The organism is Nonomuraea sp. NPDC026600, assembly GCF_040638335.1.
GTDB lineage: Bacteria > Actinomycetota > Actinomycetes > Streptosporangiales > Streptosporangiaceae > Nonomuraea.
Genome location: NZ_JBEZYD010000020.1, coordinates 1 through 56,366, shown reverse-complemented (window position 1 = coordinate 56,366; position 56,366 = coordinate 1). Strand labels below are relative to the sequence as shown.

The 56,366-nt window shown below is 70.5% G+C and carries 52 protein-coding genes and 3 pseudogenes (1 of these 55 running past the window's edge); 40 read left to right on the top strand and 15 right to left on the bottom strand.

Going from position 1 to position 56,366, the window contains the following annotated elements; genetic code table 11:
• On the top strand, nt 1-160 hold the 3' portion of the coding sequence (locus AB0F17_RS36880; RefSeq protein ID WP_358032452.1) for an adenine phosphoribosyltransferase. Its footprint begins 359 nt before the window's first position; only the last 160 of its 519 coding nucleotides appear in the window; its start codon lies off the left edge, out of view; the stop codon is at nt 158-160.
• Nucleotides 161-335: 175 nt separating this feature from the next.
• Nucleotides 336-2,528: a bifunctional (p)ppGpp synthetase/guanosine-3',5'-bis(diphosphate) 3'-pyrophosphohydrolase gene (locus AB0F17_RS36875; RefSeq protein WP_358032449.1), complete on the top strand. Its 2,193-nt coding sequence runs from the start codon at nt 336-338 to the stop codon at nt 2,526-2,528.
• Here the strand turns inward: AB0F17_RS36875 and AB0F17_RS36870 are convergent.
• The 3 genes from AB0F17_RS36870 to AB0F17_RS36860 all read right to left on the bottom strand — a co-directional run bounded on the left by AB0F17_RS36870 (nt 2,509) and on the right by AB0F17_RS36860 (nt 5,882).
• Nucleotides 2,509-3,612, bottom strand: coding sequence for a cupin domain-containing protein (locus AB0F17_RS36870; RefSeq protein ID WP_358032447.1), 1,104 nt, complete (start codon nt 3,610-3,612; stop codon nt 2,509-2,511). The genes AB0F17_RS36875 and AB0F17_RS36870 overlap by 20 nt on opposite strands.
• 95 nt (nt 3,613-3,707) lie before the next feature.
• A complete protein-coding gene (locus AB0F17_RS36865) occupies nt 3,708-4,937 on the bottom strand; it encodes a DUF349 domain-containing protein (RefSeq protein WP_358032444.1) in 1,230 nt (409 codons plus the stop codon).
• A 60-nt stretch (nt 4,938-4,997) separates the two neighbouring features.
• Nucleotides 4,998-5,882 (bottom strand): peptidylprolyl isomerase, encoded by an 885-nt coding sequence (locus AB0F17_RS36860; protein WP_358032441.1) that lies wholly within the window; start codon nt 5,880-5,882, stop codon nt 4,998-5,000.
• Nucleotides 5,883-6,021: 139 nt separating this feature from the next.
• On the opposite strand from AB0F17_RS36860, the gene AB0F17_RS36855 reads away from it, so the two are divergent.
• The 3 genes from AB0F17_RS36855 to aspS are packed head-to-tail and all read left to right on the top strand — an operon-like array spanning nt 6,022 to nt 9,705.
• Nucleotides 6,022-6,702 carry an MBL fold metallo-hydrolase gene (locus AB0F17_RS36855; protein WP_358032438.1) on the top strand — a complete coding sequence of 227 codons (681 nt, stop codon included), beginning with the start codon at nt 6,022-6,024 and terminating at the stop codon, nt 6,700-6,702.
• Between the two features lie 10 nt (nt 6,703-6,712).
• Nucleotides 6,713-7,972, top strand: a complete 1,260-nt coding sequence (gene hisS / locus AB0F17_RS36850; RefSeq protein ID WP_358032436.1) for a histidine--tRNA ligase — start codon at nt 6,713-6,715, stop codon at nt 7,970-7,972.
• On the top strand, nt 7,969-9,705 hold the full coding sequence (aspS, locus tag AB0F17_RS36845) for an aspartate--tRNA ligase (protein WP_358032433.1): 1,737 nt from the start codon (nt 7,969-7,971) through the stop codon (nt 9,703-9,705). Before hisS ends, aspS begins: the two co-directional genes overlap by 4 nt.
• 56 nt (nt 9,706-9,761) lie before the next feature.
• On the opposite strand, the gene AB0F17_RS36840 is transcribed toward aspS, so the two are convergent.
• The gene (locus tag AB0F17_RS36840) at nt 9,762-10,661 is read right to left on the bottom strand and encodes a peptidylprolyl isomerase (protein ID WP_358032430.1); all 900 of its coding nucleotides are present in this window, start codon (nt 10,659-10,661) and stop codon (nt 9,762-9,764) included.
• Nucleotides 10,662-10,828: 167 nt separating this feature from the next.
• On the opposite strand from AB0F17_RS36840, the gene AB0F17_RS36835 reads away from it, so the two are divergent.
• Together AB0F17_RS36835 and AB0F17_RS36830 are read left to right on the top strand one after the other, a co-directional pair.
• Nucleotides 10,829-11,308 (top strand): DUF2231 domain-containing protein, encoded by a 480-nt coding sequence (locus tag AB0F17_RS36835; RefSeq protein WP_358032428.1) that lies wholly within the window; start codon nt 10,829-10,831, stop codon nt 11,306-11,308.
• A gap of 41 nt (nt 11,309-11,349) precedes the next feature.
• A complete protein-coding gene (locus AB0F17_RS36830) occupies nt 11,350-12,651 on the top strand; it encodes a replication-associated recombination protein A (protein WP_358032425.1) in 1,302 nt (433 codons plus the stop codon).
• A 48-nt stretch (nt 12,652-12,699) separates the two neighbouring features.
• Here the strand turns inward: AB0F17_RS36830 and AB0F17_RS36825 are convergent, their stop codons facing one another.
• The gene (locus AB0F17_RS36825) at nt 12,700-12,843 is read right to left on the bottom strand and encodes a hypothetical protein (RefSeq protein WP_358032421.1); all 144 of its coding nucleotides are present in this window, start codon (nt 12,841-12,843) and stop codon (nt 12,700-12,702) included.
• Between the two features lie 128 nt (nt 12,844-12,971).
• On the opposite strand from AB0F17_RS36825, the gene AB0F17_RS36820 reads away from it, so the two are divergent.
• From AB0F17_RS36820 to AB0F17_RS36790, 7 genes are all read left to right on the top strand, one after another.
• Entirely contained in the window at nt 12,972-13,346 is a 375-nt protein-coding gene (locus AB0F17_RS36820) for a DUF948 domain-containing protein (protein WP_214638618.1), read from the top strand.
• On the top strand, nt 13,343-13,573 hold the full coding sequence (locus AB0F17_RS36815) for a hypothetical protein (RefSeq protein ID WP_358032418.1): 231 nt from the start codon (nt 13,343-13,345) through the stop codon (nt 13,571-13,573). The genes AB0F17_RS36820 and AB0F17_RS36815 overlap by 4 nt, the downstream gene beginning before the upstream one ends.
• 17 nt (nt 13,574-13,590) lie before the next feature.
• Nucleotides 13,591-16,263, top strand: a complete 2,673-nt coding sequence (alaS, locus tag AB0F17_RS36810; RefSeq protein WP_358032416.1) for an alanine--tRNA ligase — start codon at nt 13,591-13,593, stop codon at nt 16,261-16,263.
• Between the two features lies 1 nt (nt 16,264).
• Nucleotides 16,265-16,747, top strand: coding sequence for a Holliday junction resolvase RuvX (ruvX, locus tag AB0F17_RS36805; RefSeq protein ID WP_358032413.1), 483 nt, complete (start codon nt 16,265-16,267; stop codon nt 16,745-16,747).
• A gap of 46 nt (nt 16,748-16,793) precedes the next feature.
• Nucleotides 16,794-18,314: an endolytic transglycosylase MltG gene (gene mltG / locus AB0F17_RS36800; protein ID WP_358032410.1), complete on the top strand. Its 1,521-nt coding sequence runs from the start codon at nt 16,794-16,796 to the stop codon at nt 18,312-18,314.
• Nucleotides 18,315-18,540: 226 nt separating this feature from the next.
• Nucleotides 18,541-19,695, top strand: coding sequence for an endolytic transglycosylase MltG (gene mltG, locus AB0F17_RS36795; protein WP_358032408.1), 1,155 nt, complete (start codon nt 18,541-18,543; stop codon nt 19,693-19,695).
• Nucleotides 19,696-19,878: 183 nt separating this feature from the next.
• Complete coding sequence (locus AB0F17_RS36790) at nt 19,879-20,736, top strand: shikimate dehydrogenase (protein WP_358032405.1); 858 nt, start codon at nt 19,879-19,881, stop codon at nt 20,734-20,736.
• Here the strand turns inward: AB0F17_RS36790 and AB0F17_RS36785 are convergent.
• Both AB0F17_RS36785 and AB0F17_RS36780 read right to left on the bottom strand, forming a co-directional pair.
• Complete coding sequence (locus AB0F17_RS36785; protein ID WP_358032402.1) at nt 20,708-20,878, bottom strand: hypothetical protein; 171 nt, start codon at nt 20,876-20,878, stop codon at nt 20,708-20,710. The genes AB0F17_RS36790 and AB0F17_RS36785 overlap by 29 nt on opposite strands.
• 234 nt (nt 20,879-21,112) lie before the next feature.
• Nucleotides 21,113-21,394, bottom strand: a complete 282-nt coding sequence (locus tag AB0F17_RS36780; RefSeq protein ID WP_358032400.1) for a type II toxin-antitoxin system Phd/YefM family antitoxin — start codon at nt 21,392-21,394, stop codon at nt 21,113-21,115.
• Nucleotides 21,395-21,700: 306 nt separating this feature from the next.
• Between AB0F17_RS36780 and infC the strand changes: the two are divergent.
• From infC to AB0F17_RS36740, 8 genes and pseudogenes are all read left to right on the top strand, one after another.
• Nucleotides 21,701-22,213, top strand: a pseudogene (gene infC / locus AB0F17_RS36775) (translation initiation factor IF-3); the annotation flags it as partial.
• Nucleotides 22,214-22,443: 230 nt separating this feature from the next.
• Nucleotides 22,444-22,638 (top strand): 50S ribosomal protein L35, encoded by a 195-nt coding sequence (gene rpmI, locus AB0F17_RS36770; protein ID WP_214638609.1) that lies wholly within the window; start codon nt 22,444-22,446, stop codon nt 22,636-22,638.
• 22 nt (nt 22,639-22,660) lie between these two features.
• The gene (gene rplT, locus AB0F17_RS36765) at nt 22,661-23,044 is read left to right on the top strand and encodes a 50S ribosomal protein L20 (RefSeq protein ID WP_358032397.1); all 384 of its coding nucleotides are present in this window, start codon (nt 22,661-22,663) and stop codon (nt 23,042-23,044) included.
• Nucleotides 23,045-23,156: 112 nt separating this feature from the next.
• Nucleotides 23,157-23,960, top strand: coding sequence for an RNA methyltransferase (locus tag AB0F17_RS36760; protein ID WP_219538507.1), 804 nt, complete (start codon nt 23,157-23,159; stop codon nt 23,958-23,960).
• 50 nt (nt 23,961-24,010) lie between these two features.
• Complete coding sequence (locus tag AB0F17_RS36755) at nt 24,011-25,099, top strand: ATP-binding protein (RefSeq protein ID WP_358032394.1); 1,089 nt, start codon at nt 24,011-24,013, stop codon at nt 25,097-25,099.
• Nucleotides 25,100-25,245: 146 nt separating this feature from the next.
• On the top strand, nt 25,246-26,286 hold the full coding sequence (gene pheS / locus AB0F17_RS36750) for a phenylalanine--tRNA ligase subunit alpha (protein WP_358032784.1): 1,041 nt from the start codon (nt 25,246-25,248) through the stop codon (nt 26,284-26,286).
• Entirely contained in the window at nt 26,286-28,841 is a 2,556-nt protein-coding gene (locus tag AB0F17_RS36745) for a phenylalanine--tRNA ligase subunit beta (protein ID WP_358032391.1), read from the top strand. The genes pheS and AB0F17_RS36745 overlap by 1 nt, the downstream gene beginning before the upstream one ends.
• 90 nt (nt 28,842-28,931) lie before the next feature.
• Entirely contained in the window at nt 28,932-29,165 is a 234-nt protein-coding gene (locus AB0F17_RS36740) for a hypothetical protein (protein WP_358032389.1), read from the top strand.
• Between the two features lie 87 nt (nt 29,166-29,252).
• On the opposite strand, the gene AB0F17_RS36735 is transcribed toward AB0F17_RS36740, so the two are convergent.
• The 3 genes from AB0F17_RS36735 to AB0F17_RS36725 form a co-directional block, all read right to left on the bottom strand.
• The gene (locus tag AB0F17_RS36735) at nt 29,253-30,545 is read right to left on the bottom strand and encodes an MFS transporter (RefSeq protein WP_358032387.1); all 1,293 of its coding nucleotides are present in this window, start codon (nt 30,543-30,545) and stop codon (nt 29,253-29,255) included.
• Between the two features lie 130 nt (nt 30,546-30,675).
• The gene (locus tag AB0F17_RS36730; RefSeq protein WP_358032385.1) at nt 30,676-31,035 is read right to left on the bottom strand and encodes a nuclear transport factor 2 family protein; all 360 of its coding nucleotides are present in this window, start codon (nt 31,033-31,035) and stop codon (nt 30,676-30,678) included.
• Between the two features lie 44 nt (nt 31,036-31,079).
• Nucleotides 31,080-31,478, bottom strand: coding sequence for a hypothetical protein (locus tag AB0F17_RS36725; protein ID WP_358032383.1), 399 nt, complete (start codon nt 31,476-31,478; stop codon nt 31,080-31,082).
• A 320-nt stretch (nt 31,479-31,798) separates the two neighbouring features.
• On the opposite strand from AB0F17_RS36725, the gene nuoB reads away from it, so the two are divergent.
• The 6 genes from nuoB to AB0F17_RS36695 are packed head-to-tail and all read left to right on the top strand — an operon-like array spanning nt 31,799 to nt 38,774.
• Nucleotides 31,799-32,197: an NADH-quinone oxidoreductase subunit NuoB gene (gene nuoB, locus AB0F17_RS36720; protein WP_358032381.1), complete on the top strand. Its 399-nt coding sequence runs from the start codon at nt 31,799-31,801 to the stop codon at nt 32,195-32,197.
• On the top strand, nt 32,194-34,227 hold the full coding sequence (locus AB0F17_RS36715) for a proton-conducting transporter membrane subunit (RefSeq protein ID WP_358032378.1): 2,034 nt from the start codon (nt 32,194-32,196) through the stop codon (nt 34,225-34,227). Before nuoB ends, AB0F17_RS36715 begins: the two co-directional genes overlap by 4 nt.
• Before the next feature lie 5 nt (nt 34,228-34,232).
• The gene (locus AB0F17_RS36710) at nt 34,233-35,159 is read left to right on the top strand and encodes an NADH-quinone oxidoreductase subunit H (protein ID WP_358032781.1); all 927 of its coding nucleotides are present in this window, start codon (nt 34,233-34,235) and stop codon (nt 35,157-35,159) included.
• A gap of 5 nt (nt 35,160-35,164) precedes the next feature.
• Nucleotides 35,165-35,824: a hypothetical protein gene (locus AB0F17_RS36705; RefSeq protein ID WP_358032375.1), complete on the top strand. Its 660-nt coding sequence runs from the start codon at nt 35,165-35,167 to the stop codon at nt 35,822-35,824.
• Complete coding sequence (locus tag AB0F17_RS36700; protein WP_358032373.1) at nt 35,824-37,308, top strand: proton-conducting transporter membrane subunit; 1,485 nt, start codon at nt 35,824-35,826, stop codon at nt 37,306-37,308. The genes AB0F17_RS36705 and AB0F17_RS36700 overlap by 1 nt, the downstream gene beginning before the upstream one ends.
• Nucleotides 37,305-38,774, top strand: coding sequence for an NADH-quinone oxidoreductase subunit C (locus AB0F17_RS36695; RefSeq protein WP_358032370.1), 1,470 nt, complete (start codon nt 37,305-37,307; stop codon nt 38,772-38,774). Before AB0F17_RS36700 ends, AB0F17_RS36695 begins: the two co-directional genes overlap by 4 nt.
• On the opposite strand, the gene AB0F17_RS36690 is transcribed toward AB0F17_RS36695, so the two are convergent.
• Nucleotides 38,771-40,432, bottom strand: a complete 1,662-nt coding sequence (locus AB0F17_RS36690; protein WP_358032367.1) for a class I adenylate-forming enzyme family protein — start codon at nt 40,430-40,432, stop codon at nt 38,771-38,773. The two genes, AB0F17_RS36695 and AB0F17_RS36690, sit on opposite strands and share 4 nt — an antisense overlap.
• Nucleotides 40,433-40,649: 217 nt before the next feature.
• Between AB0F17_RS36690 and argC the strand changes: the two genes are divergently transcribed.
• The 9 genes and pseudogenes from argC to AB0F17_RS36645 form a co-directional block, all read left to right on the top strand.
• The gene (argC, locus tag AB0F17_RS36685) at nt 40,650-41,672 is read left to right on the top strand and encodes an N-acetyl-gamma-glutamyl-phosphate reductase (protein WP_358032364.1); all 1,023 of its coding nucleotides are present in this window, start codon (nt 40,650-40,652) and stop codon (nt 41,670-41,672) included.
• Between the two features lie 58 nt (nt 41,673-41,730).
• Complete coding sequence (gene argJ, locus AB0F17_RS36680; RefSeq protein ID WP_358032362.1) at nt 41,731-42,882, top strand: bifunctional glutamate N-acetyltransferase/amino-acid acetyltransferase ArgJ; 1,152 nt, start codon at nt 41,731-41,733, stop codon at nt 42,880-42,882.
• Nucleotides 42,879-43,751, top strand: a complete 873-nt coding sequence (gene argB, locus AB0F17_RS36675) for an acetylglutamate kinase (RefSeq protein WP_358032359.1) — start codon at nt 42,879-42,881, stop codon at nt 43,749-43,751. Before argJ ends, argB begins: the two co-directional genes overlap by 4 nt.
• Nucleotides 43,751-44,917 carry an acetylornithine transaminase gene (locus AB0F17_RS36670; protein ID WP_358032356.1) on the top strand — a complete coding sequence of 389 codons (1,167 nt, stop codon included), beginning with the start codon at nt 43,751-43,753 and terminating at the stop codon, nt 44,915-44,917. The genes argB and AB0F17_RS36670 overlap by 1 nt, the downstream gene beginning before the upstream one ends.
• A complete protein-coding gene (gene argF / locus AB0F17_RS36665) occupies nt 44,914-45,876 on the top strand; it encodes an ornithine carbamoyltransferase (RefSeq protein ID WP_358032354.1) in 963 nt (320 codons plus the stop codon). The genes AB0F17_RS36670 and argF overlap by 4 nt, the downstream gene beginning before the upstream one ends.
• 8 nt (nt 45,877-45,884) lie before the next feature.
• The gene (locus AB0F17_RS36660; protein WP_358032778.1) at nt 45,885-46,379 is read left to right on the top strand and encodes an arginine repressor; all 495 of its coding nucleotides are present in this window, start codon (nt 45,885-45,887) and stop codon (nt 46,377-46,379) included.
• A 29-nt stretch (nt 46,380-46,408) separates the two neighbouring features.
• Nucleotides 46,409-47,608: an argininosuccinate synthase gene (locus tag AB0F17_RS36655; RefSeq protein WP_358032352.1), complete on the top strand. Its 1,200-nt coding sequence runs from the start codon at nt 46,409-46,411 to the stop codon at nt 47,606-47,608.
• 32 nt (nt 47,609-47,640) lie between these two features.
• Entirely contained in the window at nt 47,641-49,062 is a 1,422-nt protein-coding gene (argH, locus tag AB0F17_RS36650; RefSeq protein ID WP_358032350.1) for an argininosuccinate lyase, read from the top strand.
• Between the two features lie 8 nt (nt 49,063-49,070).
• Nucleotides 49,071-49,622: pseudogene (locus AB0F17_RS36645) on the top strand (DNA-3-methyladenine glycosylase); the annotation flags it as partial.
• A gap of 335 nt (nt 49,623-49,957) precedes the next feature.
• Here the strand turns inward: AB0F17_RS36645 and AB0F17_RS36640 are convergent.
• Entirely contained in the window at nt 49,958-50,311 is a 354-nt protein-coding gene (locus AB0F17_RS36640; RefSeq protein WP_358032347.1) for a PH domain-containing protein, read from the bottom strand.
• Nucleotides 50,312-50,444: 133 nt separating this feature from the next.
• On the opposite strand from AB0F17_RS36640, the gene tyrS reads away from it, so the two are divergent.
• The gene (tyrS, locus tag AB0F17_RS36635) at nt 50,445-51,710 is read left to right on the top strand and encodes a tyrosine--tRNA ligase (RefSeq protein WP_358032775.1); all 1,266 of its coding nucleotides are present in this window, start codon (nt 50,445-50,447) and stop codon (nt 51,708-51,710) included.
• A gap of 120 nt (nt 51,711-51,830) precedes the next feature.
• On the opposite strand, the gene AB0F17_RS36630 is transcribed toward tyrS, so the two are convergent.
• Nucleotides 51,831-53,273, bottom strand: coding sequence for a glycosyltransferase family 39 protein (locus AB0F17_RS36630; RefSeq protein WP_358032345.1), 1,443 nt, complete (start codon nt 53,271-53,273; stop codon nt 51,831-51,833).
• Nucleotides 53,274-53,304: 31 nt separating this feature from the next.
• Here AB0F17_RS36630 and AB0F17_RS36625 point away from each other — a divergent pair, with 31 nt between their 5' ends.
• Nucleotides 53,305-53,901, top strand: coding sequence for an HAD family phosphatase (locus AB0F17_RS36625; RefSeq protein ID WP_358032342.1), 597 nt, complete (start codon nt 53,305-53,307; stop codon nt 53,899-53,901).
• 332 nt (nt 53,902-54,233) lie between these two features.
• Here the strand turns inward: AB0F17_RS36625 and AB0F17_RS36620 are convergent.
• Both AB0F17_RS36620 and AB0F17_RS36615 read right to left on the bottom strand, forming a co-directional pair.
• A pseudogene (locus AB0F17_RS36620) lies at nt 54,234-54,311 on the bottom strand (ABC transporter permease); the annotation flags it as partial.
• 402 nt (nt 54,312-54,713) lie between these two features.
• Nucleotides 54,714-55,097 (bottom strand): PPOX class F420-dependent oxidoreductase, encoded by a 384-nt coding sequence (locus AB0F17_RS36615; protein ID WP_358032339.1) that lies wholly within the window; start codon nt 55,095-55,097, stop codon nt 54,714-54,716.
• 91 nt (nt 55,098-55,188) lie between these two features.
• Between AB0F17_RS36615 and AB0F17_RS36610 the strand changes: the two genes are divergently transcribed.
• On the top strand, nt 55,189-55,632 hold the full coding sequence (locus AB0F17_RS36610) for a MarR family transcriptional regulator (RefSeq protein WP_358032336.1): 444 nt from the start codon (nt 55,189-55,191) through the stop codon (nt 55,630-55,632).
• Nucleotides 55,633-56,366: the final 734 nt, after the last annotated feature.

The following is a 56,366-nucleotide window of genomic DNA, read 5'->3' as shown; positions in this document are numbered from 1 at the left end:
CGACGTGCTCGCCACCGGCGGCACGGCGGAGGCGACCGTGGAGCTGGTGCGCAGGGCCGGAGCCGAGGTCGTCGGCGTCGCCGTGCTGATGGAGCTGGCCTTTCTCAAGGGACGCGAGCGTCTTGTGGGAGTGGATTTGCGCTCCCTTGTGATCGTCTGAGCCCGCCCCGAGACAGGCCAGGTTTCTCACCTGGATACACTGGGGGGCCTGGACTCGAAGGTAAGGAGTCTGTGTGCCCCGCGATGTGGTCGTGCCCGACGTAACTGACGCAGGGAATGCCGAGACGGCGCCCGGCGCTCCGGCGGCGCGTCGACGGCGATTTGGGGGTGGGGCCATGAATCCGGTGCTGGAGCCGCTGTTCAGGACGGTCCGTGCCACTCATCCCAAGGCGGACCTGCGCCTGATCGAGCACGCCTATGACGTGGCCGCCTACCATCACCGCGACCAGAAGCGGAAGAGCGGCGACCCGTACATCACCCATCCGCTGGCCGTCGCGACGATCCTGGCCGAGCTCGGCACCGACGACGAGACGCTGTGCGCGGCGCTGCTGCACGACACCGTCGAGGACACCGCCTACGGCCTCGAGGAGCTGCGCGGCGACTTCGGCGACACGATCGCCTCCCTGGTCGACGGCGTCACCAAGCTCGACAAGGTCAAGTTCGGCGACGCCGCGCAGGCCGAGACCGTGCGCAAGATGGTCGTGGCGATGTCGCGCGACATCCGGGTGCTGATCATCAAGCTGGCCGACCGGCTGCACAACATGCGCACGATGCGCTACCTGCCCGAGCACAAGCGCCACCAGAAGTCCCGCGAGACCCTGGAGATCTTCGCCCCGCTGGCCCACCGCCTGGGCATGAACACCATCAAGTGGGAGCTCGAAGACCTGGCCTTCGCCATGCTCTACCCCAAGCGCTACGACGAGATCGCGCGCATGGTGTCGGAGCGGGCCCCGCGCAGGGACCTGTTCCTGCAGGAGGTCATCGAGAAGGTCTCCGGCGACCTGCGCGAGGCGAAGATCCGCGCGGTGGTCAAGGGCCGGCCCAAGCACTACTACTCGGTCTACCAGAAGATGATCGCCAGGGATGTGGCCTTCGACGACATCTACGACCTGGTGGGCATCAGAGTCCTCGTCGACAGCGTGCGCGACTGCTACGCGGCGCTCGGAACGATCCACGCGCGCTGGAACCCGGTCCCCGGCCGGTTCAAGGACTACATCGCGATGCCCAAGTTCAACATGTACCAGTCGCTGCACACCACGGTGATCGGTCCCGAGGGCAAGCCCGTCGAGCTGCAGATCCGCACGCAGGGCATGCACCACCGGGCCGAATACGGCGTGGCCGCCCACTGGAAGTACAAAGAGGAGGTCGGCGCCCCGGGCCCGGCCGGCAAGGTCAAGCCGGGCAGCGACATGGCCTGGCTGCGCCAGCTCCTCGACTGGCAGAAGGAGACCTCCGACCCGGGCGAGTTCCTGGAGTCGCTCCGCTTCGACCTGTCGGTCTCCGAGGTCTACGTCTTCACCCCGCGCGGCCAGGTGGTGGCGCTGCCGGAGGGGGCCACCCCGGTCGACTTCGCCTACGCGGTCCACACCGAGGTCGGTCACCGCTGCATCGGCGCCCGCGTGAACGGCCGCCTGGTGCCGCTGGAGTCGCGGCTGGGCAACGGCGACACGGTCGAGATCTTCACCTCGAAGTCACCCGACGCCGGCCCGTCGCGCGACTGGCTCAAGTTCGTCAAGTCCGGCCGCGCCCGCAACAAGATCCGGCAGTGGTTCTCCAAGGAGCGCCGCGAGACCGCGATCGAGGCGGGCAAGGAGGCCATCGGCCGGGCCATGCGCAAGCAGGGGCTGCCGCTGCAACGCCTGATGTCCGGCGAGTCGCTGCTGGCCCTGGCCCGTGACCTGCGCTATCCCGACGTGTCGGCCCTCTACGCGGCCGTGGGGGAGGGGCACGTCGCCGCCCAGACGGTCGTGCAGAAGCTCGTGGCCTCCATCGGCGGCGTCGACAGCGCCGAGGAGGACATCGCCGAGACCTCGCTCCCGACGCGCCTGCGCGGCCGTCCCCGGGGCGGTGGCGGCGCGGGGGTGGTCGTCGCGGGCGACAGCGACGTCTGGGTACGCCTGTCGAAGTGCTGCACCCCGGTGCCCGGCGACGAGATCGTCGGCTTCGTCACCCGGGGGCACGGGGTGTCCGTGCACCGCGCCGACTGCACCAACATCACGCAGCTCAAGTCGCAGCCCGACCGCCTGGTGGAGGTGAGCTGGTCGCCGGGCGACGACTCGGTCTTCCTGGTGGCCATCCAGGTCGAGGCCCTCGATCGGCCCCGCCTCCTGTCCGACGTCACCAGGACCCTGTCCGACCAGCACGTCAACATCCTCAGCGCCTCGGTGACCACCTCACGAGACCGGGTGGCGATCAGCAAGTTCACCTTCGAGATGGGCGATCCCAAGCATCTCGGTCATGTGCTCAAAGCCGTCCGCACCATTCAGGGCGTCTTCGACGTCTACCGGGTCAGCGGCGCCAGTACGTAGAAAGATCCGGCAGGTTGACCACGATCGCGTCCTGGGTGCTGCGGGCGATGACCACCACGGCCTCCTGATCGGGGTCGGGGTTCTCCTCGCGGTGCGGCACGTAGGGCGGGACGAAGATGTAGTCACCCGGCTTGGTCTCCAGCCGGGTCTCGCGTGCGCTGCCGGGGTCCAGGAACACGAACGACGGCGTGCCGCTGACCACGTAGATGGCCGTCTCCGACTCCCCGTGATGGTGATCCGCCGAGCGCGTGGAGGGGGCGACGTGGGTCTGGCCCATCCACAGCTTGCCGGACCCGGCGGTGCGCCCGCTGACGGCCGCCAGGCGGTGCATGCCGGAGCTCTGGGCGGTCTCGGACGTCAGATCGTCTGTGGTGAGGTGACGCAGCCGTTGGTGGAACGGGTCCCCGTCTGACCGGTAGCCCTCCCACAGGCGCCCTCCGGCCCGCTGCAGCACGTTCGCGGCCGTGGCGGCCAGGCGTACCGGATCGTCGTGGGCGGAGAGCAGCGCGTCGGCGAGCGCCGCGTCGTAGGAGCGCAGCTCGCGCAGCAGCCACTTGCCCGAGCCGTGCCAGCGGCCGGCGGCCGTCAGCGCCAGCCGGGCCGACTCCTGGACGATCTGCCAGCGGATGAACGCCTGCTCGCCCGGGTCGGTAGCGCCCGCCAGGTCGTCGAGCAGGTCCGACAGGGCGTAGCGGGCCCGGTCCAGCATCCCCGGCGCGGCGGGGCCGGGACCTGCGGAGAGGCGTTCGCGCATGGCCGCCTGGACCTCGGCGGCCCGCCCCGCCCGGTCGGTGAGCACCACGCCCTCCGCGCACATGCGCGGCAGGGTGGGCCGGCGGCCGGCCAGATCGCGGTCGGCGTAGGCGATCAGGCTCAGCTCGTTGTGCACCATCAGGTCGACCGGCCACTCACGCCACCGCAACGACTCGCGGTAGGGCACGGCCAGGCCGTCCAGCACCACGACCACGTCGAGATCGGACCGGCTCGTCCGATGGCCGACCGGCGAACCGCCGCCCAGAAAGGCATAGAGCGCGTCCGGGAACAGCTCGGCGACCAGGGCGCGCGCGGCGGGCACGGGATCCATGCCTGCCACCCTAAAGCTCCCGCGCCCTCATCGGCCCGGCACCCTGAGAGCCGGGCACGCAGGCGACCCCCTTCGCCCGCGGACTGGCGGAAACCTCAGCTGAACTCGGCCAGCGTCCGCTCGGCCTCCTCCAGCCACGAACGGCGCGCCGTGATGGCCTCCTCGGCCTCCTTGACGTCCTTGGCGCGTCCGGCGGTCTGGGCCTTGACCAGGCGCTTCTCCAACTGCTCGATCGTGGTGCGCAGCTGGTCGACCGTGCTCTGGGCGCGGGCCCTGGCCTCGGGGTTGGACCGCTTCCACTCGGCGTCCTCGGCCTTGCGCACGGCGTCGTCCACCTTGCGCAGGCCGCCTTCGAGCCGGTCGCGCTGCTCGCGCGGCACCGGACCGGCCGCCTCCCAGCGCTCCAGGATGTGGCGCAGCGCCGCTCTGGCCGTGCGTACGTCGGTGACCGGAAGGATCTTCTCGGCCTCCGTCAGCAGCACCTCCTTGATCTCGGCGTTGGCCGCCAGGGACGCGTCACGCTCGGCGAACACCGCCGAGCGGGCCTGGAAGAACAGGTCCTGGGCGCCCTTGAAACGCGCCCACAGGTCGTCCTCGGCCTCCCGCGACGCCCGGCCCGCGCTCTTCCAGCGCTGCATCAGGTCGCGGTAGACGGCCGCCGTCGTGGCCCAGTCGGTCGAGTCGGCGATCGCCTCCGCCTCGGCGACGATGCGCTCCTTGTCGGCGCGTACGCCCTCGCGCTGCTCGTCGAGCCCCGCGAAGTACTGCTTGCGCCGTTTGGCGAAGGCCGTGCGGGCAGCCGACAGCCGCTTCCACAGGGCCGCCTCGGTGACCCGGTCGATGCGGTCGGCCGCCTTCCACTCCTCGACCAGCTGGCGCAGCCGCTCGCCACCCGACTTCCAGTGGGTGGTCTCGTCGGCGATGCGCTCGGCCTCGGCGACGATGCGCTCCTTGACCGTCTTGGCCTCGGCCCGCGCGTGCTCGCGCGCGGCCTTGACCTCCTCGCGCCGCTGCGCGACCACCTCCGTCAGCCCGTCGAGACGGGCCGTCAGCGCGGCGAGGTCGCCGATGGCGTGTGCCTCGGCGACCGCCTCGCGGAGCTTGACGATGCTGGCCTTGGCCTGTGCCGGAGCCAGGTCGGTGCCCTTGACCCGCTGCTCCAGCAGCGTGATCTGGCCGGCCAGCTCGTCGTACTTGCGATGGAAGTAGGCCAGTGCCTCGTCCGGTTCACCGGCCTGCCAGGAACCGACGGCTCGCTCTCCCTCAGCCGTACGCACGTAGACGGTGCCGTCGTCGTCTACCCGGCCCCACGGGTCGGTGCTCACCGTGTCCTCCCGCACTATCCATCAGACCCTTCGGGACTACTGTCCCTAGTTTGTATTACGTCAGCTCTTGCCAGAGAATGTCACGTCTTTGATTACGACGGTTTCCTTAGGTGCCCCGGTGCCATCCTGTCCGCCCGCGATGACGCCCGCTTTGTTCACCTTGTCGAGGATGTCGAGACCCTTGGTGATCGTACCCACTGGCGTGTAATCCGGGGTGAGTTGCAGGTCGCCGAAGACCAGGAAGAACTGGCTTCCGGTGGTGCCCGGCGCCTGTGTCTTGGCCATCGCCATCACGCCGCGCTTGTAGGTGGCGCCCGTGAGATTTTCCTCGCCCATGACGTAGCCGGGGCCGCCGGCGCCGTCCGACTCGCCCTTGCCGTCGGCCTTGGCCTGCGGGTCTCCGCACTGCAGCATCGGGAACTGCGCGCTGCCCAGCCGGTGGCACTTGCTGCCGTCGTAGAACTTCTTCTCCGCCAGGTAGGCCAGAGAGTTGACCGTGCAGGGCGCCTTGGCGTTGTCGAGCTGCACGACGATGTCGCCCAGGTTGGTGTCGAGCGTCATCGTCTTGGTCGCCGGCTTGAGCTTCACCTTCTTCGGCGGGAGCCCGACGTCCTTGACCACGCCGCCGCTCTTGTCGGCGACGTAGTCGCACGTGCCGGTCGCGGCGTCGTACGGCTTGGGGCCCGCGGCGGGCGTCGCCGAGGCCGAGGCCGAGGGCACCGCCGTGTCCGAGGGCTGCGCCGTCGCGGCGGCGTCGGTCTTGGAGTCGCCGCCGCCCAGCAACGCGACCGCGGCCACGATGCCCCCCACCACGACGATCACGCCCACCGTGGAGCCGATGATCGCCATGCGCTTGGCGCGCTGCTCGCGCTCGAGTCGGCGTGCCAGCTGCCGCTCGTGGTGCTCGCGTGCCAGCTGTTTCTGCCGGTCCTTCCCCGTGGCCACCGCTTTGCCTCCCATAGTCAATCAACTGAGGTGGGCGAATCGTATCGGCCAACGGGTAATGATTCGCAGCCCGGCGACCCGCACCGGTACCCTTCGGTTACATTCCCATTGGCTTTTTTGACGAGATCAGCTGAGGCAGATGCTCATCGCAGGCTTCCCCGCAGGGGCCTTCCAGACCAATTGTTACGTCGTCGCGCCCGCAGCGGGCGAGGAGTGCGTGATCGTCGATCCAGGTCAGGACGCGGTCGACGGGGTCGACGAGCTGCTGAAAGAGCATCGGCTCAAGCCGGTGGCGGTCCTGCTCACGCATGGTCACCTCGACCACGTCTGGTCGGTGGCCCCGGTCTGCGGCGCGCGCGACGTGCCCGCCTGGATCCATCCCGACGACCGGCACCTGCTGAGCGACCCGGCCGCGGGCTGGTCGCCGACGAGCTCCTCGATGTTCGGCGGCATCACGCTGAGCGAGCCCGACGACGTACGCGAGCTGTCCGACGGGGCCGTGCTGCCGCTGGCCGGGCTGGAGATCGTGGTCGACCACACACCCGGCCATACCAGGGGGTCGGTGAGCTTCCGGTTGCCTGACGACGACGTGATGCTGTCGGGCGACCTGCTGTTCGCCGGCTCCATCGGCCGCTCCGACCTGCCGGGCGGCGACTACCCGACGATCCTGCGCAGCCTGGCCGACAAGTGCCTGCCGCTGCCTGACGATACGGTCGTCCTGCCGGGCCACGGACCACAGACCACGATCGGCCGCGAGCGCGCCACCAATCCATATCTGAAGGAAGCCGCGCCGCACGCCGGTCCCACACGAGGCATCTAACAGGGATCTCATGAGCTTCCAAGCGCCAAAGGGCACCTTCGACTGGCTGCCGCCCCGCTCCGAGCGGGTCCTCGCCGTCCGCGAGGCTCTCGTCGGCCCGGCCCGCCTGGCCGGCTACGGCTACGTCGAGACGCCGGTGTTCGAGGACACGCAGCTGTTCGCCAGGGGCGTCGGCGAGTCGACCGACATCGTGTCCAAAGAGATGTACACCTTTCCCGACAAAGCGGGCCGCTCCCTGACGCTGCGGCCCGAGGGCACCGCGTCGGTCGTGCGCGCGGTCCTGCAGCACGGCCTGCACAACGGTCAGCTCCCGGTCAAGTTGTGGTATTCCGGCAGCCAATTCCGCTACGAACGCTCCCAGAAGGGCCGTTACCGTCACTTCTGGCAGGTCGGCGCCGAGGCGCTCGGCTCCGAGGACCCCGCGCTCGACGCCGAGCTCGTCGTGCTGGGCGCCCAGGGCTTCGCCGCGCTCGGTCTGACGGGCGTCCGGCTGCTGATCAACTCGCTGGGCGACAAGACCTGCCGGCCCACCTACCGGGCGGCGCTGCAGGACTTCCTGCGCGGGCTCGACCTCGACGCGGACACCAAGGCCCGGATCGAGATCAACCCGCTGCGGGTGCTCGACGACAAGCGGCCCGAGGTGCAGGCGCAGCTGACCGGTGCGCCCCTGGTGGTCGACCACCTGTGCGCCGCGTGCGAGTCCTACCACGAGGAGGTCCGCGCGCTGCTGAGCGCCGCGGGCGTCGCCTACAAGGACGATCCGCGGCTGGTGCGCGGGCTCGACTACTACACGCGCACCACGTTCGAGTTCGTCCACGACGGGCTCGGCTCGCAGTCCGCGGTCGGTGGCGGCGGGCGCTACGACGGGCTCAGCGAGATGCTCGGCGGGCCGCCCCTGCCCAGCGTCGGCTGGGCGCTCGGCGTCGACCGCACGGTCCTCGCCATGGAGGCCGAGGGACTGCTCGACGACACCGCACCGGGACGCGTCCAGGTGTACGGTGTCCCGCTGGGTGACGAAGCCCGCCGCCGGATGTTCCTGCTCGTGACCGAGCTGCGCCAGGCGGGCGTCAGCGCCGACCTGGCCTACGGCGGCAAGGGGCTCAAGGGCGCGATGAAGGGCGCCGACCGCTCGGGTGCCCGGTTCGCGCTGATCCTGGGCGAGCGTGACCTGGCCGCGCAGGCCGTACAACTGAAAGACCTGACCACCGCTGAGCAGACCGAGGTGCCGTTGGCCCAGGTCGTCGATGTCTTGAAGGGGAAAGTGCAGTGATGCGCACGCATACCGCCGGGTCGCTCCGCGAGGAGCACGCCGGGCAGCAGGTGACGCTCGCAGGATGGGTGGCCCGGCGCCGTGATCACGGCGGTGTGGTCTTCATCGACCTGCGCGATGCCTCCGGCTCGGCGCAGGTGGTCTTCCGCGAGGAGGACCACGCGCACGACCTGCGCGCCGAATACTGCGTGCTGGTCGTGGGCCAGGTCCGGGTCAGGCCGGAGGGCAACGAGAACCCCGAGCTGCCCACCGGCGCGATCGAGGTCGTCGCCGAGCGGGTCGAGGTGCTCAGCGAGTCCGCGCCGCTGCCGTTCCCGATCGAGGGTGGCACGGCCGTCTCCGAGGAGGCCCGCCTCAAGTACCGCTATCTCGACATCCGCCGCCCGCAGGTGGCCAACGCCCTGCGGATCCGCTCGAAGGCCACCTACCTGGCCAACGAGGTCATGCACGAGCTGGGCTTCGTCTACGTCGAGACGCCGACGCTGACCAGGTCCACGCCCGAGGGCGCGCGTGACTTCCTGGTGCCGGTCCGGCTGCAGCCGGGCAACTGGTACGCCCTGCCGCAGTCGCCGCAGCTTTTCAAGCAGCTGCTCCAGGTGGGCGGGCTGGAGCGCTACTACCAGCTCGCCAAGTGCTACCGCGACGAGGACCTGCGGGCCGACCGGCAGCCGGAGTTCACCCAGATCGACGTCGAGATGTCGTTCGTCGACCAGGAAGACGTCATCGAGGTCGGCGAGAAGCTCATCAGCCGCGTGTGGCGCGAGACGCTCGGCTACGAGATCCCGACGCCGCTGCCGCGCATGACCTACGCCGACGCGATGTCCCGCTACGGCTCCGACAAGCCCGACCTGCGCTTCGGCCAGGAGCTCGTCGAGATGACCGGCTACTTCGCTGGCACCTCCTTCCGCGTGTTCCAGGCCGACTACGTGGGCGCGGTCGTCATGCCGGGCGGCGCCTCGCAGACCCGCAAGGAGCTCGACGGCTGGCAGGAGTGGGCGCGCTCGCGTGGCGCCAAGGGTCTGGCGTACGTACTCGTCCAGGAGGACGGCACGCTCGGCGGCCCGGTGGCGAAGAACCTCTCAGAAGAGGAAATTTCCGGACTTGCGGCGAAGGTCGGCGCTCAGCCGGGCGACGCGGTCTTCTTCGCGGCCGGCGCCCGCAACGCGGCGCGCGACCTGCTCGGCGCGGCCCGGCTGGAGATCGGCCGCCGCTGCGGCCTCATCGACGAGTCGCTGTGGTCGTTCCTGTGGGTCGTCGACGCGCCCATGTTCGAGGAGGACGGCGAAGGCGGCTGGACGGCCGTGCACCACCCGTTCACCGGCCCCAAGCCCGAATGGGCCGACAACTTCCAGGACCACCCGGGCGAGGCCCTGGCCTACGCCTACGACATGGTCTGCAACGGCATGGAGATCGGCGGCGGCTCCATCCGTATCCACCGGGCGGAGATGCAGCAGCGCGTCTTCGACGTGCTCGGCATCTCCAAGGAGGAGGCCGAGAACAAGTTCGGCTTCCTGCTGGAGGCGTTCAAGTACGGCCCGCCCCCGCACGGAGGCATCGCCTACGGCTGGGACCGCATCTGCATGCTGCTGGCCGACGGCGAGTCGATCCGCGACGTGATCGCCTTCCCGAAGACCGCCTCCGGGTTCGACCCGCTCACCGGCGCGCCGACGCCGATCACGGTCGAGCAGCGCAAGGAGGCGGGCGTCGACGCCAAGCCCAAGACCGAGGGCTGACGGACAGCAGAGCGCCCCGCCTCTTCAGGAGAGGCGGGGCGCTCTGACGTGTGCGGCTACCTGACCGTGACCTTCTCGATGATGATCGGGTTCTTCGGGGCGGTCGAGCCGCCGTCGCCGGTGATGTCGTCCTTGCTGACGATGACGCCGTCCTTGGCGACCTTCTCGATGATCTCCAGACCCGAGCGGACCATGCCGAGCACCGAGTACTGGGCCTCGATCTGCGTGTTCTCATCCGACAGCGAGATGGCGAACTGGCTGCTGTTCTGGCCGGCCGCGTCCTGCGGCTGGGTGAGGAACACCACGCCGCGGGTGTACGGAATCGAGCCCACGGCTTCGTCCCCGTAGACGTAGCCCGCCGTGCCCTGGCCGTCGGTCGGGTTCTTGCCGTCGGCCTTGGCCTTGGGGTCGCCGCACTGCAGCAGGAACAGCCCCGCGGTCTCCGGCGTCACCAGGCGGTGGCACTTGGTGTTGTTGTAAAAGTTCTTCTTGGCCAGGAAGTCCATCGAGTTGACCGAACACGGCGTCGCGGCCGGGTCGACGTCGATGACGATCTTGCCGTGGTTGGTGAAGACGGTCATCGTCTTCAGCTTCATGTTCGGCTTGCTGCCGGGCATGCCCACGTACTTCATCGGCACGTCGGCGGTCTCCCGCTTGTACGTGCAGCTCACCTTGCCGGCCTTCTTCGGCAGCGAGGACAGCGACGGGGTCGGCGAGGGAGCGGCGCTGGTCGAGGCCGAGGCCGACGGACTGCTCTCGGCCGAGACCTTCTTGGCCGGGTCGTCCTTGCCGACCAGCGTGGTCGCGGCGTAGATGCCGCCCGCGACCACGACGACCGCCAAGCCCGCCCCGATGAAGATGTTCCGCCTCGCCTTGGCGGTGTCCGCGGCCGCGCGCTGTTCCTGCCGCTCCTTGTGCTCCCGAGCCAGCTGGCTCTGGCGGTCTTCGCCGCTCACCGGTATGCCCTCCACTTTTGCCTGTACATGACCAAACAACTCCGCGAATGCTACCGGCCCTTCGATGTGCCGGACGTAAGAGGCGGAAACCACTCAGAGTGACGAGATTGGTGGCGAACCATATCGTGTCGTTATTCGTAGTTGAAATGAGAACTAGGAGCGCTGACATGTTCGACGAGATCTTCGGCCTGCCCGCCCACCCACTGATCATCCACTTCGCGGTGGTGCTGACCCCTCTCCTGGCCGGCGCCTCCGTGGCGTACGCGGTGCTGAGCCGCTGGCGGCCGATGCTGGCGTGGGCGGTGGTGCTGCTCTCCGTGGGGGCGCCCGCGGCCGTCTTCGCGGCCAAGGAGAGCGGCGAGAGCCTCAAGCAGGCCCGCTTCGCCAGTGCCGACGGCACCCTGAGCCAGCGGATCTCCACCCATGAGAGCTTCGCCAACCCGTTGCTGCTGTCGGCCGCCGGACTCGGGGTCGCCGCGCTGCTGCTCGTCTACGCCACCAGCCCGAGCCGTGGCTCGCTCGGCGACCGGTTCGGCCGTCCGGTCACGCTCGTGCTGTCCGGCGTGACGGTGCTGCTGGCCGTGGTGGTCGGCTACTTCGTCTTCCGCGCCGGCGACTCGGGAGCCAGAGCCGTCTGGGGGGCGTAGGCGTGGACCGCTGTACCCGGTCCACCCTGTAATCTCACGTTGTGGAGAGTCTGTTCGATTCGGCGGCTGCGGACGCCACGCCGCAACCCCTCGCGGTCCGGATGCGGCCGCGCACGCTCGACGAGGTGATCGGCCAGCGCCACCTGCTCGGCCCGGGCACCCCGCTGCGCAGGCTCGTCGAGAGCGAGGCGCCGATGTCGCTCTTCCTGTGGGGACCGCCGGGCACCGGCAAGACCACGCTGGCCTACGTCGTCTCCAACGTCACCAAGCGGCGCTTCGTCGAGGTCTCCGCCGTCTCGGCCGGGGTCAAGGACGTACGCGCCGCCATCGACACCGCCAAGCGCGAACTGGGCATGACCGGCCGGCAGACCGTGCTCTTCGTCGACGAGGTCCACCGCTTCAACAAGGCCCAGCAGGACGCCCTGCTGCCCGCCGTCGAGAACCGCTGGGTCACCTTCATCGGCGCGACCACCGAAAACCCGTTCTTCTCCGTCATCTCCCCCCTGCTGTCGCGCTCGCTGCTGCTCACGCTCGAGTCCCTGAGCGACGACGACGTCCGCGTGGTCCTGAACCGCGCGGTGTCCGACGAGCGCGGTCTCGGCGGCCGCGCCACCCTCGCCCCCGAGGCCCTGGAGCATCTCGTACGGCTGGCGGGCGGCGACGCCCGCCGCTCCCTGACCTACCTCGAAGCCGCCGCGCTGCTGGCCGACGACATCTCGGTCGAGGTCGTGGAGAAGGCCGTCGACAAGGCGGCCGTCCGCTACGACCGGCAGGGCGACCAGCACTACGACGTCATCAGCGCGTTCATCAAGTCGATGCGCGGCTCCGACGCCGACGCCGCGCTCCACTACCTGGCCCGGATGATCGAGGCGGGCGAGGACCCGCGGTTCATCGCCCGCCGCATCGTCATCTTCGCCTCGGAAGACGTCGGCATGGCCGACCCGACCTGCCTGCAGACCGCGGTCGCCGCGGCCCAGGCGGTGCAGCTGATCGGCCTGCCGGAGGGCCAGATCAACCTGGCCCACGCGGTCATCCACTGCGCGCTGGCGCCCAAGTCCAACGCCGTCGTGAAGGCCATCGGGGCGGCGATCGGCGACGTACGCCGCGGCCTGATCGGGCAGGTGCCCGGCCACCTGCGCGACGCCCACTACCCGGGCGCCGCCAAGCTGGGCCACGGCGACGGCTACAAGTACCCGCACGACTTCGACCACGGGCTGGTCCGCCAGGACTACGCGCCCGAGCAGGTCCGCGACAAGCGCTACTACGAGCCCACCAAGCACGGCGGCGAAGGGGTTCTGGCTGAGCGGTGGGCGCGTATACGTGATTTTTTGCGTGGGTCTTGAAGAGCGCCGGTGGCGTGGTCTGGCGTGATCCCTGTGTGACGGTGATCGTTACCGTGCGCACTTCGGCATCCGCGAACACGCGGAGCAGACCGCCCAGCCGATGCGGCGGGCGGCGAAGCCCGTGCGCGCGGCGGCCATGGCCGTGCCGGAACGGCTGGTCGCGCCCGAGATCGGCGTCGTTCGCGGGGTCATGCGGTCGAGCGGGAAACGTTCGCCACCGACGTGGCGGCCTGATCGAGCCTGGTGTCCTCAGTAGCCTGGGCCCTCGAACGCGATAGGGTTCTTGCCGTTCCGGCCCAGCGTATGAGGGAGATGAGCGGATGCTTACCGCTGGAGAGGTCGCCGGGCTGATCGCCGCCACCGGCTGGATCGTCCTGGTCTGCGTGCTCGTCATGGTGCTGGTCAAGCTCACCAGGCTGATCACCGAGACCGGCAGGGCGGTGGCCGACCTGAGCGCCCGCATGGCGCCGCTGCTCGACGACATGAGCCTGACGGTCAACGAGACCAACAGGCAGCTGGTGGCCGTCGAGGCCATCACCAAGGACGTCAAGCAGGTGAGCTCCCACGCCGCCAAGCTCAGCGCCGTCACCCAGACCGTGTTCACCGGACCGCTGATCAAGGTCTCGGCCATCGGCTACGGTGTGCGCAGGGCCATCGAGGTCCGCAGGCCGCGCAAGGCGGGGCGGCGGCGATGATCAGACGGTTGTTCTACCTGTCGCTCGGCGCACTGCTGACCCTCTGGGTGATGCGCAGGCTGCAGGCGCTCCACCCCAATCACGTGGCCCGCCGGACGGTCGGCGGCGCCGCGAGCATGCTCGGACGGGTGAGAGACTTTACTTCTGACGCGTTCGGCGAGGCCGCGGAGCGTGAAATGGAGTTGCGGGCCCGCTTCGGGCTCGACAACCCTGACAGCAACCACTAACGCAAAGGATGGCCCCCATGGAGTCGGCAGAGATCGCCCGCCGCTTCCTGCGCTTCTTCGAGGAGCGTGGGCACAAGGTAGTGCCCTCGGCCAGCCTGATCGCTGAGGACCCGACGCTTCTCCTGGTCAACGCGGGTATGGCGCCGTTCAAGCCGTACTTCCTGGGGCAGCGCAAGCCTCCGGCGGTCCGGCTGGCCACCGCGCAGAAATGCGTCCGCACCCCTGACATCGACGAGGTCGGCAAGACCACCCGGCACGCGACGTTCTTCCAGATGCTCGGCAACTTCTCCATCGGCGACTACTTCAAGGCCGACGTGATCCCGTTCGCCTGGGAGCTGCTGACCAAGCCGGAGTCCGAGGGCGGCTTCGGCTTCCCGGCCGACCGGCTCTGGGCGACCGTCTACCTCGACGACGACGAGGCGCTCGACATCTGGCACAACAAGGTCGGCCTGCCCCTCGACCGCATCCAGCGCCGCGGCCTCGAAGACAACTACTGGCACATGGGCGTGCCCGGCCCCGGTGGCCCGTGCTCGGAGATCTACTACGACCGCGGCCCCGAATACGGTCGCGAGGGCGGCCCCATCGCCGACGAGAACCGCTACCTCGAAGTCTGGAACCTGGTCTTCATGCAGGACCAGCTGGGCGAGGTCCGCACCAAGGTCGACTTCGACATCATCGGCGGCCTGCCCGCCAAGAACATCGACACCGGCATGGGCCTGGAGCGCATGGCGGCGATCCTGCAGGGCGTCGACAACATCTACGAGATCGACACCACCTACAAGATCCTCGACAAGGCGGCCGAGCTCACCAAGACCCGCTACGGCCGCGACCACCGCTCCGACGTCAGCCTGCGGGTGATCGCCGACCACGTGCGCACCGGCACCATGCTCGTCGCCGACGGCGTCATGCCCGGCAACGAGGGCCGCGGCTACGTGCTGCGCCGCATCCTGCGCCGCTCGGTCCGCAACCTGCGCCTGCTCGGCTCCGGCGACGAGCGCTACATGCACGCGCTGACCGCCGTCGCGATCGAGGTCATGAGCGAGCAATACCCGCAGCTCAAGGTTGACGCGCCGCAGATCCACGGGGTCATCGACGCCGAGGAGGCGTCCTTCCTCGGCACGCTCCGCACCGGCACCGCCATCTTCGACGTCGCCGTGGAGGAGACCAAGCGCAAGTCCGGCACCACGCTCTCCGGCGACCAGGCGTTCCAGCTGCACGACACCTACGGCTTCCCGATCGACCTCACTCTCGAAATGGCGTCCGAGCACGGACTCCAGGTCGACGAGGAGGGCTTCCGCCGCCTGATGAAGGAGCAGCGCGACCGCGCCAAGGCCGACGCGGCGGCGAAGAAGACCGGCAACGCCGACATCTCCGTCTTCGGGCAGCTGCTGGAGAAGGCGGGCCGGGTCGAGTTCCTCGGCTACGACCAGACCGAGGCCGACACCGGCATCGTCGGCATCCTGGTCGACGGCGTCCCGGTCCCCGCGGCGGGCGCGGGCACCGACGTGGAGGTCGTGCTCGGCCGCACTCCCTTCTACGCCGAGGGCGGCGGCCAGCTCGCCGACCAGGGCGTGATCCGCACCGGCGGTGCCGAGGTCGAGATCCACGACGTGCAGACGCCGCTCGCGGGCCTCGTCATCCACCGCGGCAAGATCCGCAAGGGCGAGCTCAAGGTCGGTGACGACGCCCAGGCGGAGATCGACCTCGAGCGGCGCCGCGCGATCTCACGCAGCCACAGCGCCACCCACCTCGTCCACCGCGGCTTCAAGAACGCGCTGGGCGAGACGGCGGCGCAGGCCGGCTCCGAAAACTCGCCCGGCCGCTTCCGCTTCGACTTCACCGCGGCCGGCGCGGTGCCGCCGAGCGTGCTGCGCGACGTCGAGGACGAGGTCAACGCGGTGCTCATCAACGACCTCAAGGTCAACGCCTTCTACACCTCCCAGGCGGAGGCCCGGGCGATGGGCGCGCTGGCGATGTTCGGCGAGAAGTACGGCGACGAGGTCCGCGTCGTGGAGATCGGCGACTACTCGCGCGAGCTCTGCGGCGGCACCCACGTCCACAGCTCCGGCCAGCTCGGCCTGGTCAAGGTGCTCGGCGAGCAGTCGGTCGGCGCCGGTGTGCGCCGCGTCGAGGCGCTCGTCGGCATCGACGCGTTCCGCTTCCTGGCCCGCGAGAGCGTCCTGGTCGCGCAGCTCACCGAGCAGCTCAAGGCACGCCGCGAGGAGCTGCCCGAGCGCGTCGAAGGCATCGTCACCCGCCTGCGCACCGCCGAGAAGGAGCTGGAGCGGCTCCGGTCCGCGCAGGTGCTCCAGGTGGCGGGCGAGCTGGCGGCCCAAGCCGGTGACCTGCACGGAGTCTCCGTGGTGACGCACCGCGCGCCTGACGGCACTGGCCCGGACGATCTGCGTAAGCTCGCACTTGATGTGCGTGGCAGGTTCCCAGCTGACCGACCGGCGGTCATCGTGATCGCGGGTGTCCCCTCCGACCGGCCCGTGGTGGTTGCCGCGGTCAACGAGGCGGGACGCGAGCACGGGCTCAAGGCCGGACGACTGGTCGGCGTCGCCGCCAAGGCGCTTGGGGGTGGCGGTGGCGGCAAGGACGATGTCGCGCAAGGCGGCGGCACACGACCGGAGGCGATCGACGACGCGCTGCGACTGGTCGAGCAGGCCATCGCGGAGCAGCTCGGCTGATATGCGGTTCGGTTCACGGATCGGCGTGGACGTCGGGTCCGTACGCATCGGGGTGGCCCGCAGCGACCCTTCGGGCCTGCTGGCCACCCCAGTGGAGACCGTCCGGCGAGGTCAGGGCGACCTCGACCGCATCGCCTCGATCGCCGACGAACACTCGGCGATCGAGGTCGTGGTCGGGCTGCCCACCTCCCTGTCGGGCCGCGAAGGGCCGGCCGCCGCGCTGGCCCGGGAGTTCGCCACATCGCTGGCCGTACGCCTGGCGCCCACCCCCGTCCGCCTCTTCGACGAGCGGCTGACCACGGTCGCCGCCCAGCAGGGGCTCCGGGCCAGCGGCGTGCGGGCCAAGAAGCAACGCGCGGTCGTCGACCAAGTGGCGGCGGTCGTGCTGCTGCAGGACGCGCTCGACGTCGAGAGAGCCACGGACAGACCACCCGGCAGGCCCGTCGATCCGCCCTCCACGGCGGCCGACGGACCCGCCTCATGACCGGGCTGCCTTTCGGGGACGGCGGGGATCGGCCGGGGGTGGCCGCATGAGCAACCCACCGGACGACGACGACCTGATCCCGTTCGACCCGGACCCGAACCCGGACCCTGACGTCGCTGAGCCACCGGCCGTGGCGCCGGATGTCGCCCCACCGGATGCGGTGCCGGACGGCAGGGGATCTCCGGGGGAGGACGCGCGCCGGACGGCTGACCCGGCAGCGGACGACCGGGAGCGCCACGCGGACGATCTCGGCTCGACCGGTCCGTCCGAGGGTGGCAGGTCTTCTGATGGCGGCATGTCTGGCGGTGGCGCACTTGCTGACGGCGGTACGTCCGATGGCGGCATGCGTCCTGATGGTGGGACATCGGACGGTGGCACGTCCAGGGACGCGAACGAAACCAGGGACGGGGTCAAGGGCGGGAGTGCGTTCGGCCTCAGCGGTGAGGCCGAGGACGGCGCCGAGGCCAAGTGCGGCGGCGCGTCCAGGAGTGTGGCCGCGGGCGGGAGCACGGGTGGGGCCGGGCGGCGGGGGAAGCGGGCGGCGCTGCGCAAGGCGGCGCTGCTGGGCCTCGTGGTGGCGGCGTCGATCGTCGCGATCGGCGCCGGAGCCTACGGGGTGCTCAAGCCGTACCTGGCCCCCGACGACTTCGAGGGCACGGGCAGCGGGACTGTGACCGTGCGGATCCCGCCGGGCGCCAACGCGGGGGACATCGGGGCCGTGCTGGCCGACGCGGGGGTGGTGGCCAGCGGGCGGTCGTTCGTGAACGTGACCAAGGAGCGCGCCGTGGCGGGACGCCTGCGGCCGGGGCACTACCGGCTGCGCAAGGGCATGGCCGCGGGCGCCGCGCTCGATCTGCTGCTCGCGCCCGCCTCCCGGGTGATCAGGCGCGTCACCGTGCCCGAGGGCATGCGGGCGGGCGAGACCTTCGAACGGGTGGCCGCACAGTCCGGACTCGCGGTCAAGGAGTTGCGGGCGGTCGACACGGCTCTGGTCGGGCTGCCCAAGTATGCCCGGGGCCTCGAAGGGTTCCTGTTTCCGGCCACGTACGAGGTCGAGCCCGGCGACAAGGCCGTCGACCTGCTGGCCGCGATGGTGGAGCGGTTCCGCGCGGCGGCGCGGAAGCTGAAGCTGGTGGAGAAGGCGCCGCGGGTGCATCTGACCCCGCTGGAGGCCGTCACGGTGGCCAGCATGGTGCAGGCCGAGGGCGGCAGGGACGAGGACTATCCCAAGATCTCCAGAGTGATCTACAACCGGCTCCAGCGCGGCACGCCGCTCCAGATCGACAGCACCGTCCTGTACGCCCAGGGCAAGCGGACCCTGAAAGTCACCGAGAGCGACACCAAGGTCCGGTCACCGTACAACACCTACGCCCATACCGGGCTGCCTCCGGGCCCCATCGCCAATCCCGGAGAGAAGGCGCTGATAGCGGCCTTGCACCCGGCGAAGGGAGATTGGCACTGGTTTGTGACCACGGATCCGGCGCATAGAATCACCAAATTCACCAACAAAGAGAGCGAGTTCGTGAGATACCGGGAAGAGCTGAACCGTAACCTCAGGACGAAATGATGCTTGCCGGGACCCCCTTCGTCCCGCCGGGGATCTTCGAAATCCCCGTGCGGAACCCCCCAGCAGGGGGCCGCGCGCTCTTCCCGTCCTCTAGCATGGCTACCCAGAGTGATATCCGCCGGTCGTGGGTGCACGCCCGGCGGTCCCCCCGCTCGGTGACCCCCAACGGTTCGGCAGCTCCGCTTGACGCCGGGCCGGACGTACCGGGAGATTGGCCTGCGCACCTATGAACGATCTCGACATGGATTCCCTGCTCGGCGCCGAGGACGACGAAGGCTCCTCCCGGCGCCGCGCCCGAGGTAACGGCAGGAGCGGCAGCCGCAGGCGCCGCAGGCGCCGAAACCGGGGCGGTTTCATCGCGCCGCTGCTGGCCTTCATCGTCCTGGCGGGCATCCTCGGCGGCGGCGGCTATTTCGGTTATCAGTGGATCAGCGGCGCTCTGGTGCCCGACGACTTCACCGGTGCGGGCAAGGGCGAAGTGACCATCGAAATCAAGGACGGCCAGATCGCCTCCGACGTGGCGCAGGAGCTGGAGCGGCAGGGGGTCGTCGCCAGCGCCAGGGCGTTCACCAACGCGATCGCCAACGCCAACAAGAGCGGCGCGCTCCAGCCGGGCCAGTACACCCTGCGCAAGGGCATGTCAGCCGCCAACGCGGTGACGATGCTCGACTCGGCCAACAAGCTAATCGTCAAGATCACGTTGGAGGAGGGGCTGCGCCTCACCGACGTCCTCGGCCGGCTCGCCCAGAAGACCGGCAAGCCGCTGAAGGAGTTCGTCGCCGCCGCCAAGGACACCGGCGACATGGAGCTGCCCCAGTACGCCAAGGGCAAGCTCGAGGGCTACGCCTTCCCCGCCACGTACGAGTTCCAGCCCAAGACCACGCCGGCCGAGATGCTGTCGCAGATGGTCGACCGGTTCAACCAGACGGCGGAGAAGGCCGACCTCGTGGGCGGCGCGAAGGCCCTGCGGCGCACACCCGCCGAGATCATCACGATCGCCAGCATCGTCCAGGCCGAGGCCGGCCGCTACGAGGACATGCCGAAGATCGCCCGCGTCATCTACAACCGGCTCGCCCACGAGCCGGAGATGCAGCTGAAGATGGACAGCACGGTGTTCTACGGGCTGGGCAAGCGCGGCACGTCCGCGACGCACGCGCAGCTGGAGAGCACCTCCAAGTACAACACCTACAAATACCTGGGCCTCCCGCCCGGCCCCATCTCCAACCCGGGTGACCACGCGATCGAGGCGGCTCTCAACCCGGCCAAGGGCGACTGGCTCTACTTCGTCGCCACCGACCCGAAGAGCAAGATCACCAAGTTCGCCGTCACGGATGCGGAATTCCAGGTATTGCTCAACGAATACCGTCAGAACGGCGGCTGACGCCTCGGGCTGAGCGGCGGAAGCCGGCCACGCCACCGGTCTCACCGTCTCGTAACGGTGCCCAGCCCTGTGCGGGCTCAGCGGCCGTCTCCCTGGAGGCCCTGAGCTCCGTACGGTGACTGGGGCCTGCCGGGGCATGCCGTACAACAGAGAAGTCAGTCAGGGCTTTGAGAGGAGAAGCACGTGCGGGCAGGGGTGCTGGGAGCGCCGATCGGGCATTCGCTGTCGCCCTACCTGCATCGGGCGGCCTATCGGGCGATGGGGCTCGACGCGTGGAGTTACGAGGCCCTGGAGTGCGACGAGGCCCGGCTGCCCGGCCTGCTGCGGACGCTCAGGCCGCTACGCGGTGAGGTGCCGGGGGACGAGGGGGCCTGGGCGGGACTGTCGCTGACCATGCCGCTCAAGCGGGCTGTGCTGCCGCTGCTCGACAGCGTCTCCGACCTGGCCGTGGAGGTGGGCGGCGCCAATACCGTGGTGTTCCGCGACGGCGCGAGCCATGGGGACAACACCGACGTCTACGGCATCGAGCGGGCGCTGGCCGAGGCGGGGGTCCCGGCGCCGAGGTCGGCGACCGTGCTGGGCGGCGGCGCCACCGCCGCTTCGACGCTGGCGGCGCTGCGCGGTCTGGGGCTGTACTCCGCGACCCTGCTGGTCCGCGATCCCGCCAGGGCGGGGGAGACGGCAGGGGTGGCCGAGCGGCTCGGGATGGCGCTGGCGGTGGAGACGTTCGACAAGCTCGATGTCTCGACGCGGGTGGATCTGGTGGTGTCCACGCTGCCGGGCGGTGTGGCCGACGCCTTCGCGGCGCGGCTGGCGGGAGTTCCCGCGCTCTTCGACGTGGTCTACTCGCCCTGGCCGACCAGCGCGGCGGCGGCCGTCCAAACTGCGGGCGGCACCGTGGTCGGAGGGTTCGCGATGCTGCTGCACCAGGCGGTGCGGCAGGTGGAGCTGATGACGGGCCGGACGGATGTGCCGGTGGAGGCCATGCGCGCGGCCGGTGAGGCGGAGATCCTCAGACGGGCGGCCAGTCGAACGGGTTGATCAGCTGGACGTCGAGGCCCACGAAGTCCTTCACATTGCGGGTGACGAGGGTCCAGTCATGCGCGCGGGCGGTGGCGGCGATGAGGCCGTCGACGATCGGGAGCGGCCGTACGGCGTGCATCCGCCCCCATTCCTCGGCCACGGCGACTCGGTGACGGGCAGCACCCGAGCCCTGAACCGTTTAGCCAGGATTCGTAACCACCTGCCTGGAGTGGGTCGCGGCGACACAGCAGCTCGACACCTTTGCGGAGCTCGCCGAACATCATGACACTCACATAGAGGCTGGGCCCGGTGATGGTGTCGAGCCACCCCTGCACGCTGTCGCCTCTGGCACGCTTGGTCATTTCCGACACGGCGTTGGTGTCGAGAACGTAGCTCACTCGATGCCCTCGAAGTCGGTACCCCGCATCGCGCTGCTCTTGTCGCGGGTGAGATCGAGCGCGCTCAGGTCGGGACCTGAGAGCAGGAATTCCTTGAAGTCGGGCTGCTCACCCTTGAGCCGGCGGTATTCCTCGATGCCAAGGATCACCGCCACATCCTGCCCGTGCCTGGTGACGATCTGCGGTCCCTCGTCATAGGCCCGACGGACGACCTCGCTGAAGCGCTGTTTGGCCTCCCGCAGCTGCCATCTGGTCTCTTCGAGCTGTTCTACGTTCATGCCCTAGAACTTTGGCGCAGAGACTCTGGCCAGCGGGGATGATTCGAAGAAGCCTGGTGGTTGTGGTAATGTAACTCCCTGATCGGTCCGGCATGCCTTGCTGGACGCGCAAGCGGAGGTCTCCCTCCCACCTGTGTCACCGAGAGGTGGCCGGGTCCAGGATCACGCCGGACTTACTCCGGGGAGCTTACGGCCACGATGCCAATGAGCTCAGTGGCCCCGCATGCGCGACGTGCGGGGCTTTTCGCGTTTGCGCGGAGTTCCTCGGCACCGAGCACGTACGGGATCGCAAACCTAGGAGGCCCCATCAGCACTGAGCCCCGCATCAACGAGCGTATCCGAGTTCCCGAGGTGCGCCTCGTGGGCCCGAACGGCGAGCAGGTCGGCATCGTCTCCATTCACGATGCCCTCAAGCTCGCTCAGGAGGCCGACCTCGACCTGGTCGAGGTCGCGGCCACGGCTCGACCGCCCGTGTGCAAGCTCATGGACTACGGCAAATTCAAGTACGAGTCCGCGATGAAGGCGCGCGAGGCGCGCAAGAATCAGGCGCACACGATCATCAAGGAGATCAAGCTCCGGCCGAAGATCGACCCGCACGACTACGAGACCAAGAAGGGTCACGTGGTGCGGTTCCTCAAGGCGGGGGACAAGGTCAAAGTCACGATCATGTTCCGTGGTCGCGAGCAGTCCCGGCCGGAACTCGGTTTCCGCCTGCTGCAGCGGCTCGCGGACGACGTCCAGGAGCTGGGATTCGTCGAGTCCCACGCCAAGCAGGACGGTCGTAACATGATCATGGTGATCGGTCCGCACAAGAAGAAGGCCGAGGCGAAGGCGGAAAAGGCCGCAGCCAAGGCCCAGCGTGGCGGCGAGGAGCCTTCCGCGGAGGAGTCTTCCGAGCAGGAAGCCTCCGTACAGGAAGCGTGACCCGCGGTTCGGGTTAGCCTTAACAGCACACCCCGAACAGCCACCCCACCAGACGAAGACGCCGCGACCGGGTCGGCCAGCACCGGCCCGGCCACCGGCACGGACGAATTGAGGAGAGACGGCGAATGCCGAAGATGAAGACGCACAGCGGTGCGAAGAAGCGGTTCCGGCTGACGGGCACTGGCAAGCTCGTGCGTCGCCGTGCCAATCGCGCGCACTACAACGAGTGGAAGTCGTCTACGTTGACGCGCCGTCTCAAGAACGAAGTCGTCCTGTCCGACGCTGATTCCAAGAAGATCAAGAAGCTGCTCGCCAAGTAGCGCGACCCCCGGGGAGAAGAACATGGCACGCGTGAAGCGGGCGCTCAACGCCAAGAAGAAGCGCAAGGTCGTCCTCGACAGGGCTTCCGGTTACCGTGGCCAGCGGTCACGTCTGTACCGCAAGGCCAAGGAGCAGATGCTCCACTCGATGACGTACGCCTATCGGGACCGGAAGGACCGTAAGGGTGCCTTCCGCCGTCTGTGGATCCAGCGGATCAACGCCGCGGCCCGTCAGAACGGCATGACGTACAACCGCCTGATCCAGGGTCTGCGACTGGCCAACATCGAGGTCGACCGCAAGATCCTCGCCGATCTCGCGGTGAACGACAGTCAGACCTTCGCCACGCTCGTCGAGGCCGCCAAGAAGGCGCTGCCGGCGAACGTGAACGCCCCGGCCGTGAGCTGAGGCGATTGAGGACCGAGCCCGGCGAGGCTCTAGCCGAGGGCCCACCTGACGGTGGGCCCTTTGCTGTGTGCCCAGCCGGTACGCCCGGCCGTACACACCATCAGGGGAGAGCATGGCGGGATCCGAGCTGACCAATGTGAAGTCGCCGCGCGTGAAGGCCGCCAGGAGGCTCGCCAAGCGCGCCTACCGGGAGCAGGACCGCAAGTTCCTGGCCGAGGGGCCGCAGGCCGTGCGCGAGGCGCTCAAGCTCGACGGGGTGACGCTGGAGCTGTTCGCCACCGCCGAAGCCGAGCTCCGCCACCCCGAGCTGATCACCGACGCGACGCTCAAGGGCATACCGATCCACCGGGCCAGCGGCGAGGTCATGTCGGAGCTCTCCCAGACCGTGACGCCGCAGGGGCTGCTGGCCGTCTGCCGGCTGGTGCACGTGCCGCTCGACGACGCCCTGTCCGGCGAGCCGCGCCTGGTCGCGGTCCTCGCGCACGTGCGCGACCCCGGCAACGCGGGCACCGTCATGCGCGCCGCCGACGCCGCGGGCGCCGACTCCGTGATCTTCACCGACGCCTCGGTCGACCCGTACAACGGCAAGTGCGTACGCGCCAGCGCCGGCAGCCTGTTCCACCTGCCCGTCACCATCGGTACACCGGTGGCCGCCGCAGTGCGTCAACTCAGAGAGCGCGGACTGCGCGTGCTGGCGGCCGATGGCGCGGGCAAGCACACGCTCGACGACGTCGACCTGTCGGGCCCCACCGCGTGGATCTTCGGAAACGAGGCCTGGGGCCTGCCCGAGGAGGTTCTCGCCGAAGCCGACGATGTGGTCAGAGTGCCGATCTACGGACAGGCCGAAAGCCTCAACCTGGCCACCGCGGCCGCGGTATGCCTTTACTCCTCCGCCAGGGCTCAGCGAGTGTCCTAGGCGGCTGGAAACCCGCTATTGTCGGCCTTGTAGGCGGAGGAGGCGAGTTCGTGCACGGCGTGGACACCGATGGTCGAGTGGTTGCCTCCGCGTGCACGATAGCCATCGACGATCTTCCAGACGGCCTCATCGTGTCCGACGGATTCGGCCGCGTGCTGGCCGTCAACCGGGCCGCCGCGCGGCTCACCGGCGTCACCGCCGAGCGCGCGGTCGGCAAGGACATGAACGAGGTGTTCCCCTTCCGCGACCACGACGGCCGCGAGTGGTGGAAGGCCCTCGACCCGGAGGGCGGCCTGCGCACCCGCAGCAGGGTGCCGGAGCGGCCGCTGCACCTGCCCGGCGGGCAGGAGCTCTACGTCGCGGCCCGGCTGTCCCGCGAGCCCGAGCGGTGCGGCGACGTCGAGCGGGTGACGATCACCCTGCGTGACGGCGGCGCCCGCGCCCGGCTGGAGCGCAGCCGCGCCGACCTGGTGTCCACGGTCGCCCACGAGCTGCGCTCGCCGCTGACCAGCGTCAAGGGGTTCACCGCGACCCTGCTGGCCAAGTGGACCCGCTTCACCGACGAGCAGAAGCGCGTCATGCTCGAGACCGTCAACAACGACGCCGACCGGGTGACCAGGCTGATCACGGAGCTGCTCGACGTCTCCCGCATCGAGTCGGGCCGGCTGGAGCTGCACCGCCAGGTCGTCGACGTGCCCGCCAGAGTGCGGCGCATCATCGCCGGTCGTGTCGCGGCGGGCGAGGCCGAGGACCGCTTCCGCCTCGTCGGCGACGACGACCTTCCCGAGATGTGGCTCGACCAGGACAAGATCGACCAGATCCTCGGTAACCTGATGGAAAACGCGGTGCGCCACGGACGCGGCACCGTCACCATAGAGATCGAGTCCGTCGGATGGGGAGTTGCCGTGTCGGTGCGCGACGAGGGCGAGGGCATCGCGCCCGAGCTGGCTCCGCGCGTCTTCCGGCAGTTCTGGCGCGGCAACAGCCGCCGGCGCGGCGGCACCGGGCTCGGCCTGTTCATCGTGAAGGGTCTGGTCGAGGCGCACGGCGGCACGATCATCGTGCAGCGCGCGCCCGAGGGTGGGGCGGAGTTCCGATTTACCGTGCCCACCGGCACCCCTGACTTCGCCACTGTGTAGCCCCCTGCGACAGGCGGGCGCGAGTCGGGCCCGGTGGGCGGATCCCACTAGACTCTGTCAAGCTCAAGCCCTGGATACGGAGCTCACTCTTGTCTGACTACGACCCCGTCGAGGTGACACCGTTGCATGCCGACGAGCTGTCCCGCATGGAGGCCGACGCCCTGGCGGCGATCAAGACGGCCGGCGACCTCGACGCACTCAAGCAGGCGCGGCTGGCCCACGCCGGTGACCGCTCGCCCATCGCGCTGGCCAACCGCGAGATCGGTGCCCTGCCTCCCAAGGCCCGTGCCGAGGCCGGCAAGCGCGTCGGCGGCGCCCGCAAGGCGATCAACGAGGCGCTCGCCGCCCGGCAGGCCGAGCTGGAGGCCGAGCGCGACGCCCGGGTCCTCGTCGAGGAGGCCGTCGACGTCACCCTGCCGTGGGACCGGCAGCCGCTCGGCGCCCGCCACCCGCTGACCACCATGCAGGAGCGCATCGCCGACACGTTCGTCGCGATGGGCTACGAGGTGGCCGAGGGCCCCGAGCTCGAAGGCGAGTGGTTCAACTTCGACGCGCTCAACATCGCCACGGACCATCCGGCCCGCTCCGACCACGACACCTTCTTCGTCGAGTCCACCGAGTCGGGCATGGTGCTGCGCACCCAGACCTCGCCGGTGCAGGTCCGCGCGCTGCTGCAGCGGGGCGCGCCGTGCTACGTCATCTCACCGGGCAAGGTGTTCCGCACCGACGAGCTCGACGCCACCCACACCCCCGTCTTCCACCAGGTCGAGGGCCTGGCGATCGACGAGGGGCTGACGATGGCCCACCTCAAGGGCACGCTCGACCGGTTCGCCGAGGTCATGTTCGGCGAGGGCATCTCCACCAGGTTCCGGCCCAACTACTTCCCGTTCACCGAGCCGTCGGCCGAGATGGACCTCAAGTGCTTCGTCTGCCGCGGCGCCTCGGCGATCCCCGGCAACCCGCCGTGCCGCACCTGCAAGTCCGAGGGCTGGATCGAGTGGGGCGGCTGCGGCATGGTCAACCCGCGCGTGCTGATCGCCTGCGGCGTCGACCCGTCGACATACTCGGGCTTCGCCTTCGGCATGGGCATCGAACGTACGCTGATGTTCCGCCACAACGCTGAGGACATGCGCGACATGGTCGAGGGAGACGTGCGCTTCACGCTTCCGTTCGGAATGGAGATCTGATGAAGGTCCCGCTCTCCTGGCTGCGGGAGTACGCCGATCTCCCGGCGGTCACCGCCCAAGAGGTGGCCGACAAGCTCACCGCGGCAGGGCTCAAGCTCGAGTCGATCAGCTCGCACGGTCACGACGTGAAGAACGTCGTGGTCGGCGAGGTGCTCGAGATCGAGGAGCTGTCCGGTTTCAAGAAGCCGATCAGGCACTGCAAGGTCGAGGTGGGGGAGGCGATGCCGCGCGAGATCGTCTGCGGCGCCACCAACTTCGCCGTCGGAGACCGCGTGCCGGTCGTCCTGCCGGGCGGCGTGCTGCCCGGCGGCTTCGAGGTCGGCGCGCGCAAGACCTACGGGCGGCTGTCCGAGGGCATGATCTGCTCCGAGCGCGAGCTCGGCCTCGGCGACGACCACGGCGGCATCATGGTCCTGCCCTCCGGCACGGCGATCGGCGCCGACGTGGTCGAGCTGCTCGGGCTCCGCGACGACGTGATCGAGCTGGAGATCACCCCCGACATCGGCTACGCGCTGTCGATCAGGGGCGTGGCCCGCGAGGCCGCGACCGCGTTCGAGGTCCCGTTCCACGACCCCGCCGACGTAGAGCTGCCCGCCGCCGACGAGCAGGCGTGGCCCGCCTCGATCGGCGACGCGGACGCCTGCGACAGGTTCGTGCTGCGCGAGGTCACCGGCTTCGACCCCGCCGCCCAGAGCCCGCTCTGGATGCGCGTACGCCTCACGCGGGCCGGGATGCGGCCGGTGTCGCTGGCCGTCGACATCACCAACTATCTGATGCTGGAGCTCGGCCAGCCGCTCCACGCCTTCGACCGGGCCAAGCTCACCGGCGAGATCGTCGTACGCAGGGCCGGTCAGGGCGAGACGCTCGAAACGCTCGACCACGTCACCCGCAAGCTCGACCCCGACGACATCCTGATCACCGACCAGTCGGGCCCGATCTCGATGGCGGGCACGATGGGCGGGCTGGAGACCGAGATCTCCGGCGAGTCGACGGACATCGTCATCGAGGCCGCGCACTTCTCGGCGACCGGCATCTCCCGCGAGTCCCGCAGGCACAACCTCGTGTCCGAGGCGTCCAAGCGGTTCGAGCGCGGCGTCGACCGCGAGCTGCCGCTGGTCGCCTCGTGGCGGGCCGTGCGGCTGCTGGCCGAGCTGGGCGGCGCCACCGTGCGACCGGGCCTCACGCACGCCGAGGTCGACGTCGCGCCGGCCCGCATCGCGATCCCGGCGAGCCATCCGGGCGACGTGGCCGGTGTGCCCTACGCCAAGGAGACCGTCGTACGGCGGCTGGAGCAGGTCGGCTGCCTCGTGACCGACGGCGACGACCCGGCTGTGCGCACGGGCGGCGTCGACCCGACCGGGGTCGTGACCGGCGGCGAGCTGGCGGCCAAGCTGGCCGTCACCGGCGACGACGTGATCACGGTAACCCCGCCGTCCTGGCGGCCCGACCTCACCGACCCCAACGACCTGGCCGAAGAGGTCATCCGGCTCGAAGGCTACGAGCGCCTGCCCTCCATCCTGCCCAAGGCCCCGGCCGGAGCCGGGCTGACCGAGGGACAGCGGCTGCGCAGGCGAGTCGGCAGGACACTGGCCGCCGCCGGTTACGTCGAGGTGCTCGCCTACCCGTTCATCAGCGAGGGCGACTTCGACGCGCTGCAACTGCCCGCCGACGACGCGCGCCGCCGCGCCCTGCGGCTGGCCAACCCGCTGGCCGAAGACGAGCCGCTGATGCGCACGACGCTGCTGCCCGGGCTGCTCAAGACCCTGGTACGCAACGCCGGGCGCGGCTTCTCCGACGTGGCGCTGTTCGAGTCGGGGCTGGTGTTCCGGCCCCGCGAAGGAGCGCCGGGCGCCGCGCCGGTGCTGCGTGTGGAGGACAGGCCGAGCGGCGACGAGCTGGCCTCGATCGCCGCGGCCCTGCCCGACCAGCCGCACCGGGTCGCGGTCGTGCTGGCCGGCGAGTTCGAGCGGTCCGGCTGGTGGGGTCGCGGGCGCCAGGAATGCTGGGCCGACGCCGTACAAGCGGCCCGGCTGGTGGCGGCCGAGGCGGGAGTCGAGCTGTCGGTCATCGCCGACCAGCACGAACCCTGGCACCCTGGCAGGTGCGCCGCCCTCTACGTCGGTGACACGCTCGTCGGCCACGCCGGTGAGCTGCACCCGCGCGTCGCCGAGGCCTACGGGCTGCCGCCGCGCTCCTCGGCGATGGAGCTGGAGCTGTCCAGGCTGGAGTCGGCGATGCCGGGCCCGGCCCAGGCGCCGGCCGTCTCCTCCTACCCGGTCGCGACCCAGGACGTGGCGCTGATCGTGCCCGACTTCACGCCGGTCGCCGACGTGGAGGCGGCGCTGCGTGACGGGGCCGGGGAGCTGCTGGAGTCGATCCGGCTGTTCGACGTCTACGCGGGGGAGCAGGTGGGGGAGGGCCACAAGTCGCTCGCGTACACGCTGCGCTTCCGCGCGGCCGACCGCACGCTGACGGTGGAGGAGACGACGGCGGCTCGCGACGCCGCCGTGGCCATGGCCGCCGACCGCGTCGGCGCCCAGCTCCGCAGCGCCTGACCACCTGCTACGGCCGCGTCCGATGGCCGATCGCTGTTCCGAGGTCCGGTACGGTCCGCCGTACCGGGCCTCACGCGTGAAAGGCCGGAGATGAGGCATCTGCTGGTGTTCGCCGAGCGCGACGACGCCGAGGAGGTCGCGGAGGCGCTGGGCGAGCGGTTCCCCGCGCTGGGGACACCCCAGGTCGTGCGGGAGACGCTCGCCGGCGAGGACGACGCCGAGGACGCGCAGTGGCTGGTCGTCCTGGAAGGGCTCGACGAGGACGGCCTGCCGGAGGTCGACGCGCTCGTGGAGGACCACGACGGCTGGCGCGAGCCGGGCTGACCCGCGCCGACGCCACGTGGGCAGGGCCCTGTCCCACCGAGGGACGTCCGGTCCGGGCCCGTGGGCCCGGCCTGGTCCGGATGGGTGTCAGGCGGGGAGCTGGGCGGCTCGGCGGGCCTTTTCGGTCAGTGCGTGCTCGTCGGTGCGCGAGTCGTACCGGCGGAACTTCGGCAGCGCCGCCGCCAGCCCGGCCACCGCCGCGACGCACAGCACGCCGCCCGCTCCCAGAGAGAACCGGGCGCCACCCATCTGCGCCATCAGCCCGGCGCGCGCGTTGCCGAGCATCGGACCGCTGGCGTAGGACAGCAGCTCGATGCCGGCCAGCCTGCCCCGCAGCTCGTTGGGGATCGTCTGGTTCCACATCGTCATGCGGAGGATGCCGCTGATCATGTCGGCGGCCCCGGCCAGCGCCAGGCAGAAGAAGATCGCCCAGATGTTCGGGATCGCCGCCGCCAGTGCCATCGCGGCACCCCACAGCGTCGCCGCGATGATCACGCCCATGCCCTGCCGGTGTACGCGCGCCGTCCAGCCGCCGGTGAGCGAGGCCACCAGGGAGCCCACCGCACCCGCCGAATAGAGCAGTCCGAGTGCCTGAGGCGCGCCCAACTGGTCGGCCAGGAACGGGAACAGCGCCGTCGACATCGCGAACAGCATCGCGGCGATGTCGACCAGGTAGGTGCCGATCAGATCGCTGCGCCCGGCCGCGTAGCGCACGCCCTCGACCAGCGAGCTCAGCGACGCGGGCGCGGCGTCCTCGGCGGGTGGCACGGCCCGGATCCGCCAGAGCAGCACCAGGGACAGGACGAAGCTCACCGTGTCGATGCCGTAGGCGACGGCCGTGCCGAACGCCGTCACCAGCAGCCCGCCGAGAGCCGGGGCGACGATCGCGCCGAGGTTCCAGCGCAGGCTCGCCAGCACCGCGGCCGCGCCGAGCTGGTCGTGCCTGACCACCTGCGGGATCAGCGCCTCCAGGCTGGGCCGTTGCAGGCACGCGACGCCCATGGCCAGCGCGCCGACCACATAGAGGACCCAGGTCTGCGGGTGGGGGAGGAGCGAGTTGACCATGAGCAGGCCCGAGGTCACCATCAGCCCCAGCTCGCTGAGCAGGATGACCGTGCGCCGGTCGAGCGCGTCGGCGATGGCGCCGCCCCACAGCCCGCACACCACCATCGGCACGAACTCGGCCAGGCTCACCAGGCCGACCGCCACGTAGGAGCCGGTGAGCTCCTTCATCTGGTACGGCACGGCCACCATGGTGATGAACGTGCCGAACATCGTGATGACACCCGAGGCCATGAGCAGCCGATAGTCTCGCGAGTCGCGCAGCGGGCCCAGATCGGGCACCAGCCCGCGGAGCAGGCGTTTCAGTCGATCGGCCACAAGGTGTGATTCTGCGCTGCAGCCCTCGACATGGGCAATCGGTTTTCTTCCGGCACGCGGCTGGGCCCCCGGAGAGAACTCCGGGGGCCCAGGGAGACATCGGCGGGTCCTGTCCAGGGCCGCGGCGCGCTCAGGCGGCGGGCACCTTGTCCAGGAAGCCCAAGACCCGGGCGATCCGGCCGTCCGCGGCCAACTGCACCACGTCGAAGCCGACCACCACCGGCTCCTCGCCCGCCGGGCCCAGGTGCCAGCTGAACCTGGCGATGTCGTGGTGGGCGTCGTAGACCTCGCCGGGGCTGAACACGAAGCCGGGGAACATGCCCTGCGCGCCCTCGATCAGCGCGGCGAGCCCGGCGTGACCGGCCACCTCGGCCAGCGGGTCGGTGTACGTGGCGTCCTCGGTCCACAGCGCGGCCACGGCCTTGGCGCGGGCGTCGGTGTCGTTCTCGTTCCAGGCGGCGATGTAGCGGTCGACCAGCTCGTTGCTCATGATTTTTCTACCTTTCAGATGATTTTTCGACTTAGAACAGGGGGCTAGCGGAGCCGGCGGAGGCCCATGATCTGCAGCTCGGCGAAGACGCCGACCACGAGGGCCTGGGCGATCGCCCACACCGCGCCGATCGTGGTGAACTCCGCCGCCCCGGTGACCACGGCGAGCACACTGCCCAAGATCCAGACGGCGTTGAGCGCGATCACGGCCTTGGTCGCCGCCGGGCTGATCACGCGGCGGCTCGCCAGCAGGCCGACCGCCGCGCCGTACACGAGAAGGAAGGCGCCGATCTCCCTGAGCAGCCCCGCGTCCGGGCCGAGCAGGTCGCTCGCGGGGCCGGCGGCGGCGAGGTAGACGAGCCCGTTGACACCGGTGACGACGGCGTCGAGAGCCAGCGTCAGGCGCAGGAACCTGGCGTGGTCGGTCGTGGTGAGGACGGCCATTTCGGCGCTCCCTTCCAGGAGTTCGTTCGGACATGAGAAACATGTCAGCCGGGGTGGGGGCGCCGCGATTACGCCGGAGGTAATGCGGGTGCTTATCTCCCGCTCCACCTGGGATGAGGGCACGAAAAACGGCATCCCCGGCAAGATCTTCGGCTATCGACGCTTCACGTCGCCCACGGGCGCGGCATAGTGGTCAGCCCGGCAAGGGGTGGTGTTTCCCCAGGTCGGAGCGATGGGGGGTCGCAGTGGGTCTGTGGCGAAAAATCATGAAGACAGGGCGGATGGCCGAGCCACCGGTGGAACGTGCCAAAAGTCCGGGCGTGCCGGAACTGGCGGGGTCGGTGCAGATCCGCCACGTCGACGCGGGCTCGTGCAACGGGTGCGAGGTGGAGATCGCCTCGGTGTTCGGACCGGTGTACGACGCGGAGCGCTACGGCGCCCGGCTGGTCGCCTCGCCGCGGCACGCCGACGCGTTGCTGGTCACGGGGCCGGTGACGCGCAACATGGAGATGGCGCTGCGCCGCACCTACGAGGCGGTGCCGGAGCCGCGCCGGGTGATCGCGCTGGGGGACTGCGCGCGTGACTGCGGGGTGTTCGCGGGCGCGTACGGCGTGGTGGGCGCGGTCGGCGACGTGGTGCCGGTCGACATCGAGGTCCCCGGCTGCCCGCCGCCACCCGAGGCGATCATCGAGGCGCTGCGCGGGATGACCGGTCGATGACTCTCTACGCGTGCGCCCTGGGCCTCTGCCTGGCCGCCGCCCTCGTCGCCCTGCTGCCCACACGCGCGGCGACTCCAGCGTCGGGAGCGATCACCGTGGCGACTCCGGCGGCGGGCGTGAGCACCGTGGCGGCGGGGCTGATCACCGCGGCGGCCGGGGCTGTCGCGACCGTGGCGGGGGTGCTGGCGATGCTCGGCCACGGCTGGTCGGCCTGGCTGCCCGACCTGCTGCCCCTGGGCGGCGTCCGGCTGGCGCTTGACCCGCTCGGCGGCCTGTTCACCGCCGTCACGGGCGCGGTGACGGTGTGCGCGGCGATCCACGGCATCGGCTCCGGCCCGGCCAGGGCCACGCGGGTGGTCGTGCCGCTGTTCGTGGCCGCTCTGCTGCTGGTGCCCGCGGCCGACGGGGTGGGCGCGTTCCTGTTCGGCTGGGAGCTGATGGCGATGACCTCGCTCCTGCTCGTGCTGGCCGAGCACCGCGAGAGGCCGTCGGTCAGGAAGGCCGCGCTCTGGTACGCCGTCATGACCCACCTCGGCCTGGTGACGATCCTGTGCGGCCTGTGCTATCTGGCCGCCGGAGCCGTGGGCGACGGCTTCGACCAGCTACGCGCCGCCGAGCTGTCGCCCGCCGCCAGGAACGTGATCTTCCTCACCACCCTGGCCGGGTTCGCCGCCAAGGCCGGCATCGTGCCGTTGCACGTGTGGCTGCCCAGGGCCTATCCCGCAGCCCCCGGCCACGTGTCGCCGCTGATGAGCGGCGCCATGGTCAACATGGGCGTCTACGGCGTCGTCAGGGTCGGGCTCGACCTGCTGCGCGGCGGCCCCGTCTGGTGGTGGTGGATCGTCCTGGCACTCGGCGCCCTCTCGGCGCTGTACGGCGTGCTCCACGCGGCCATGGCCACCGACCTGAAACGGCTGCTCGGCTACTCCTCGACCGAGAACATGGGCCTGGTGCTCATCGGCGTCGGCGCGGCCGGCTTCTTCGCGGCCGACGGCGCCGGCCCGCTGGCCGCCCTCGCCCTCACCGCGGCCCTGCTGCACGTGGTCAACCACGCCGCCTTCAAGACGCTGCTGTTCCAGGCGGCCGGCTCGGTCCAGCGGGCGACGGGCACCAGGGACCTGGACGCGCTCGGCGGCCTGCGCACCGGCATGCCCTGCACCACCGCGCTGTTCGCCATCGGCGCCCTGTGCGCGTCGGCGCTGCCGCCCGGCAACGGCTTCGTCAGCGAATGGCTGTTGCTGCAGAGCCTCATCCACGCGCTGCCCGCCTCGGGCGTGGCGGGCGCGGTCACGATGCCGCTGGCCGTGGGCGCCATCGCGCTCACGGCGGGGCTGGCCGTGGCCACGTTCGTGAAGGCGTTCGGCGTCGGCTTCCTGGCCCGCCCGCGCAGCCCGGGCGCCGAACGGGCGGCGGAGAGCCCGCGTGCGGCGATCTGCGGGATGGCACTGGCCGCGGCGGCCTGCCTGTTCCTCGCGCTCAACCCCACGCTGGTGCTCCCCGCGCTCACCGAGGCGGTCACGGAGGTGATCCCCGCGGGCCGGCCGGTCGCGGGCGAGGTGACGCTCCGGCTGACCGCGATCACCGGCTCGATCTCGCCGATCCTCATCGCGCTGGCGCTGGCGGCGGCCATGGTGGCGGTGCAGGCGCTGGTCCGCGCGGTGGCCACCCGGCGCGTACGGCGGCCGGCCCGCCTGTGGGACTGCGGCGCGGGCCCGGTGTCGGCCCGCATGGAGTACACCGCCACCTCCTTCGCCGAACCCCTGCAACGGGTCTTCGTCGACGCCCTGCAACCGGAGAGCGCCATCGACGTGACGGCCGCCAAGGAGTCGGCGTACCTGGTGCGGCGGGTCCGGTTCCGGGCCAGGGTGCCAGACCGGGTCGAACAGCGCCTGTACGAGCCGGTGCTGGCCGCCGCGGTCCGGCTCGGCACGGGCGCGCGGCGGCTCGCCGACGGCAGCGTCCACCGCTACCTGTCCTACGGCTTCTACGCGCTGACCGGCGTGCTGATCGTGCTGGCGGTGATCTCGTGATCGCCATGGTGCTGCAACTGCTCGTGGTGGCCGCCGGAGCGCCGCTGCTCGTCGGCCTGATGCGCCAGATCAGGGCCCGCCTGGAGGGCCGCGCGGGCGCCGGGGTGCGCCAGCCGTGGCGCGACCTGCGCAAGCTGGTGCGCAAGGAGGCCATCGCTCCGCACGGCACGGGCTGGCCGTTCAGGGCCGCGCCGCCGCTGCTGGCCGGGACCACGCTGGTGGTCGTGGCGGCGGTGCCGCTGGTCACCGCCGACTCGCCGCTCGACGGCGTCGCCGACCTGTTCGCGGTCGCCGCGCTGCTCGCGCTCGGCTCGGTGGCGCTGGCGCTGGGCGGGCTCGACACGGGCACCGCGTTCGGCGGGATGGGCGCCAGCCGTGAGATGACCGTGCTCGCCCTGGTCGAGCCGACGATCCTGCTGGCGGTGTTCGCGCTGTCGATCCGGGTGGGCACCACCGACCTCGGCGCGATCGTCACCGCCACCGCGAGCAGCCCGCTGTCGCTCATCTCCCCGGTGAGCCTGCTCGCCGCCGTCGCGCTCGCGGTGGTCACCATCGCCGAGTCTGGCCGGATCCCGGTGGACAACCCCTCGACCCACCTGGAGCTGACGATGATCCACGAGGCGATGATCCTGGAGTACGCGGGCCCGGACCTGGCGCTCATCGAGTGGGCCTCGGCGATGCGGCTGACGGTCATGCTGGGGCTGTTCGCCGGGCTGTTCGCGCCGTTCGGCATCGCCACCGCGGGCGCCGGGCCGGTCGCGCTGCTGGTCGCCGTGGTGGCGTTCGCCGTGAAGGTGGCGCTGCTGGGCGGCGTGCTGGCGGCCGGCGAGGTGTTCATGGCCAAGCTGCGCCTGTTCCGCATCCCCGAGCTGCTGGCCGGCTCGTTCCTGATGGCCCTGCTGGCGGTCGCCGCCTCCTTCTTCCTGGCGTGAGTGAGATGACTGATCCCCTGTACGTGCAGACCCTCGACCTGGCCTGCGGCGCCTTCCTGCTGACCGGGGTGCTGGTCCTGTGGCGGCGCGACCTGGCCGCGATCATCTGGCTGTTCGGGCTGCAGGGGGTGGCGCTGGGCGCGCTGATCGCGGTCAGAGGGCTGCACGAGGCCGACGTGGAGCTGACCGTGCTCGGCCTCGGGGTGGGGCTGCTGCGCGCGGTGCTCCTGCCGTACCTGATGCGGCGCGCGCTGGCGGCCGGCGAGGAGGGGCGCGAGGCCCGGCCGCACGTCAGCGTCGCCGCGTCGCTGCTGGTCACGGCCGTCCTGACGATGATCGCGTACGCGGTCTCCCAGCCCCTGGTACGGCTGGCGCCCACTCCCGCCACGCAGGCCGTGCCGATCGCGCTGACCGTGCTGCTGGTGGGCTTCTTCGTGCTGGTCACCAGGAGGCGGGCGCTGTCGCAGGTGGTCGGGTTCCTGCTGATGGACAACGCCATCACCGCCGCCGCGTTCCTCACCACCACCGGGGTGCCGCTGGTGGTGGAGCTGGGGGTCTCCCTCGACGTGCTGCTGGCCGTACTGGCGCTGCAGGTTCTGACCACCCGGATGCGGGCCGCGTTCGGCGGCACCGACCTCGACGAGCTACGGGAGCTGCACGACTGATGATGATCGTCCCGGTGGCGCTGCCGCTCGCGGCCGCCTGCCTGTATGCCCTGTTCGGCTGGAACCGCGTGACGGCGTGGCTCGGCGCCCTGTCCGCGGGCGGGCTGCTCGCCGCCGCCGTCCTGCTCGCGCGGGCCGGTGAGGCGAGCGGGCTGTGGGGGTTGCTGCGGGTGGACGCGCTCAGCGCGTACATGCTGATCGTGATCGGAGTCGTGGCGCTGCTCGCGATGCTGGCCAGCCCCGGCTACCTGCGGGCCGAGGCGGTCGCCGGGCACGCGGGGCCGGCGGCCGCCCGCCGCTACGGGATCTTCACCCAGTGCTTCGTCGCGGCGATGGCGACGGCCGTGCTCGCCGCCAGCCTCGGGATGCTCTGGGTGGCGGTGGAGGCGACCACGATCCTGACCGCGTTCCTGGTCGGGCACCGCCGCACCAGGAAGGCCACCGAGGCGGCCTGGAAGTACGTGGTGATCTGCTCGGTCGGCATCGCGCTCGCGCTGCTCGGCCTGGTGATCGTGCACTACGCCGCCGTGCACGCCGGGCTGTCCACGCGCGAGGGGCTCGACTGGGTGTCGCTGGCCGGGCACGCCGGGCGGCTCGACCCGGGGGTGACACGGATCGCGGTGGTGCTGCTCGTGCTCGGCTTCGGCACCAAGGCGGGGCTCGCGCCGCTGCACGCCTGGCTGCCCGACGCGCACAGCCAGGCGCCCGCGCCGGTGTCGGCGCTGATGTCCGGGGTGCTGCTGTCGGTGGCGTTCTACGCGATCCTGCGGGTCAAGGTGGTCTCCGACGGGGCGCTCGGGCCGGGGTTCTGCCGGCTGCTGCTGATCGTGGTGGCGCTGGCGTCCCTGGCCGTGGCGGCGGCGCTGCTGATCGGGCAGCGCGACTTCAAACGGATGCTGGCCTATTCGAGCATCGAGCACATGGGGCTGATCGCGCTCGGCGCGGCCATCGGCAACGGCCTGGCACTGGCGGCCGTGCTGCTGCACATCCTGGGGCACGGGCTGGGCAAGTCGGTGCTGTTCCTCGGATCCGGGCGGATCCAGCAGGCGACCGGGAGCAGCCGGATCGACGAAGTACGCGGGCTGGGCGGGCAGGCGCCCGGACTGGCCACGCTCTTCGGTCTCGGGCTGCTGGCGCTGCTGGGGTTGCCGCCGTTCAGCCTGTTCGCCAGCGAGCTCGCAATCGTGCGGGCGGGCTTCGCGGCCGGGCTCGGGTGGGCGGTGGCGCCCGCGCTGGTGCTCATGCTGGTGATCGTCGCGGGGGTGGGCGGGACGGCCGGCCGGCTGCTGCTCGGCGACGCGCCACCGGGCGCGGCGGGCGGGCCGGGGCTCCGCCTGCGGGGAGCGGGAGTGCCGCTGGTCGCGGGGCTCGTCGCGTGCGCGGCGCTCGGCGTGACGCTGGGGCCGCTCCGGCCGCTGCTGGAGTCCGCCGCCACCATCGCCACCATCGGACCGCCGGCCGGCCCCGTGGGAGGCGCGCGATGACCGCCGTCGTAGGAGGGCCGACCGTCGCCGACATCGGGCCCGGCGAGCTCGTCGAGTGCGCCGCCGAACTGTTCGCCCTGGGGCATCGCGTCGCGCTCGTCGCCGCGCACGCCGAGGACACCGGCTTCCGTCTCGTCTACCTGTTCACCGCCGTCCGCCCGGCGCGGCGGACCGAGTTGCACGTACACCTGACCGAGCCCGCCGTCCCCAGCCTGGCCGCGCTCTCCTTCCCCGCCGGGCGCTTCGAGCGGGAGATCCGCGACCTGTACGGCATCACGCCCGAAGGCCACCCACTGCCCCAGCGCCTGGTCAGGCACCACCACTGGCCCCGAGGCTGGTACCCGATGCTCCCCGACGCGGGCCGGCCACCGTCGTTCGGCGACCCCGAGGGCCCCTACCCGTTCGGCGACGTGGAGGGCGACGGCGTCTACGAGATCCCGGTCGGCCCCGTGCACGCGGGCTGCATCGAGCCGGGCCACTTCCGCTTCTCGGTGGTCGGCGAGACGATACTCAAGCTCAAGGCCCGCCTCTGGTTCGTGCACAAGGGCCTCGAACGGCTCTTCGAGGGCCGCCGCCCGGAAGACGGGCTGGCGCTGGCCGAGCGGGTCAGCGGCGACACCTCGGTCGGCCACGCCCTGGCCTACTGCCTGGCCGTCGAGGAGGCCACCGGTACGGCCGTCGATCCCGAGTCGCAGCGCGCCAGAGCCGTGCTGCTGGAGCTCGAACGCCTCTACAACCACGTCACCGACCTGGGCGCGCTCTGCAACGACGTCGCCCACAGCGTTCTGCAGGCCCACTGCGGCACCGTCCGCGAACACCTGCTGCGCATCAACGCCGAGGTCACCGGCCACCGCCTGCTGCGCGGCGCGATACGCCTCGGCGGCGCGGAGCCGCGGGCCATGCCCGACCCGGCCAGGCTGGCGGCGCTCGGCGCCGAGGTGGCCGAGATCGCCGGGCTCGCGCTCGGCCACGGCGTGGTGTCGGACCGGTTCACCGGCACCGCCGTGCTCACCGAGCGGGCCGCCGCGGACCTCGGCACGCTCGGCTACGTGGCCAGGGCCAGCGGGCTCGACATCGACGCCCGCCGCGACCACCCGTTCATCGACCTGGGGCCGTTCCCGGTGGCGACCCGGACCGGCGGAGACGTGCTGGCCCGCTTCCAGGTCAGGGCCGACGAGATCGCCGCCTCGATCGTGCTGATCGACCGGCTGGCGCACGCCTCGGGTGACTGGAGCCTGCCGGACGGGCGGCGCGGCTCGGGCGTGGGCATCGTCGAGGGCTGGCGCGGCACGATCGTCCACCGCGTCGAGCTGAACGGGGACGGCAGGCTGGCCAGAGTGAAGATCGCCGATCCGTCGTTCTTCAACTGGCCCGCGTTGCCGGTCGCGCTGGGCGGCGCGATCGTGCCCGACTTCCCGCTGGTCAACAAGAGCTTCAACCTGTCCTACGCGGGCAACGATCTCTAGCCGCCCAGCACCTCGCGGCGCAGGTGGGTCTTGAGGATCTTGCCGCCCGGGTTGCGCGGCAGCTCCGAGTCCCTGAACCAGAGGTGCGACGGGATCTTGAACTTGGCGATGCGCTCCACCAGGAAGGACTGGAGCTCCTCGGAGGTGGTCGAGGTGCCCGGCTTGAGCCGGACCACCGCGCCCACCTCCTCGCCCAGCTCGTCGTGGGGGATGCCGATCACCGCGGCGTCGTCCACCGCCGGGTGCTCGAACAGGGCCGCCTCCACCTCGGCGCAGTAGACGTTCTCGCCGGCCCTGATGACCATGTCCTTCGCCCGGTCCACGATGTAGACGAAGTCGTCCTCGTCGATCTTGGCGAGGTCTCCGGTGTGCAGCCAGCCGTCGACGAAGGTCTGTGCCGTCGCCTCCGGCTTGTTCCAGTAACGCATGATGACGTTCGGGCCGCGTACGCACAGCTCGCCCACCTCGCCGGGCGGCAGCTCCTCGCCCGTCGGGGCGACCACCCGCAGGTCGACCACGGCCGTGGGCAGGCCGATGCTGTCGGGCCTGGCCAGGTAGTCGGGGCCGCCGTTGCCCACTGCCAGGCCGGTCGTCTCCGTCATGCCGTAGCCGTTGGACGCGGCGCGGTCGGGCAGGTTCGCGCCGATGCGCTCCAGCAGCTTCGGCGGAGCCGGTGCCCCGCCGTACCCGAGGGTGTTCAGCGACGACAGGTCGTACTTGCCGAAGTCGGGATGGGACATGAGTTGCCACGCGTTGGTCGGCACGCCGATCATCGCGGTGATCCGCTCGCGTTCGATGAGCCGCAGCGCCTGCTCGGGGTCCCACTTGTACATCAGGACCAGCCCGCCGCCCGCGAACATGGTGGTGGTCAGCGCGGAGAAGCAGCCGGTGACGTGGAACAGCGGCACGGTCAGCAGCGTCACCCGGCGCGCGCCCGCCGCCGCCCCGGCGTCCTTGCCCGCCAGCGCGACCGCCCGCATCAGCCCGTAGGCCAGGGTCATCGGCGACTGGCCCAGGTTGCGATGGCTGCCCAGTGCCCCCTTGGGATGCCCGGTCGTGCCGGAGGTGTAGAAGATCGTGGCCGGATCCTCGGGGGAGAGCTCGACGTCGGGCAGCGTCACGTCCGCGCCGACCTCGCCCAGCACGTCGTCGAACGAGCGCGCGCCCTCGGGCGCCTCACCCCTGGCCACGATCATCGGCACGCCGGTGGCCGCGAGCCGGACGGCCCGCTCGCCGTCCACGATCAGCACCTTGGCGTCACAGTCGCGCACGCCGTACGCCAGCTCGGGCTCGGTCCACCAGGCGTTGAGCGGTACGGCTATCGCCCCGGCGGCCAGCGCGGCGGAGAAGGCCACCGCCCACTCCGGGTAGTTGCGCATGGCCACGACCACCCGGTCACCCTTGGCCACGCCGTACTCCGTCACCAGGCGGTTCGCCAGCGTCGCCGCCCGCCGGAAATGGTCTTCGAACGTGATGTGCTCGTCCTCGTAGACGAGGAACTCCTTCTCACCGTGGAACCTGCTCATCTCCAGCAGGGCGCGGAAGTGGCCCGGAGCGTGCTTCCAGGTTCGTATCCCGCTGTCGCCGATCTCCTCCATCTCGAAAAGCTGGCCAGGACCAGTGAGCTGGGCTTGGACCTGGGCATGAGAAAGAGTCATGCGAAGCACTCCCACAGTGGACGGCGATCCCGGATAAATCACAGTACCGACCGGTAGGTACGTCGCGCTAGAGCACGAAATCCGGGCGAAACAGGCGATTTACCGTCTCGGTATGTGAGCGCAATGGCGCGCCCAGGTTGCGTGTTCATCCTCTGGAGGGCATCATCATCACAGTAAGAGCATGAGTTGAGATGCATAACTATGCAGGAGGTTCGGGATGAGAGCGGCGATCGCGGGAGCCAGCGGCTACGCGGGCGGTGAGCTGCTCCGCCTGCTGCTCGGGCACCCGGAGCTCGAGATCGGCACGCTCACCGCGGCTTCCAGCGCGGGCAGCGCGCTCGGCGCCCACCAGCCACACCTCCCGCAACTGGCCGACCGGATCATCGAGGCCACCACCCCCGAAGCGCTCGCCGGACACGACGTGGTTTTCCTGGCCCTGCCGCACGGTCACTCCGCGGCCGTCGCCGCCCGGCTGCCCGAGGACACGGTCGTCGTGGACTGCGGCGCCGACCACCGGCTCACCGACCCGGCCGCCTGGCAGGAGTTCTACGGCGGCGAGCACGCCGGCACCTGGCCCTACGGCCTGCCCGAGCTGCCCGGCCAGCGCGAGGTGCTCAAGGGCGCCAAGCGGATCGCGGTGCCCGGCTGCTACCCGACCTCCGTCATCCTCGCCCTGCTGCCCGCCTTCGCCGCCGGCCTGGCCGAGCCCGACGTGGTCGTCGTCGCCGCCAGCGGCACCAGCGGCGCGGGCAAGGCGCTCAAGCCCAACCTGCTCGGCAGCGAGGTCATCGGCTCGGTCAGCGCGTACGGCGTGGGCGGCGTCCACCGGCACACCCCGGAGATGGAGCAGGCCCTCGGCACCGTCGCGGGCACCCCGGTCCGCGTGTCGTTCACCCCCACGCTGGCCCCGATGAGCCGCGGCATCCTGGCCACCTGCTCCGCCCCCGCCGCGCCAGGGCTGACCAAGGCCGCCGTGCGAGAGGCGTACGAGAGCGCGCTGGCCAAGGAGCCGTTCGTCACCCTGCTGCCCGAGGGCACCTGGCCGGCCACCGCGATGACCTACGGCGCCAACACCGCCGCCCTGCAGGTGACGCTCGACGAACGCGCCGGCCGCCTGGTCGCCGTCATCGCCATCGACAACCTCACCAAGGGCACGGCCGGAGGCGCGATCCAGAGCGTGAACCTCGCACTCGGCCTGCCGGAAGAGCTCGGCCTTCCCCTGACAGGAGTTGCTCCGTGAGAGAGCGCAACGTACGACTCGATATGCATATGTATCCGGCACTCACGGAGGAAGCCGCATGAGCGTGACCGCCCCCCTCGGGTTCAGAGCCGCGGGTGTCGCCGCCGGCATCAAGTCCGGCGACGCGCGCGACCTGGCCCTGGTCGTCAACGACGGTCCGAACCACGCCGCGGCCGGTGTCTTCACCGCCAACCGCGTCAAGGCCGCCCCTGTCCTGTGGTCGCAGCAGGTCCTGCGGGGCGGGCGGGTCCGGGCGGTCGTCCTCAACTCGGGCGGCGCCAACGCCTGCACCGGCCCCGAGGGATTCCAGGACACGCACGCCACCGCCGAGAAGGCGGCCGAGGTGCTCCAGGACTCGGCGGGCGAGGTCGCGGTCTGCTCGACCGGCCTGATCGGCGAGCGGCTGCCCATGGAGGCCCTGCTGGCCGGCGTGGAGGGCGCCGCCGCGCAGCTGTCCCGCGACGGCGGCCTGGCCGCGGCCGACGCCATCCGCACCACCGACACCGTCTCCAAGATCTCCTTCAAGCGCGGCGGCGGCTACATGGTGGGCGGCATGGCCAAGGGCGCGGGCATGCTCGCCCCGGCGCTGGCCACCATGCTCTGCGTGATCACCACCGACGCCGACCTGAGCGCGGACGAGCTCGACGCCGCGCTGCGCGAGGCCACCTCCAAGACCTTCGACCGGCTCGACGCCGACGGCTGCATGTCCACCAACGACACCGTCCTGCTGCTGGCCAGCGGCGCCTCCGGGGTCAAGCCGGCCCTGGCGGAGTTCCAGCAGAAGGTCACCGAGGTCTGCGCCGACCTGGCCAGGCAACTGCTGGTCGACGCCGAAGGCGCCTCCAAGGCCATCGCCATCGAGGTGGTCGGCGCCGTGTCGGAGGACGACGCGGTCAAGGTCGGCCGTGCCGTCTCCCGCTCGAACCTGCTCAAGTGCGCTATCCACGGCGAGGACCCCAACTGGGGCCGCGTGCTGGCCGCCGTCGGCACCACCGACGCCGTGTTCGAGCCCGACCGGCTGAACGTGGCCATCAACGGCATCTGGATCTGCCGCGGCGGCGCGGTCGGTGACGACCGGACCAAGGTCGACATGCGCCCCCGCGACGTGACGATCACCATCGACCTGTCAGCCGGCACCCACTCGGCCACCGTCCACACCACCGACCTGACCGCGGACTACGTCCACGAGAACTCGGCGTACTCCTCATGAGGACCAGCACCGCCCACACCAAGGCCGACACGCTCATCGAGGCGCTGCCCTGGCTGGCCCGCTTCCACGGCGCCATCGTCGTCATCAAGTACGGCGGCAACGCCATGATCGATAAGTCGCTCATGGAGGGCTTCGCCGAGGACATCGGCTTCCTGCACTACGCCGGCCTCCGGCCGGTCGTGGTGCACGGCGGCGGCCCGCAGATCAGCAAGCACCTCGACCGGCTGGGCATCGAGTCGACGTTCACGGCGGGGCTGCGGGTCACCACGCCCGAGGCCATGCAGGTGGTCAGGATGGTGCTGGTCGGCCAGGTCAACCGCGACGTCGTCGGCCTGATCAACAGGCACGGCCCGCTCGCGGTCGGCATGTCGGGCGAGGACGCCCACCTGTTCACCGCCGAGCGCAAGCACGCGCTCGTCGACGGCGAGCTCGTCGACATCGGCCAGGTGGGCGAGATCGTCAAGGTCGACCCCGGCGCAGTCCAGGCCATGATCGACAACGGTCGTGTCCCCGTCGTCTCCAGCGTCGCCCGCAGCGAGGACGGGGAGATCTACAACGTCAACGCCGACACCGCCGCCGCCGCGCTGGCCGTCGCCCTCCAGGCGGAGAAGCTCATCGTCCTCACCGACGTCGAGGGTCTGTACGCCGGCTGGCCCGACGACACCGACGTGATCGACAAGCTCGACGGCGCCGCGCTGGAGGCCATGCTGCCCTCACTGTCGAGCGGCATGAAGCCGAAGATGGAGGCCTGCCTGACGGCGGTCCAGGGCGGCGTGCCCCAAGCTCACATCCTCGACGGCCGGGTGTCGCACTCGCTGCTGTTGGAGATCTTCACCGACCAAGGAATCGGAACCATGGTGATGCCCTGATGAACCTTCGTGACCGGTTCGAGCAAGCCTTCATGCCCAACTACGGCGTCCCGCCTATCGCCCTGGCACGAGGCGAGGGCACCCGCGTGTGGGACGTGGACGGCAAGGAATACCTCGACTTCATCGGTGGCATCGCGGTCACCTCGCTCGGCCACGCCCACCCGGCCCTGGTCGAGGCGGTCTCCAAGCAGGTCGCGACGATCGCGCACACGAGCAACCTGTTCCTGCACGAGCCGGAGGTGCTGCTCGCCGAGAGGCTCCTCGGACTGCTGAACGCCCCCGGCCGCGTCTTCTTCGCCAACTCCGGCACCGAGGCCAACGAGGCCGCCTACAAGCTGGCGCTCAAGTACGGCAGGCGCGACGGCCGCACCTACTTCGTCGCCGCCGAGAACGGCTTCCACGGCCGGACGATCGGCGCGCTCTCGCTGACGGGCAAGAAGTCGATCCGCGACCAGTTCGGGCCGTTCCCGGTCGAGGTCCAGTTCGTCCCGTACGGTGACGCCGCCGCCCTCAAGGAGGCCGTGACCGGCGACTGCATCGCGGTGTTCCTGGAGCCCACCCAGGGCGAGGCGGGCGTGGTCCCGCCGCCGGACGGCTACTTCGCGGCGGCCCGCGAGATCTGTGACTCGACCGGCGCGCTGCTGGTCGCCGACGAGATCCAGTCCGCGATCGGCCGCACCGGGCACTGGTTCGCCCACCAGGCCGACGGCGTCATCCCCGACATCCTGACCCTGGCCAAGGGCCTGGGCGGCGGCCTGCCGATCGGCGCGTGCGTCGGCTTCGGCGACGCGGGCCGGCTGTTCGACAAGGGCGACCACGGCTCCACGTTCGGCGGCAACCCGGTCTCGTGCGCCGCGGCGCTGGCCGTACTCGACAACCTCGACCTCGACCACGTCAAGACGATCGGCGACCGGCTGCGGACCGGCCTCGAAGCGGTCGGCCACCCGCTGCTGAAAGGCGTGCGCGGGCGCGGCCTGTGGCTGGCCGCCGTGCTGACCGAGCCGGTCTCCGGCAAGGTGCAGCAGGCGGCCGCCGACGCGGGCTTCCTGGTCAACGCGCTACAGCCGGACGCCGTACGGATCGCGCCGCCGCTGGTCGTGACGGCCGAGCAGGTCGACGCGCTCGTCGCCGCCTTTCCCGGGATCCTCGACGAGGCGGCGAAATGACCACCCACGGCGCGGTCAGGCCCGGCGCGGACTCGGCGCCCATCAGACACTTCTTGCGAGACGACGACCTCTCGCCCGCCGAGCAGGCCGACGTGCTCGAGCTGGCCGGCGCGATGAAGAAGGACCGCTACGGCTATCGCCCGTTCGACGGGCCGCAGACCGTCGCCGTCCTGTTCGACAAGCCCTCCACCAGGACCCGGGTCTCCTTCGCCGTCGGCGTCGGCGAGCTGGGCGGGATCCCGCTGGTCATCGACGGCGGCAACTCCCAGCTGGGCCGGGGCGAGCCGATCGAGGACACCGCCAGGGTGCTCGAACGGCAGGTCGCCGCGATCGTCTGGCGCACCGGCGGCCAGGAACGCATCGACGCCATGGCGGCAGGCACCTCGGTGCCGGTGGTCAACGCGCTGACCGACGAGTTCCACCCCTGCCAGATCCTCGCCGACCTGCTGACCGTCCGCGAACGCTTCGGCAGGACGGCCGGGCTGACGCTCACCTACCTGGGCGACGGCGCCAACAACATGGCCCACTCCTACCTGCTCGGCGGCGCAACGGCCGGCATGCACGTGCGGATCGGCGCCCCGGTCGGCTACCAGCCGGACGCCGTCATCCTCGACCGCGCCGCCGCCATCGCCGCGACGACCGGCGGCTCGGTGATCTCGCTGACCGACCCGGCCGCCGCCGCCCAGGGCGCGCACGTCGTCGCCACCGACACCTGGGTGTCGATGGGCCAGGACGGCAAGGACGAGCGGGTTCACGCGCTCATGCCGTACCAGGTCAACTCCGAGCTCATGGAGTACGCGGCGCACGACGCGATCGTGCTGCACTGCCTGCCCGCCTACCGCGGCTACGAGATCACCGCCGACGTGCTCGACGGCCCGCGCAGCGCTGTGTGGGACCAGGCCGAGAACCGGCTGCACGCCCAGAAGGCGCTGCTCCACTGGCTGGTGAGCAACCCGTGACGATCCCGATGACCAAGGTCGCGCGGCAGGCGAAGATCACCGATCTGCTGCAGCGGCAGGCCGTCCGCTCCCAGCCGGACCTGGCCAAACTGCTCGCCGAGAGCGGCGTGGAGGTCACCCAGGCCACGCTCTCCCGCGATCTGGACGAACTCGGCGCGCTCAAGCTGCGCGCCGAGGACGGCTCGCTGGTGTACGCGCTGCCCGGTGAGGGCGGCGGCCGCATCCGGCTGGCCAGGCTGGGCACCGGCGAGTCGCCGGCCGCCCGGCTGCACCGGATCGCCGAGGAACTGCTGGTCTCCGCCGAGGCGTCGGCCAACCTGGTCATCGTCAAAACCCCGCCGGGCGCCGCCCAGTTCATGGCCTCCGCCATCGACCACGCCGACTGGGAGTCCATCCTCGGCACGGTCGCCGGCGACGACACGATCCTCGTCATCAGCCGCGATCCCCAGGGCGGGCACCACGTGGCCGAGGCGCTGCTGAGGGTCGCGGCCCGACGCGCTTAGCCCGTTTTCTGAAGAACTTGGAGAAACACATGACGCAGAGAGTGGTACTCGCATTCTCCGGAGGTCTCGACACCTCCGTGGCCATTCCGTTCCTGGCCGAGAAGATGGACGCCGAGGTCATCGCCGTCGCCGTGGACCTGGGACAAGGTGGCGAGGACATGGAGGTGATCCAGAAGAGGGCCATGGACTGCGGCGCGGTCGAATCCGTCGTCGTGGACGCCAAGGAGGAGTTCGCGGCCGACTTCTGTGTGCCCGCGCTGCAGGCCAACGCCCTCTATATGGACCGCTATCCGTTGCTGTCGTCGCTGTCGCGGCCGCTCATCGTCAAGCACCTGGTGACGGCGGCCAAGCAGTTCGGCGGCACGATCGTCTCCCACGGCTGCACCGGCAAGGGCAACGACCAGGTACGGTTCGAGGCCGGCCTGGCCGCGCTCGCGCCCGACCTGAAGGTCGTCGCCCCGGCCCGCGACTTCGCCTGGACCCGCGACAAGGCGATCGAGTTCGCCGAGCAGAAGGGCCTGCCGATCGAGACCTCCAAGAAGAACCCGTTCTCCATCGACCAGAACCTGTGGGGCAGGGCGGTCGAGACCGGCTTCCTTGAGGACATCTGGAACGGCCCCACCGAGAACGTCTACTCCTACACCGCCGACCCGGCCGTCACCCGCGACGCCGACGAGGTCGTCATCACCTTCGAGCAGGGCGTCCCGGTCAAGCTCGACGGGCGTTCGCTCACGCCGTACCAGGTGATCGACGAGCTGAACACGCGCGCCGGCGCGCAGGGCGTCGGCCGGATCGACATGGTCGAGGACCGGCTCGTCGGCATCAAGTCGCGCGAGGTGTACGAGGCGCCCGGCGCGATCGCGCTGATCACCGCGCACATGGAGCTGGAGAACGTCACCGTCGAGCGTGACCTGGCCCGCTTCAAGCGCGGCGTCGACCAGCGGTGGGGCGAGCTCGTCTACGACGGCCTCTGGTTCTCGCCGCTCAAGTCCGCCCTGGACGCGCTCATCTCCGAGGCCCAGAAGCATGTCAGCGGCGACATCCGGATGACCCTGCACGCCGGCAAGGCGACCGTCACCGGCCGCCGCTCCGAGCAATCGCTGTACGACTTCTCGCTGGCCACCTACGACACCGGCGACACCTTCGACCAGTCGCTGGCCAAGGGCTTCGTTCAGCTCTTCAGCCTGCCCTCCAAGATCGCCGCCGCGCGAGACGCGAAGCAGGGCTGATGTGCACTATGGTCGCGGGGGACGATAAGGAGATGACGGTGAGTGATGGCAAGCCGATGCGGCTGTGGGGCGGGCGCTTCGAAGGCGGTCCCGCTGACGCGCTGACCCGGCTGTCGGTGAGCGTGCACTTCGACTGGCGGCTCGTGCCGTACGACCTGGCGGCGTCCAGGGCGCACGCCCGGGTGCTGCACAAGGCGGGGCTGCTGAGCGACGACGAGCTCGATCGGATGATCGGCGCGCTCGACGACCTGGAGCGCGCCTGCAAGGCGGGCGAGTTCCGGCCGACGGTCGCCGACGAGGACGTGCACACCGCGCTCGAACGCGGCCTGCTGGAGCGGCTCGGCTCGCTCGGCGGCAAGCTGCGCGCCGGCCGGAGCCGCAACGACCAGATCGCCACCGACCTGCGCCTCTACCTTCGTGATCATGCCCGCACGATCGTCTCCCGGCTGGTCGAGCTGGAGACGGCGCTGATGGCCCAGGCCGAGCAGCACGCCGACACCGCGGCGCCCGGCATGACCCACCTGCAGCACGCGCAGCCGGTCTCGTTCGGCCACCAGTTGCTCGCGCACGTGCACGCCTTCGCCCGCGACATCGACCGGCTCACCGACTGGGACCGGCGCGCGGCCGTCTCGCCGCTCGGCGCCGGCGCGCTCGCGGGCTCGTCGCTGCCGCTCGACCCGCAGGCCGTGGCCGCCGAGCTGGGCTTCTCCTCCGCCGCGCCCAACTCCATGGACGCGGTGGCCGACCGTGACTTCGCGGCGGAGTTCCTGTTCGACGCGGCTCTGATCGGCGTGCACCTGTCGCGGCTCGGCGAGGAGATCGTGCTCTGGGCCTCGCAGGAGTTCCGCTGGATCGAGATGGACGACGCCTACTCCACCGGCTCGTCGATCATGCCGCAGAAGAAGAACCCCGACGTCGCCGAGCTCGCGCGCGGCAAGTCGGGGCGGCTCATCGGCAACCTCATGGCGATGCTCACGACGCTCAAGGGCCTGCCGCTCACCTACAACCGCGACCTGCAGGAGGACAAGGAGCCGGTGTTCGACTCGGTCGACACGCTGCTGCTCGTCCTGCCCGCGATGGCCGGTCTGGTCGCCACCATGCGGGTCAACACCGCGCGCATGGAGGCGTCGGCTCCCGACGGCTTCGCGCTCGCCACCGACCTCGCCGAGCTGCTCGTCCGCCGCGGCGTGCCGTTCCGCGACGCGCACGAGGCGGTCGGCCACCTGGTGGTGTGGTGCCAGGTCAACGACAAGGACCTGGGCGATCTGACCGACGACGAGCTGGCCAAGGTGTCACCGCACCTGACGCCCGACGTCCGCGACGTGCTGAACGTGCCCGGCGCCCTGGCCGCCCGCAAGTCCCACGGCGGCACCGCACCCGACCGGGTCCGTGACCAGCTCGTCGCGCTGCGCGAAGCGGTCGACGCCCAGGCGGCGTGGGCCGCGGGCGCCTAGACTCCGGCATGCCTTCCGGGATCCCGTGCTCGGCGCCGCTGCCGCGGCGCTTCTTCGACCGGCCGTCGCACGAGGTCGCGCCCGACCTGCTCGGGCGCGTGCTCGTGCACGGTCCGGTCGCGGTCCGGCTCACCGAGGTCGAGGCGTACGGCGGGCCCGGCGAGGATCCGGCGGCCCACACCTACCGGGGACGGACCGCCAGGAACGCGGTGATGTTCGGGCCACCTGGTCACCTGTACGTGTACTTCACCTACGGCATGCACTTCTGCGCGAACCTGGTGTGCCTGCCGGAGGACTTCGGGTCGGCGGTGCTGCTGCGGGCCGGTGAGGTGGTGGCACGGGCCGACCTGGCCCGGTGGCGCCGCTCAGGCGGCGGCTTGGGCGACGGCGCCTTGAACGACGGCGGCTTGGGTGACCGTGGTCCGGACGGCGGTGGCCCGGGTGGCAGGGGCTTGGGTGCCCCTCGGCGTAAGCCGATCGCGGCCCGCGACCTCGCTCGCGGGCCCGCCCGGCTGGCGGTCGCGCTCGGGCTGGCGCGCGAGCACAACGGGCTCGACGCCGTCTGGGAAGGCTCGCCGGCCGGGCTGCCCCGGTTCCCCGACCCGACCCCAGCCCCGCACGGCGGCCGGCTCGACCACGAGACCCCGCCCGCCGATCAGCTTGACCATGAGACCGGGCCCGTCGGCCACCCTGACCATGCGACCCGGCCTTCCAGACAGCCGGAACACGCGGCCTGGCTTACGGGTTTCCCCAAGGGGACCGTGGCAGTGCTCGAAGGGTGGCCACCCGAGGCGGACGCGATCAGGTCTGGGCCGCGCACCGGGATCTCGACCGCCAAGGACACGCCCTGGCGGTTCTGGATCGACGACGACCCGACCGTCTCGCCGTACCGGCCTCACGCCCCGCGCCGCCGCAGCGCCGCGGCCACCTCGGTCGGGGAGGTCCCCAGATCGTGAGCACTGAAGATGTGCAGGTGGTCACCGGTGTCGATCTCCAGCATCTCGCTGCGCAGGCCATACCTTCTGCGCACGTCCACCTTGACGTCCTCGATCGCCTCCCACGGCACGTGCCGCCGGCCCGCGAAGCCGTGCACCACGGTGATGCCGCTCTCGTCGGCCGCCAGCCGTACCGGGACCAGGACGTCACGCAGCCCCATGGCGCCCACCAGCACGGCCGCCGGAATGGCCAGTATCACCCCCCGCACGTCATCCTGGACGTACCAGAACAGGGCGAGACCGGCACACGCCACAGCCCCTAGGATCTTGAAAACAGCCAGCTCGCGACGGACCTTCCACATGGCGACAGAGAGTATCCAAGTGGCGGTCATCCGGCGCGATCCGGCACTCTGTAACCAACTCGACGTCTCCTGGAAAGCCAGCACCGTGACCGACATTCTCGATGAGCTCGAATGGCGCGACGTCCTCGCGCAGACCACCGACATCGACGCCCTGCGCGGGGCGCTGTCGAAGGGTCCGATCACGGTTTATGCGGGCTTCGACCCGACCGCGCCGTCCCTGCACATGGGCAACCTGGCCACGCTGCTGATCCTGACCCGCTTCCAGCGGGCCGGTCACAAGCCGATCGGCCTGGTCGGCGGCGCCACCGGCCTGATCGGCGACCCCAGCGGGCGGAGCACCGAACGCGTCCTGAACACCACCGAGATCGTCGAGGAATGGGTCTCCAGGATCCGGGTGCAGGTGGAGAAGTTCCTGACCTTCGACGAGGGCCCCGCCTCGGCCGAACTGGTCAGCAACCTCGACTGGACCGCTGAGATGTCGGCCATCGACTTCCTGCGCGACATCGGCAAGCATTTCCCCGTCAACCGGATGCTCGCCCGCGAGTCGGTAGCGGCCCGGCTCGGTGGTGACGGGCTCAGCTACACCGAGTTCAGCTACCAGATCCTGCAGGCCAACGACTACCTGGAGCTCTACCGGCGCCACGGCTGCACGCTCCAGATCGGCGGCAGCGACCAGTGGGGCAACATCACGGCCGGTGTCGACCTGATCAGGCGCGTCGAGGGCGGCCACGTGCACGCCCTGACCGGCAAGCTGATCACCAAGGCCGACGGCACCAAGTTCGGCAAGACCGCGGGCGGGTCGATCTGGCTCGACGGGGCGCTGACCTCTCCCTACGCCTTCTACCAGTACTTCCTGAACGCCGATGACCGCGACGTGGTGCGCTTCCTGAAGGTGTTCACCTTCCGCGAGCGCGAGGAGATCGAGGCGCTGGAGAAGGCGGTCGCCGACCGCCCGTTCGCCCGCGAGGCGCAGCGGACGCTGGCGGAGGACCTGACCACGCTCGTGCACGGTTCCGACGAGCTCGCGGCGGTCGTGGCGGCGTCCAAGGCGCTGTTCGGCCAGGGATCCCTCGAAGAGCTGCCCGGGGCGACGCTGGCGGCGGCGCTGGCCGAGGTGCCGAAGGCGACGGTTCCGGCTCTCGGGGCGCCGTTCGTGGACCTGCTGGCGGACAGCGGCCTGGTGGAGTCGAAGTCGGCGGCCAGGCGGGCGGTCAAGGAGGGCGGCGCCTACCTCAACAACGTCAAGATCACTGACGAGTCGTACGTACCGGAGGCATCGGACCTGCTCCATGGGCGGTTCATGGTGCTACGGCGCGGCAAGAAGGCGGTCGGCGGCGTCGAGGTCGGCTGACCCGCCCGCGGGCCATGCCCTGAGCGCGGCGGGCCTTCCTCGGAACGGAGCGGTTTTTCGCCGAGACGGAGCTGGCCTTCCCCAGAACGGAGCGGGCCTTTCCCGGAGGGGGAGGGCCCGCTACCTGCGGGTGAACAGAGCCACGGTGAGGCCGGGCGTGTCCGCCGAGTGCCAGGCCCCGGCCTGCTCGTACCCCGTCTCCCGAACCGCCTTCACCCGCGGCAGCTTCTGCCCGGCGGACTTGACGCCGCGCCACACGACCCAGATCCGCTCCCGATCGGACAGCGCGGCGGCGACGTCATCGCGCTCCGGAAAGCCGAACCCCTCCGCCTCCGGGGCGGACCCCACCCGCAGTACGTCGTCCGGCATCGCCCCGTCGCCGTAGTAGTCGAACCCCGCCCGCACCGAGCTCTGCCCGAACACGATCGCGTCCCCCGGCCGGGCATCCACCTTCCGCACGGCCCACGGAAAGTCCTCGAACCGCCCGTTGGCCTCCCGCACCTCCATCTGCTGCGGTACGCCCACCGCCACGGCGACCACCACCAGCCCGCAGCAGGCCACCACCCCCGCCCGCGGAACACTCGCCACCGCGATCCCTGCCAGCAGCGCCAGAGCGGGCGCGGCGACGAACAGGTACCGATCCACGTAGACCGGCGTCAGCAGATGCGACACGGCCAGCAGCAGGACGGGCGGCAGCACCAGCCAGCCCAGCAGCGTCCCCGCCCACGCCCTGTTGCGGAGCAGCACCACACCGGCCAGCGCCACCACGAACAGCACCACCCCCACCTCGGTGCCCCCCGCCGCCATCTTCGGGAACTTCAGCAGCACCTCCGCCCCACGCTGCGGGATCCAGCTGATCGCGTGCCGCTCGCCGTACCCGATCAGACCGAGAACGAGCGCTGGCAGGAAGCCCACGGCGATCGCGGGCGCCCACCTCAGGAGCACGGTACGGCGAGGCAGCAGCGCGACGGCGGCGACCAACTGGGCGGGCAGCACGAGCACCGCGAACAGATGCGTGCAGCACACCAGCCCCACCGCCGCCCCATAGAGCAACCAGGGGCCGCGTTCCGTCTCCTGTGCTCGCGTGGCGCGGTGCAGGGCCCAGAACGAGAAGACCACCGCGGCGACCGCGGGCGCGTACGAGCGGGCGAAGGCGCCGTAGTACGACACCGACGGCAGAGCCGCGAACAACGCGCCGGCCGTCACCCCCGCCCACGTGCTGTGCAGCCGCCGCCCGAGGTCCACCAGGAACCACGCGGCGACCCCGATCGCCAGCGCCGACGGCAGCCGCAGCCACAGCTCCGCCGTCCCGGCCTGCCCCCAAAGCTGCATGAACAGGTAGTACGGCAGGAAATGACCATCGATGTGCCGCGCCAGCTCCCACAGCCCCGGCAACGATCGGGACGCGGCGCTGATCGTGGCCAGCTCGTCACCGTTCAGCGAGGCGGAGCCCGAGCCGGTGAACGCCACGAGTCCGGCGATCCCGGCCATCCACCAGGGGCTTGACCTGCGCTGACGTATGGCGGTCCGGGCTGGAGGGGCGAGGGTGGAGGCGGTGGTCACCGGGGCAGAATACGCGCATAGGCTCGTATTTATGCCTAAAGTGATCGTGTTCGACCTGTACGGGGTAATCGCCCGTGTTCAGACGGCTGAGGCCAAGCAGGGCCTCGTCGACCTCGCCGGGGTCCCGGGGGAGCGGTTCTGGGAGGCGTACTGGGGGTGCCGGCCCGAGTACGACGCCGGCCAGGACACCAAGGAGTACTGGGCCGCCGTCGCCGGACGGCTGGACACGCGGTTCGCCGACGTGAGCGCGCTGATGGCGGCCGACCTGGAGAGCTGGTGTCACGTGGACGCCGAGATGGTCGCCGTCGTGCACGAACTGGCCGACCGGGGACGAACGCTGGGGCTGCTGTCGAACATCGTCCCCGACCTGGTGCCGATGTGGGAGGCACGGCATGGCGACTGGCTGGGGCGGTTCGCGTCGCTGACGTACTCGTGCCAGATCGGAGTGGCGAAGCCGGATCGGCGCGCTTATGAGATCTGTGCGCAGCGGCTGGGTGTGGAGCCGGGGGAGGTGCTGTTCTTCGACGACAACGAGGTCAATGTCGTCGCGGCGCGGGAGGCTGGGATGGCGGCGGAGCTGTTCACCTCCCCGGCCCAGGTACGCGCGCTCACGCTCTCCGCCCTCTGACCGAGGACCCGGGTGGCCGTCTCGTCGAGCGATCTTGACGTCGTAACGCGTCCTGCCGCCAGCCCGAGATGCCGGCGCGTGCCTCGAGACAGGGCTTGCCCTCTGCCTGTGTAACTGGGGTGAGGTGCTTGCTCAGCACCTCACCCCAGCTCGCCGGGCAGCACCATCCGCCCCGCACCCACCACGCGGACGCCGACAGGTAGTTCTTCGCCCGCATCGGGCCGAGGTCGACAGGTAGTCCTTCGGCCGTATCAGGCCCGAGGCCGACCAGTCCTTCGCCCGTATCAGGCCCGAGGTCGACAACCAGTCCTTCGCCCGCATCGGCAGGCGATCGCGCCGAGCCGCTTCAGCACGCCGTAGCGGCGCTTGAGGCCCGTCGCGATCGCCTGCCCGGTGAACGCCGTCGACAGCTGCTCCTCACCCGCATCGGGTGGAGATCAACAGCTACTCGCTCGGCCCTCGCCGGTCCGGGATGGACGGCCACCCCGCTGCCCCTTACTGCGCCGGGATCGACAGCCACGCCGCCGCGTTGGTTGGCCCATCGCCCGGGCCAGGGCGGTCGCGCGCGGTCGTACGTGCCGACCGCTACACGCGTATACGCACATAGCGGTTCGGCGCCGCGCCCAGCTAGAGACCCGCGGTGGCGTGGTGCGGCTGGTCGGGCCGCGTCAGGTCGCCGAGCAGGGCGATCCGTTCGTGCCGCAGCAGCCGGGGCGCGCCGCCAGGTTGCCGGTGAGCCCGACCAGCACCGCCCACCATCAGCGGTCACGCACTCCGAGAGCCACCCGGGCCGTGGTGGCCACCTCCGGGCATCACTGGCTGGTCGTACGTGTCGGCCGGGCGACAATGACCACCCGCCGCTCCGCGTCCCCCACCGGCGGGTCGTACGGCAGTCCGTAGCGGGTGGCGAGCACATCGAAGAAGTCACCCGACGGGTCGGGGTCGATCCGCTCCACCACGGCGCGGATCTCCAGGTATCGGTACGGCTTTTCAGGATCGTTGATGGAGACCGCAAGATCACCATTATCCACGACATTTCGATACTTCTGGCGGTCTGTGGTGGTCGTGAAGCGCAGGTACTCCCCGTCCCACACCGTCCAGACGGGGTTCACGTGTGGCTTCCCGCCAGGCCCGATGGTGGCCAGGTGCGCGAACAGCGGCCGGCTCAGCAGGTCCAGGTGGCTCTCAGGGATCACTTTCCGGCTCCTCGTTACGGTTGTACGGCCTCGGCATACTATCAAAGCTTTGATAACAGTCAAGACTGGATTGCTTGTACCATCTCTTGGCATGGGAATGCCCGCGGAGGAACGTCTCGGCCTCGACATCAAGCGGGCCGAACAGGAACTGATCGCCGCCAAGCAGATCGCGGTCAGGCCCGCCGGGCTGACGGTTCCGCAGTACGCGACGCTTTACGTGTTGGCCGCCAATCCCGGCATCTCGGCCGCCGCCCTCGCCCGAGCCTGCCTGGTGACCCCGCAGGCGATGACGGTGGTGCTGAAGAACCTCGACGCGCGCGGACTGGTGGAGCGTACGCCGCACCCATGGCACCGCAACGTCCTGGAGACCCAGCTCACGGAAGCCGGCCGCATCGCACTGGAGGCGGCGGACGAACGGGCGGTACGGATAGAGCAAGCAATCGCGGACGAACTCACCACAGAGGAGCGGGACACCCTGCGATCCCTCCTCAGCCGGTGCGGCGCGGCGATCGAACGGGCATCCACGCAACTGTGAATGCCGGGCTTGGCCGCCGCGCCAGCTGCCATTACCTCGCCAGCCCACGGTCAAGTGCGTGTCGCCCACGCCGAGGGGTTGCTCGGTCCGGATGCCTCGTGGCCTCCGAGCCGCGACATGCCCCGTGAGGTCCGTCCCATCAACGCCGTCGATGCTTCGAAGTCCCGGTCAGCTGACTCTCCGGCCTACGTTTCCGCAGGTGGAGGCCGGTCTTGTCGGACGTTCGGCAGAGACATCCCAGGGATCTACGGAAGCGCGGTGAACCCCGATTTGACGTAGGGCCAACGGCGACCTAATCTTTCACTTCGCCCCGGGAGTGAGCCGGACGCCGATCAGGCGGACGGGCCCCAGGGCAAACCCCTTGAGATAACGAGCCACTCGGCCAGGTCGCTTCAACGCGTTCTTTGGTACGAGTCGTCTCGGGTGCGCTCAGATCACCGGAAAATCGGTTGATTCGACAAGCCCAGGATGGCACGGTAAGTTACGAGGGTTGCCCCGGAGACGGGGCGCACCATCCTAGCTAGATCTGATCGACTTCAAGCAAATCTACGATTTGACACGAAATCGGCTGGTCTGATAGGATTTGGGAGGCGAGATGTACGCCTCTGAGCAAGGGTCTGGATGGACCTGAGCGAGGATGTACGCGTCCGTTTCTTGAGAACTCAACAGTGTGTTAAAAGCCAGTGCATGATGCACAACCCCGTCATGTCCATGCTTTCGGGTGTGGATGACGG

Bases quoted from the DNA above. Each gene is read 5' to 3' on its own strand.
- AB0F17_RS36875 (WP_358032449.1), top strand. From the start codon at position 336: ATGAATCCGGTGCTGGAGCCGCTGTTCAGGACGGTCCGTGCCACTCAT.
- AB0F17_RS36870 (WP_358032447.1), bottom strand. From the start codon at position 3,612: ATGGATCCCGTGCCCGCCGCGCGCGCCCTGGTCGCCGAGCTGTTCCCG.
- AB0F17_RS36855 (WP_358032438.1), top strand. From the start codon at position 6,022: ATGCTCATCGCAGGCTTCCCCGCAGGGGCCTTCCAGACCAATTGTTAC.
- hisS (WP_358032436.1), top strand. From the start codon at position 6,713: ATGAGCTTCCAAGCGCCAAAGGGCACCTTCGACTGGCTGCCGCCCCGC.
- AB0F17_RS36835 (WP_358032428.1), top strand. From the start codon at position 10,829: ATGTTCGACGAGATCTTCGGCCTGCCCGCCCACCCACTGATCATCCAC.
- AB0F17_RS36825 (WP_358032421.1), bottom strand. From the start codon at position 12,843: ATGACCCCGCGAACGACGCCGATCTCGGGCGCGACCAGCCGTTCCGGC.
- AB0F17_RS36820 (WP_214638618.1), top strand. From the start codon at position 12,972: ATGCTTACCGCTGGAGAGGTCGCCGGGCTGATCGCCGCCACCGGCTGG.
- AB0F17_RS36815 (WP_358032418.1), top strand. From the start codon at position 13,343: ATGATCAGACGGTTGTTCTACCTGTCGCTCGGCGCACTGCTGACCCTC.
- alaS (WP_358032416.1), top strand. From the start codon at position 13,591: ATGGAGTCGGCAGAGATCGCCCGCCGCTTCCTGCGCTTCTTCGAGGAG.
- ruvX (WP_358032413.1), top strand. From the start codon at position 16,265: ATGCGGTTCGGTTCACGGATCGGCGTGGACGTCGGGTCCGTACGCATC.
- mltG (WP_358032410.1), top strand. From the start codon at position 16,794: ATGAGCAACCCACCGGACGACGACGACCTGATCCCGTTCGACCCGGAC.
- mltG (WP_358032408.1), top strand. From the start codon at position 18,541: ATGAACGATCTCGACATGGATTCCCTGCTCGGCGCCGAGGACGACGAA.
- AB0F17_RS36780 (WP_358032400.1), bottom strand. From the start codon at position 21,394: ATGAACGTAGAACAGCTCGAAGAGACCAGATGGCAGCTGCGGGAGGCC.
- rpmI (WP_214638609.1), top strand. From the start codon at position 22,444: ATGCCGAAGATGAAGACGCACAGCGGTGCGAAGAAGCGGTTCCGGCTG.
- rplT (WP_358032397.1), top strand. From the start codon at position 22,661: ATGGCACGCGTGAAGCGGGCGCTCAACGCCAAGAAGAAGCGCAAGGTC.
- AB0F17_RS36760 (WP_219538507.1), top strand. From the start codon at position 23,157: ATGGCGGGATCCGAGCTGACCAATGTGAAGTCGCCGCGCGTGAAGGCC.
- pheS (WP_358032784.1), top strand. From the start codon at position 25,246: ATGGAGGCCGACGCCCTGGCGGCGATCAAGACGGCCGGCGACCTCGAC.
- AB0F17_RS36745 (WP_358032391.1), top strand. From the start codon at position 26,286: ATGAAGGTCCCGCTCTCCTGGCTGCGGGAGTACGCCGATCTCCCGGCG.
- AB0F17_RS36740 (WP_358032389.1), top strand. From the start codon at position 28,932: ATGAGGCATCTGCTGGTGTTCGCCGAGCGCGACGACGCCGAGGAGGTC.
- AB0F17_RS36730 (WP_358032385.1), bottom strand. From the start codon at position 31,035: ATGAGCAACGAGCTGGTCGACCGCTACATCGCCGCCTGGAACGAGAAC.
- AB0F17_RS36725 (WP_358032383.1), bottom strand. From the start codon at position 31,478: ATGGCCGTCCTCACCACGACCGACCACGCCAGGTTCCTGCGCCTGACG.
- AB0F17_RS36715 (WP_358032378.1), top strand. From the start codon at position 32,194: ATGACTCTCTACGCGTGCGCCCTGGGCCTCTGCCTGGCCGCCGCCCTC.
- AB0F17_RS36710 (WP_358032781.1), top strand. From the start codon at position 34,233: ATGGTGCTGCAACTGCTCGTGGTGGCCGCCGGAGCGCCGCTGCTCGTC.
- AB0F17_RS36705 (WP_358032375.1), top strand. From the start codon at position 35,165: ATGACTGATCCCCTGTACGTGCAGACCCTCGACCTGGCCTGCGGCGCC.
- AB0F17_RS36700 (WP_358032373.1), top strand. From the start codon at position 35,824: ATGATGATCGTCCCGGTGGCGCTGCCGCTCGCGGCCGCCTGCCTGTAT.
- AB0F17_RS36695 (WP_358032370.1), top strand. From the start codon at position 37,305: ATGACCGCCGTCGTAGGAGGGCCGACCGTCGCCGACATCGGGCCCGGC.
- AB0F17_RS36690 (WP_358032367.1), bottom strand. From the start codon at position 40,432: ATGACTCTTTCTCATGCCCAGGTCCAAGCCCAGCTCACTGGTCCTGGC.
- argC (WP_358032364.1), top strand. From the start codon at position 40,650: ATGAGAGCGGCGATCGCGGGAGCCAGCGGCTACGCGGGCGGTGAGCTG.
- argJ (WP_358032362.1), top strand. From the start codon at position 41,731: ATGAGCGTGACCGCCCCCCTCGGGTTCAGAGCCGCGGGTGTCGCCGCC.
- argB (WP_358032359.1), top strand. From the start codon at position 42,879: ATGAGGACCAGCACCGCCCACACCAAGGCCGACACGCTCATCGAGGCG.
- AB0F17_RS36670 (WP_358032356.1), top strand. From the start codon at position 43,751: ATGAACCTTCGTGACCGGTTCGAGCAAGCCTTCATGCCCAACTACGGC.
- argF (WP_358032354.1), top strand. From the start codon at position 44,914: ATGACCACCCACGGCGCGGTCAGGCCCGGCGCGGACTCGGCGCCCATC.
- AB0F17_RS36660 (WP_358032778.1), top strand. From the start codon at position 45,885: ATGACCAAGGTCGCGCGGCAGGCGAAGATCACCGATCTGCTGCAGCGG.
- AB0F17_RS36655 (WP_358032352.1), top strand. From the start codon at position 46,409: ATGACGCAGAGAGTGGTACTCGCATTCTCCGGAGGTCTCGACACCTCC.
- argH (WP_358032350.1), top strand. From the start codon at position 47,641: ATGACGGTGAGTGATGGCAAGCCGATGCGGCTGTGGGGCGGGCGCTTC.
- AB0F17_RS36625 (WP_358032342.1), top strand. From the start codon at position 53,305: ATGCCTAAAGTGATCGTGTTCGACCTGTACGGGGTAATCGCCCGTGTT.
- AB0F17_RS36610 (WP_358032336.1), top strand. From the start codon at position 55,189: ATGGGAATGCCCGCGGAGGAACGTCTCGGCCTCGACATCAAGCGGGCC.